We start from the raw sequence: 57671 nt of genomic DNA on the forward strand, positions 1-57671 counted from the left end.
GATTTGGTTATTAAACTAATTCTACCCGTTATGGGTTATTTTTTTAATTTATGTTGCACTTGAATTGTAAATTCTCAGTATAAAAAAACCACTTACAACCAGGGCGCGCGGCGAACCGCCTTCGAGTTAGACTAGGGATTGACCCACCATCATAACGCTCTATACCACAGATTGCAGTGATTCTTTATTACGTATTTAACTAAAAAGCAATTAGTCAACCAGTGAAAGTTGAACCATTGGTGCACCATCGCCACGACGAGGCATTACCTTGTACATACGAGTGTAGCCACCGTTACGGTCCTTGTACTTAGGACCAATTTCATCAAACAGTTTTTGCAAAGCAGTTTGAACAGTGACGTTAGCACCGTCTTCCTTAACGTCAGCAACAGCGTCGCGAACGATCTTAGCAGCTTGACGACGAGCAGACAAATCACCCTTCTTAGCAAGAGTAACCATCTTGTCCATTGTCTTGCGAACTTCCTTTGCACGAGCCACAGTCGTGTTAATGCTGCCGTGCAGAATCAGTTCAGTTGTCAAATCACGCAATAAAGCCTTCCGTTGAGAACTGGTACGTTGCAATTTACGATAACTCATGAATATGTTCCCTCCCTTTTTTCGTTATGATTAATCACCTTGACGGAATGAAACGCCGAGGTCAGCTAACTTCAATTTGATTTCTTCCAGCGACTTCTGACCAAGGTTCCGAACCTTCATCATATCGCTTTCGGTCCGTTCTGTAAGGTCCTTAACTGTTTCAATGCCCGCACGCTTCAAGCAGTTGTATGAACGAACAGAGAGGTCCAACTCTTCAATGGTCTTGTCGAGCATCTTCTCTTTGTGCGTTTCTTCCTTCTCAACCATTACTTGAGCGTTTTGTGCTTCTTCAGTCAAGTTAACAAACATTGACAAGTGTTCAGTCAGGATCTTAGCAGCCAAGCTGACAGCTTCAGTCGGCGTCAATGAACCATCAGTCCAAATATCGAGCGTAAGTTTGTCATAGTCGTTGCGTTGACCAACACGAGTATTTTCCACCGTGTAGTTAACACGTTCAATTGGGGTGTAGATGGAATCAATCGGTAGTACACCAATTGCCAGGCCATCCATCCGGGCTTTGTTGTCAGCAGCAGAAATATAACCACGACCCTTGTCGGCAGTCATCTGAATATGTAATTCAGCGCCGTCAGCAACGGTTGCGATATGCAAGTCGGGGTTCATAACAGTAACGTCACCGTCACCTTGAATATCAGCAGCCGTGACATCAGCAGGTCCCTTAACATCGAGATCAAGGTTCTTAACGTCATCACTATCAATCTTCAAAGAAACCTTCTTCAGATTAAGAATGATTTGGGTAACGTCTTCTGTAACGCCTTCCACAGTGCTGAACTCATGCAGTACGCCATCAATCTGAATACTAGTGATAGCTGCACCAGGCATCGAAGCCAGCATAACCCGACGCAGGGAGTTGCCCAGTGTCGTCCCATAGCCACGTTCCAGTGGCTCTACGACAAATTTGCCGTAGTTGCCGGTCTCCTCAACTTTTTGAATGTTTGGTTTTTCAAATTCGATCATTCTACCGTTTTACCCCTTTCAAAACGCGGTACGTATTTATCAAATGCAACTTTCGGCTGAAAACGTCCTTCCGCCGATATTGCAGATTAAACACGACGACGCTTTGGCGGACGAGAACCGTTATGAGGAACAGGAGTTACATCACGGATAGCAGTAACTTCAAGACCAGTTGCCTGAAGTGCACGAATAGCTGATTCACGACCAGAACCAGGACCCTTAACTTCAACTTCAACCGTCTTCATTCCGTGTTCCATTGCTTGCTTAGCAGCAGCTTCTGAGCACATCTGAGCAGCAAAAGGAGTTGACTTACGTGAACCCTTGAAGCCCAAGACACCAGCAGAAGACCAAGCAACAGCATTACCCTGTACATCAGTGATCATAACCAGGGTGTTGTTAAACGTTGAGTGAATGTGCGCAACACCAGTTTCAACGTTCTTCTTTGCACGACGCTTACGCGTAGTTTTTTTGGTTGCCATAAAACTAACTTACCTCCTTTGAAAATTGATTACTTCTTAGCGTTCGAAATCTTCTTGCCGGCAATGGCAACAGCCTTACCTTTACGAGTCCGGGCGTTGTTCTTGGTGTGTTGACCACGAACAGGCAGACCACGACGGTGACGCATGCCACGGTATGAACCGATTTCTTGAAGACGCTTGATGTTCATTGAAATCTCACGACGAAGGTCCCCTTCGACTTCGAGTTGGTCCACTTGAACACGAATCTTATCTTCTTGATCAGGAGTCAGATCCTTGACACGAACGTCTTCAGAAACGCCTGCGTCCTTCAGAATCTTTTTAGCAGTGGAGTTACCAATGCCAAAAATGTAAGTTAAGCCGATTACGATACGTTTTTCACGAGGTAAATCGACACCTGCGATACGAGCCATTTATTTCACCTCCAAATATAAGATAAACTACTTGCCCTGACGTTGCTTATGCTTTGGGTTAGCTGGGCAAATAACCATAACCTTGCCGTGACGCTTAACAATCCGGCAATGTTCGCACATGCGTTTGACTGATGGTCTTACTTTCATTTCAAATCCTCCAAAAATTCAAATTCTATGTTTATTTGAAGCGGAAAGTAATCCGGCCCTTGGTCAGATCATACGGAGACATTTCCAACCTTACACGGTCACCAGGCAAAATCTTGATGTAGTGCATCCGGATCTTGCCGGAAACGTGGGCCAGAACCTGCACGCCGTTTTCCAGTTCAACTTTAAACATTGCATTAGGCAGAGTTTCAACAACCTTACCCTCAACTTCAATTACATCCGCTTTTGCCACTAAATGGTTCCTCCTTGCCTTTGTCTGACTACGTTAAAAGCGGTGGAAAGCACGCAACTTTCCACTGCTAGCTAGACAAAACCTTTGAAATGATACCATATAAATATCATTTACGCAAGCGTCCTACTGAAGACTTGTAAGAACCTGGCGGACATCGGCATAAACCTTGTCGATATCTTGCTCACCGTTGATGTTGTGCAGCACACCCTGTTTTTTGTAAAAGTCAACAAGGGGTGTGTTCAATTTAATATTCACATCCAACCGGTTCTTAACCGTCTCAGGTTTGTCATCGTCACGTTGGTAGAATTCATGACCACCACAATTGTCACAAGTTCCTTCAACCTTTGGCTTCCTGTAAAGCTTGTTGTAAGTTGCACCGCAGTTCTTGCAAATAAAGCGGGCACTTAAACGATCCACCAGAACATCCGGACTGACGTGAATGTTGATCACAGCATCAAGTTTGCGATCAGTATCAGCAAGCATCTTGTTTAAAGCCTCAGCCTGAACCAGATTGCGCGGAAAACCGTCAAGCATGAAGCCATCCTTAACATCATCTTTGCTAAGACGTTCCTGAACGATACCATTAGTGACTTCATCTGGAACCAGATTCCCAGCATCAATATAGGACTTAGCTTTCTTCCCCATTTCAGTCTGGTTTTTAATAGCTGCCCGGAAGATATCCCCGGTTGAAATATGCGGGATATGAAATTCCTTAATAATTCGTTCAGCTTGTGTGCCTTTGCCTGCACCAGGCAGACCCATTAAGACGAGATTCATCGAACTCATTTTCGATTCCTCCTATTTATTCATATGCTTCTGGTGATTGATCGTCATGGATAAAACCAATGTACTCACGCTTCATCGTTAATCCGTTAATCTGACGATCAACATCCAAAGCAATTTGAACAATGATCAGAAGGCTCGTCCCACCTAAACCAATTGATTGGCTCAAGTTCCAAACCATGCTGGCAATTAACGGAATCAAAGAAATCAAACCAAGGAAAAGTGAACCAACCGTACTCAGACGCATTAATAATGCGGAAACGTAACTTTGCGTGCCTTTTCCCGGCCAAATACCCGTGATGTAGCTTCCTTGCTTCTGCAGATTTTCCGCTAACTTTTCAGGATTGACCTGAACAAAAGCGTAGAAGAAGGTGAAGACAACAATCAAGAAGGTATACAACGCAACCCCCGGTCCGGACTGCATATTAAAAATAGTTGTCAGAACCTGATACCAAGTATCACTACCGTGGGATTGTTGAAAAGCCATCAAAATAGTTTGTGGTGTGGAAATGAATGAACCAGCAAAGATAACTGGAATAACACCAGAAACGTTAATCTTCAGTGGCAAGTAACTGCTTGACGGGGCAGTCGTCGTCCGCCGAGTGTATTGAATTCGCAGACGCCGTTCAGCTTGCTGGAAGTAAGTAACAAACTGGACGATTAATAGTAAGGCAATAATAACCAGCGCAACGAAACCAATACCAAGCCATAGCTGGTTACCCGATTCGCCAGTAATTTGATCATTCCACATTTGCCGCAAGCCCGTCGGAATTTGAGCAACAATCCCGGCGAAAATCAGCATGGAAACCCCATTACCAACACCTCGTTCGGTAATCATGTCTCCAAGCCAAGTAGCAAACATTGTCCCCGCCGTCAAAATCAAACCAATTGTCAAATAGGTCATGACATTGGGATTGTTCACCAGTTTGATTGAACTCAAAGCGTTAAAGCCGGCAGTGATCCCTATCGATTGGATAAAACCGAGGACAATAGTCAACCAACGCGTTGCTTGATTCAATTTTTGCCGGCCAACTTCCCCCTGCTTGCTCCATTCAACGAACTTCGGAACGATGTCCATCTGGAGCAACTGGACAACAATTTGCGCGGTGATATATGGCGAAACCCCCATCGCAAACAGTGAGTAATTTTCCAAGCCCCCACCACTAAAGGTATTCAGGATGGAAGCCAAGCCGGTATTGGAGATCTGTTCCAATGCCGCAGCATTGATGCCAGGAACAGTAATCCAAGCACCAATCCGATAAACAAATAACACAAAGAGGGTAAAGAGGATCTTGTTACGGATTTCCTTCACCCTAAATGCATTTTTGATGGATGTGAGCAATTACATCACCTCAGTTTTGCCGCCAGCAGCTTCAATTGCTGAAACTGCAGATGCAGAAAACTTGTTGGCCTTAACAGTAAGCTTCTTCGTCAGCTTGCCACTACCAAGAACTTTAACACCGCTCTTGAGGTTCTTAACGATCCCCTTTTCAATCAGAACCGCTGGAGTTACTTCAGCACCGTCATCAAACTGGTTCAAAGCAGCCAAGTTGATGATTGCGTATTCCTTGCGGTTGATGTTACTAAAACCACGTTTTGGCATTTGCCGGTATAATGGCATCTGGCCACCTTCAAAACCTAAACGGGTCTTGCCGTGAGCTTTTTGCCCCTTGGTACCACGGCCAGAGGTAAAACCATGACCTGATGACAGGCCACGACCCTTACGCAGCTTCTTGAAACGTGAACCAGCAGCTGGTTTCAATTCATTTAACTTCATTATCTAGGCACCTCCTTTTTGATTGGTCTGATTACTTAACTTCTTCAACGGAAAGCAAGTGGGCAACCTTAAAAATAGCGCCCCGAGTAGATGCGTTATCCGGCAGGATAGCGGAACTACCAATGCGACCCAGGCCCAGTGCCTTGATAATGGCACGTTGACGAGGTTCACGGTGGGCAACGCTATGAACTAAAGTAACTTTAACTTGAGCCATAATTCGTGTCCTCCTTATTCTGCTAAGTGGTCAGCTGAAACGCCACGGATAGCAGCAACTTCGTCAGCGCTCTTCAGTTGCTTCAAGCCATCAAACGTTGCACGAACAACGTTAACTGGTGTGTTAGATCCAAGACGCTTTGCAGTAACGTCGTCAATCCCAGCCAATTCCATAACGTTCCGGACAGCGCCACCAGCGGTGACCCCAGAACCTTCAACGGCTGGCTTTAACATGATCTTGCCACCACCCCAGTGACCAATTACTTCGTGCGGAATCGTAGTTCCGACGATTGGAACAGCAATCAGGTTCTTCTGGGCAGCTGCAGAAGCTTTACGGATAGCTTCTGGAACTTCTTGAGCTTTACCAGTACCGAAGCCAACGTGACCGTGCTTGTCGCCAACGACAACTAATGCGGCAAAACGCAGACGACGACCACCCTTAACAACCTTAGTAATCCGGTTGATAGAAACGACTTCGTCTTCAAGGTCCAGCTTGGACGGATCAATGTATGATGATGATGCCATTACGGGTTATTCCTCCTTCTGTTAGAATTTCAGTCCGTTTTCACGAGCAGCGTTGGCAAGAGCTTCAACACGACCATGGTAAAGGTAGCCACCACGGTCAAATACGACGTTGCTGATCTTAGCATCTTGTGCACGCTTGGCAATCAATTCACCAACACTTGCTGCTTGTTCAGTCTTCGTCTTACCACTTACTTCGCTGTCTTGGGTTGAGGCACTTGCGAGCGTCACACCCTTTACGTCATCAATTAATTGAGCGTAAATGTTTTTGTTTGAACGGTAAACACTTAAGCGTGGGCGCTCCGCAGTACCAGAGATCTTACCGCGAACGCGCATGTGACGGCGTTGACGGATTTTGTTCTTGTCTGGTTTCAGAATCACAACAGTCACCTCTTATTATTAAATAGAATATTTTAACGAAACTGGTCAGCGGACTACTTACCAGTCTTACCTTCCTTACGGATGATGTGTTCGTTCATGTAACGAATCCCCTTGCCCTTGTATGGTTCTGGAGCACGAACGGCACGAACTTCAGCAGCAAAGTCACCAACGTGTTGCTTGTCACAACCGCTAATAGTGATGTTGCCCTTTTCAACCTTTACTTCAAGGTCATCAGGCTGCTGCATTTCAACAGGGTGAGAGTAACCAACTGAAAGAACCAGCGTCTTACCCTTCATCTGTGCACGGTAACCAACACCAACCAGTTGGAGGATCTTAGTGTAACCCTTCGTAACGCCTTCAACCATGTTGTTAACGTTAGCCCGAGTAGTACCGTGGATCATTTTAAGTTGGTTGTCGTCACTGTCGCCACGATCAAACTTAACGGTGTCGTCATCAACCGTCATCTTAATCAGTGGGGAAATTTCACGTGACAATGTCCCCTTAGGGCCCTTAACAGTCACAACGTTACCAGATTGAGAAACCTGAACGTCTTTTGGAAGTTTAATTTCCTTGTAACCAATACGACTCATCTGCGCACCTCCTATCTTCGTTTATTTATTACCAAACGTAGGCGATAACTTCGCCGCCGATGTTCTTAGCACGTGCAACCTTGTCAGTAACAACTCCTTGAGAAGTTGAAATAATGGCAATGCCCAGCCCGTTCAGAACCTTCGGAACAGCATCTGCCTTAACGTATGTACGAAGACCAGGCTTTGAGATCCGCTTCAGTCCGGAAATAACCCGTTCACCGTTCTTACCATACTTCAGGAACACGCGAATGATGCCTTGCTTGTCATCATCAACGTATTCAACATCGCTAACGAAACCTTCAGCCTTGAGAGTTTCGGCGATGTCGCGTTTCATCTTTGATGCAGGTGCTTCAACTGAAGCGTGGTGCGCCATGTTGGCGTTACGAATCCGCGTCAGAAAGTCTGCAATTGGATCACTCATTGACATCGATGTTTTTCCTCCTTTGTCGGTGATTTGTTTACCAGCTAGCCTTCTTCATGCCAGGAATCTCACCCTTGTGGGCCAGCTCACGTAAGCAAAGACGGCATAAGTGGAATTTACGGTAAACTGAGTGCGGACGTCCACAGCGTTCACAACGGGTGTATTCCCGTACCTTAAACTTAGCAGGCCGCTTACTCTTAGCAATTAATGATTTTTTAGCCAATGTTTGTGGAACCTCCTTAAATTAACGTGCGAAAGGCATGCCGAGTTGAGCTAACAATTCGTGTGATTCCTCGTCAGTTTCGGCAGTCGTAACAATAACAACGTCCAAGCCACGAACCCGCTTGACATTTTCGAAGTTGATTTCTGGGAAGATCAATTGTTCCTTAACACCCAGGGTGTAGTTGCCACGACCATCAAAGGCCTTGTTGCTAACACCGTGGAAGTCACGAACACGTGGCAACGAAACATTGATCAACTTGTCCAAGAAGTCGTACATCCGAGTTCCACGAAGGGTAACCTTGGCACCAATAGCCATTCCTTCACGAAGACGGAAACCGGCAATTGACTTGTGAGCCTTCGTAACCAGTGGCTTTTGACCAGAGATCAAAGTTAATTCAGAAACGGCTTCATCCAGGTTCTTAGAGTTAGTAGTCGCATCACCAACACCCATGTTAAGCACAATCTTGTCAACCTTAGGTGCTTGCATGATTGACGAATAGTTGAACTTTTCAATCAGTGCAGGACGAACTTCATTTTCGTACTTAGCTTTTAAACGGTTTTCCATGATAAATAATTTCCTCCTTCCCTGATTGATTAGTCCAGAACCTTGCCAGACTTCTTGGCAAAGCGTACTTTCTTGCCATCTTCAAACTTAACACCAAGACGAGTTGGTTCGTTCGTTGATGGGTCTAAAATCATAACGTTTGAAGCATCAATCGGGCCATCTGCGTCCTTAATTCCACCAGGTTGGCCGTTACTTGGCTTCACGTGTTTTTTAATCTTGTTAACGCCCTCGACAACAACGCGATTAGACTTAGCAAGTACTTGTTTGATCGTACCTTCCTTGCCCTTGTCCTTACCAGCGATGACGCGGACCTTGTCACCTGTCTTTAACAACATGTGAGTGTGCACCTCCAAATTAGTGAACAAATTTACAGAACTTCAGGAGCCAGTGAGATGATCTTCATGAAGTCATCGTCACGCAGTTCACGAGCAATTGGTCCAAAAATACGGGTGCCCTTAGGACTCTTATCATTGTTGATCAAAACAGCAGCGTTCTCATCAAACTTAATGTAAGAACCATCCTTACGGTGCAGACCATGCTTAGTCCGAACGACTACGGCCTTAACAACGTCACCCTTCTTGACAACGCCACCTGGTGTGGCCTGCTTGACAGTAGCCACAATAACGTCACCAATGTTACCAGTCTTCACACGGGAGCCGCCAAGGATCTTAATGACCAAGATTTCGCGAGCACCTGAGTTATCAGCGACCTTTAACCGACTTTCTTGCTGAATCACGGTTAATGTCCTCCTTCCTTAATCAATAAATTAGAATACGATTGTGGGTCCGTTTTACAGAATAACGGCCTTTTTAACGATCTTCACGAGACGGAAACGCTTCTTCGCTGAAAGTGGACGAGTTTCCATGATTTGAACAGTGTCGCCAACTTTAGCTTCGTTGTTTTCATCGTGAGCGTAGTACTTCTTTGAGTACTTGATCTGTTTGCCATATACAGGCGCGCTCTTTTGCGTATCGATCACAACGGTAATAGTCTTGTCCATCTTGTCAGAAACAACACGGCCTTGATATACCTTGCGTGCGTTACGTTCTTCACTCATGCGCTAATCCTCCTTTTCGTATTCTTATTTGTTGATTTCCTGTTGACGAAGAACAGTCTTGACCCGAGCAATATTCTTACGTACCGTCTTCAGGTTGGCGGTGTTTTCCAATTGACCAGTTGCTAATTGGAAGCGCAGGTTAAACAATTGTTCTTTTAAATCCTTTTCACGATCCAGCAGTTGGTCAGTGGTTAACCCATTCAGTTCTTTTACGTAGTCGTTACTCTTCATGAGATTGTCCACCTACTTCCTCACGTTTTACGATCTTAGTGCGGACTGGCATCTTAGAACCAGCAAGCCGCAAAGCTTCACGGGCAACTTCTTCAGGAACACCCGCTACTTCGAATAAAATCTTACCGCGCTTGACTGGTGCAACCCAACCTTCAGGAGCACCTTTCCCGTTACCCATACGAGTACCAACACCCTTACTAGTCCATGAAAGGTGTGGGAAAATTTTGATCCAAACACGGCCACCACGACGCATATGACGGGTGATAGCAATACGACCAGCTTCGATTTGACGGTTGCTGATCCAATGAGAATCTAAGGCTTGCAGACCGTAATCACCAAAAGCAACGGTCTTACCGCCCTTGGCTTCACCGCGCATCTTGCCACGGAAAACCTTACGGTGCTTAACACGCTTTGGTACTAACATATCTACTTGCCTCCCTTTTGATCATCATTCTTCTTCGTTGGAAGAATTTCGCCACGATAAATCCAGGTCTTGATACCCAGGGCACCATAAGTAGTGCGGGCTTCATCCCATGAATAATCGATATCAGCACGAAGAGTATGCAACGGAACAGTACCGTCAGAGTATGATTCAACCCGTGACATGTCAGCACCGTTTAAACGACCGGCAACTTGGATCTTGATCCCTTTAGCACCGGCACGCATAGCGCGTTGCATAGCCCCACGCATTGCCCGACGGAAAGCAATCCGCGCTTCAAGTTGTTGTGCGACGTCAGCACCAACCAAGTGAGCATCCAGGTCAGGCTTCTTAATTTCAACAACGTTAACGTGAACACGCTTGCCCGTCATTTGGTTAAGCTTTTTACGGAGTGCTTCAACTTCTGAACCGCCTTTACCAATGACCATCCCAGGCTTGGCAGTGTGAATTGAAACGTTCACGCGGTTGGCGGCACGTTCGATTTCAACGGTTGAGACAGAGGCGTCAGCAAGTCGCTTTTCAATGTACTTACGGATCCGCAGGTCTTCGTTAAGGTAAGCAGCATAGTTCTTGTCTGCGTACCACTTAGCAGTCCAGTCGCGAATGACCCCAACACGGAAACCATTAGGATTAATCTTTTGACCCACTATTCATTCCTCCTACTTTTCTGTTACAACCACAGTAATATGACTAGTCCGCTTGTTAATTGGCGAAGATGAACCCTTTGCCCGAGGACGGAAACGCTTCAGCGTCGGTCCTTCGTCAGCATAAGCTTCGCTTACAACCAATGAAGCCCGGTCTAAGTCAAAGTTGTTTTCAGCGTTTGCAACAGCAGATTTCAAAACTTTTTCAACGTCCGAAGCTGCACCGTTAGGGAGAAACTTCAGAATTGCGAATGCTTCGGCAACACTCTTGTTGCGAATTGCATCTACGACAAGGCGAACCTTACGTGGAGCAACACGAACCAACTTGGCAGTTGCCTTAGCTGAAGTAATTGTTTCAGCCATTTAGTAATTTCCTCCTTATGCAGTTGTCTTCTTGTCAGTTGTACTGTGACCGTGGAAAGTACGAGTTGGAACGAATTCGCCCAGCTTGTGGCCTACCATATCTTCCTGAATGTAAACTGGCACGTGCTTACGACCATCATAAACAGCAAAAGTGTAACCAATGAAACTCGGGAAAATAGTGGAGCGACGAGACCACGTCTTGATAACAGACTTCTTGTCTTGACCTTCTTGAGCCTTCACCTTTTTAAGCAGTGAAGCGTCTGCGAAAGGTCCCTTCTTCAAACTACGACCCATTTGTTTACCTCCTCTCGGCTTAGCTTTTTAATTTCAATTAAATGTTGCCGTGTGAACCACGCTTGCGACCACGAACAATGAACTTGTTGGAACGAGCCTTGTGTGAACGAGTCTTCTTCCCAACAGTCTTTTTGCCCCATGGTGACAATGGTGATGGCAGACCAACAGGTTGCTTACCTTCACCACCACCATGTGGGTGATCGTTAGGGTTCATTACAGAACCACGAACGTGTGGACGTTGACCCTTGTAACGAGTCCGGCCGGCTTTACCAACTTGGATCAGGTTACGTTCTTCGTTACCAACAGTACCAATAGTAGCGCGGCAAGAAGAAAGGATCATCCGAACTTCACTAGATGAAAGACGAACCAAGCAGTACTTGTCTTCCTTACCAAGCAATTGAGCAGAAGCACCAGCTGAACGTGCCAACTGACCACCCTTACCAGGCTTGAGTTCGATGTTGTGAATAACAGTCCCAACCGGGATGTCCTTCAGCGGTGCGGCGTTACCAACTTTGATATCAACGCCTTCACCAGATTCAACCTTCATACCCGGCTTGAGGCCCTTTGGTGCAAGGATGTAAGACTTAGTACCATCAGCGTAAACCAGCAGAGCAATGTTAGCAGTCCGGTTAGGATCGTATTCGATTGCCTTAACAGTTGCCGGAATACCATCCTTGTTACGCTTGAAATCAACAAGACGGTATTGGCGCTTCGTACCACCACCGCGGTGACGAACGGTAATCTTACCGTTGCTCCGACCAGCGGTATGCTTCAAAGGAGCCAGCAGTGACTTTTCAGGAGTATGCTTTGTGATCACGTCAAAGTCGTAGCCAGTCATGTTCCGGCGACCGTTAGTGGTACCTTTGTATTTACGAATTCCCACTGTAATTTCCTCCTATCTTAGATTTGATTAATTATTGTCGCTGTTGTCGTTAAACAGCTTGATTTCGTCAGAATCAGAAGACAGGGTAACGATTGCCTTGCGGCGACGCTTCGTGTAGCCAACATAACGGCCTTGCCGCTTCTTCTTACCCTTAAGGTTCATGACGTTGACCTTAACAACCTTGACGTTGAAGATTTCTTCAACGGCCTTCTTGATTTGGATCTTAGTTGCACTCAATGCAACGTCGAAAGTGTAACGCTTGTCGTCCATCGCTGCAGTTGAAGCTTCAGTCACAACTGGGCGCAAAATGATTGAACGTGCATCCATTATGCGAGCACCTCCTCTACTTGAGAAAGAGCTGACTTCGTGATGATCATCTTTTCGCTGTTAACCAAGTTCAAGATGTTCATTTCAGCTGGCGTAACAACGGTAGTTCCAGCCAGGTTGCGGCCAGACAATACTGCGTTCTTGTCGTCATCAGAAACAACAACCAGCGTCTTCTTGCCAGCTTTTAAGCTGTCCATTGCTTGTGCAAATTCCTTGGTCTTTGGTGCATCAAAGTTCAGAGAATCAACAGCTACAAGCTTTTCGTCGGCAACCTTTTCGGAAAGTGCTGACTTAACAGCCAGTTGACGAACCTTACGAGGTAACCGGTAATTGAATGACTTGGTAACAGGGCCAAAGACGATCCCACCACCACGCCAGTGTGGTTCACGAATCGAGCCAGTCCGCGCACGACCAGTACCCTTTTGACGCCATGGCTTCTTACCGCCACCGCTAACGGCTGAACGGTTCTTCGTAGCACGAGTACCTTGGCGCATTGCGGCACGTTGGCGAATAATTGCTTCGTACATTGCGTTTTCGTTTGGTTCAATTCCGAAGATGTCGGCGTTTAAATCAACCGTGCCGTTTTGGCTTCCGTCTTGCTTGTATAATGCAACGCTTGTCATCAGTTAACTCCTCCTTTCTTACTTCTTGTTGTGTTGTTTGCTAAGGCTCTTCTTGGTGTTGGCCTTAACTGAGTTCATTACAGTAACGTATGACTTGTTGGCACCAGGAACGTTCCCCTTGATGAGCAGTGCATTGTTGTCGAGATCAACCCGTACAACTTCAAGGTGCTGCATCGTAACGGTGTTGCCGCCCATCTGGCCAGCCATTGGCATGCCCTTGAAGACATGGTTGATGATGGCACCCAGTGAACCTGGACGACGGTGGTAACGAGAACCGTGGGTTTCAGGACCACGACTCTGGTTTTCCTTGTGGATTAAACCTTGGTAGCCATGGCCCTTTGAGATACCGGTAACGTCAACCGTTTCCCCTTCGGCGAAGACGTCCGCTTTGACTTCGTCGCCAACCTTGATATCTCCTAAGTCAGCGTCGCGGATTTCACCGATGAAGCGCTTAGGAGTCGTTTTTGCTTTTGCTGCATGACCTTGTTCAGGCTTGTTGCTCAGGTGTTCGCGCTTGTCATCAAAACCAAGTTGAACGGCGTTGTAACCGTCGTTTTCAACCGTCTTAATCTGCATAACAACGTTTGGCGTTACTTCGATAACAGTAACTGGAACCAGTTCACCATTGTCAGTAAATACCTGAGTCATCCCGATCTTCTTTCCTAAGATTCCTTTGGCCATGAGTACACCTCCAATATTGTGTTATTTTTTGATTTCTAAAATTAAAGTTTGATTTCGATGTCGACACCACTTGGCAGATCGAGCTTCATCAGTGAATCAACCGTCTTAGGGGTTGGGTCAATGATGTCGATCAGACGCTTGTGGGTCCGCATTTCGAATTGTTCCCGTGACTTCTTAAACTTGTGTGGTGAACGAAGCACCGTGTAAATAGTGCGTTCAGTTGGTAACGGGATTGGGCCTGAAATCTGAGCACCGGTACGTTCAGCAGTTGCAACGATCTTATCTGCTGATTCGTCCAAAATCCGGTGTTCATAAGCCTTTAAACGAATACGAATCTTTTGGTTTGCCATTGTGTTCCCTCCTTCGTCAGATTTGAAATTTGACTAGCTCCACGGAAATTACCGCCACATCCTGTGGCAAAGCGGCCGGGTGTGTCGCAACCTTCCGCTTCAACGCTTCACTGCTTAACACAATCAGGGGGCATAATTAACCCCTCTGAAGCTCAAGCACTTATCCATAATACTCGATTGAGGCCGGCAATACAAGTTTTTTTAGCCTTTTTCAAAAATGTAACTTTTTTGTAACAAAAAAAGAGTCCGCACTCTTTAACGAGTACAGACTCTGGCAAAATTCGAGTAACGAATTACTTGTCGCCACCATTTTGCTTAATAATCTTTTCTTGGATAGACTTCGGTACTGGAGCGTAGTGGTCAAAGGTCATCGTGAAGGTCCCGCGACCCTGGGTAGCAGAACGCAGGGCAGTTGAGTAACCAAACATTTCTGACAGTGGAACGAATGAGTGGATCAGTTGTGCACCACCACGTTCTTCCATCCCGTCGATTGAACCACGACGAGCAGTAACTTGGCCCATAACATCACCCATGTAGTCCTGCGGAACTACGATGTCAACCTTCATAATTGGTTCAAGGATAACTGGGTCAGCCTTTGCTGCAGCGTTCTTCAGAGCCAGTGATGCGGCAACCTTGAAGGCAGCTTCACTAGAGTCGACTTCGTGGTAAGAACCATCGTAGAGCTTGGCCTTCAGGTCAACGATTGGGTAACCAGCCAGAACACCATTCTTCATGGCTTCCTGCAGCCCTTGGTCAACAGCTGGGATAAATTCACGAGGAACAACCCCACCGACAATGGCGTCTTCGAATTCGTAACCCTTACCTTCTTCGTTAGGAGTAAATTCGATCCAAACGTCACCATATTGACCTTTACCACCAGATTGACGAACGAAACGACCTTGAGCCTTAGCTGGCTTGGTAAAGGCTTCACGGTATGAAACCTGTGGCTTACCAACGGTTGCTTCGACGTTGAATTCACGACGCATCCGTTCGATGATGATTTGCAAGTGCAATTCACCCATCCCGGCAATCAGAGTTTCACCAGTTTCAGGGTTCGTCGTTGCCTTGAAGGTCGGGTCTTCTTCAGCCAGCTTTTGCAAAGCGTTGTCCATCTTGTCCTGGTCCGCCTTGGTCTTTGGTTCAACAGAAACCTGAATAACTGGGTCAGGGAAGTCCATTGATTCGAGCTGCAGTGGGTGATCTGGGTCGGTCAGTGAATCACCAGTAGTGGTGTTCTTCAGACCGATACAACCGGCGATGTCACCAGAGAAGACTTCTGGGATTTCCTTCCGTTGGTTAGAGTGCATTTGCAGCAGACGACCAACACGTTCCCGCTTGTCCTTGGTTGCGTTCAGAACATATGTCCCGGATTGCAGTGAACCAGTGTAAACCCGGATGTAAGTCAAACGGCCAACGAATGGGTCAGTAGCAATCTTGAAAGCCAACGCAGCAAATGGCTTCTTGTCATCAGCCATCAATTCAACCGTGTTGCCATCTGGGTCCGTAGCTTCGTAAGGCTTAACATCAAGAGGGGAAGGCAGGAAGTCGATAACGGCATCCAACAACATTTGAATCCCCTTATCCTTGTAAGCAGAACCGGCAAGCATTGGGAAGAGCTTCAGGCTCAGCGTTGCCTTCCGAATAGCAGCAATAATTTCTTCAACGGAGATGTCTTCTTCGCCGAGGTACTTTTCCATGATGTTGTCATCAACGTCAGCCAGGGTTTCCAGCATCTGGTTACGACGCTTTTCAGCTTCATCCTTCATGTCAGCTGGAATGTCAACAGTATCCCAGTTAGTACCAAGCTTGTCTTCATCGTAAACGTAGGCCTTCATCCGAATCAAGTCAACAACACCCTGGAAGTTGTCTTCGGCACCGATTGGCATTTGAATCGGCAGCGGGGTGGAGTTCAGACGTTCGGAAACCGTCTTAACGGAGTAATCGAAGTTAGCACCCATTTTGTCCATCTTGTTGGCGAAGATCAGCCGCGGAACATCGAAGTTAGCAGCTTGACGCCATACAGTTTCGGTTTGCGGTTCAACACCGGCTTCGGCATCGAGCACCGTAATCGCACCGTCAAGAACACGGAGGGCACGTTCAACTTCAACAGTGAAGTCCACGTGGCCTGGAGTGTCAATGATGTTAATCCGGTGGTCCTTCCAAACGGCCGTCGTGGCAGCGGACGTGATCGTGATACCACGTTCCTTTTCTTCGTCCATCCAGTCCATTTGTGAAGCACCATCGTGGGTTTCACCAATCTTGTGAATCTTACCAGTGTAGTAAAGAATCCGTTCAGTGGCGGTCGTTTTACCGGCATCGATGTGGGCCATGATCCCGATGTTACGGGTCTTTTCAAGTGGATATTCACGTTTGTTAGCCATCTTAAAAATGTTCTCCTTCCAAATAAAGAGTATTCCGTAAAATTAATTTGCAAAAAGGGGTGACAGAAATTGACCTTGCCGCCCCTTTGTACAACGGTTGGCCGTGACCAACCAATTGCGGATTACCAGCGGTAGTGTGCAAAGGCACGGTTGGCGTCGGCCATCCGGTGAGTATCTTCCTTTTTCTTAACAGCAGCCCCGGTGTTGTTAGAAGCATCGATAATTTCAGCGGATAAACGCTCAACCATCGTGTGTTCGCCGCGGAGACGTGCGTATTGCACAATCCAACGCATCCCCAAGGTTACTCGACGTTCTGGACGAACTTCGATTGGAACCTGGTAGTTAGAACCACCAACACGACGAGCCTTAACTTCCAGTACTGGTTCAACATTGTCCATTGCTTGTTGGAAGACTTCAACTGGGTCGTTGCCAGTTTGTTCCTTAATCCGATCGAAGGCAGCGTATAAGATCTTCGAAGCGGTCCCACGCTTACCATCAATCATCAAGTGGTTGATCAGGCTCGTTACCAGTTTTGAGTTGTAAATCGGGTCTGGTAATACTTCTGGTTTTACAACATGTCCTTTACGTGGCATTAATTAACCCTCCTACTATTACTTCTTGTCCTTCGGCTTCTTAGCACCGTACTTTGAACGGCTTTGCATCCGGCCTTCAACACCGGCAGTGTCAAGCGTCCCACGAATGATGTGGTAACGAACACCAGGCAAGTCCTTTACACGGCCCCCACGAATCAGAACAACTGAGTGTTCCTGCAGGTTGTGACCAATCCCTGGAATGTAAGCCGTCACTTCAATCAGGTTAGACAGACGTACACGAGCGTACTTCCGCAGAGCTGAGTTTGGCTTCTTTGGCGTCATGGTAGCAACACGGGTTGCAACACCACGCTTTTGCGGTGACGGGTTATGAGTTGCTTCTTTCTTGTAACTGTTGTAACCAAAGCCCAAAGCAGGTGACTTTGACTTGCCGCGGTGTGACTTACGGCCTTTGCGAACCAATTGGTTAATTGTTGGCATGAAAAGTTCTCCTTCCAAAATTTAAGTCCACACATCCAGGCGGTTCTTTTTTGAGAATAAAAAAATGCCTGGATGGTCTTCATTAAGTGCCTCGTTCAGCAGATCTGCCGAACGACAGACACGCTTCGCTTGAAGAAAGCACCTTTAATACGATATCACGCTATGTTGCCATTGTCAATAAACGTTTTTTAGCAAAATAGCTCAGTTCTCGCTTTTTTCCCGTTATTTATTAATGAGGTGTTTCTATGACCATCATTTTACCATCATTTGCTTTTCTGGCGGGAGCCTGCTGGGCCAGTTTCTGGATTACAATCGGCACCCGAACCGCCAAAAGAACTGAAAATGACTCTCCCTATTCGCACTGTCAGCACTGTCGGCATCGTCTCATGCCCGTTCAACTATTGCCAGTGATCGGTTGGTTGCTGCAAAAAGGACGCTGCTGCTATTGTCATCAACCCATTGACCCCTTTAGCACGATCTTTGAAATTTGGACAGGATGGCTCTTTGCCGCAAATATTGACAAAGACGCCAGGCAGTTTCTAATCATTATATGGGTGGCCGCCAGCCTGCTGACGATGTCTTCCACCGATCATGCTGACGGTTGGATCAGCCCGGTTCTCGCCATTCCACTCATCATGATCCCCTTTGCCATCTTCCCAAACTATCTACTAGGACCTTGGCAGCGACTTTTCATAACAGCCCTGCTACTGATCATCGGTCCTTGGAGTCGATCATTAGGGATGGGTGATGTACTCTTCATTGCCATCCTCTTCCTATTCAGTGGTCTCCAACTAAGCGCCACGGTCGTTCTTATTGCCGCTGCCGGCGCTCTCCTTGAATTTCTCTTGACCAAACGCTCATTCAACGAGCCCCTCCCCTTTGTACCATGGCTATCGTTTGGTACGATGATCATTCTGAGTTTAAATTAAAAAAGAGGCCGGGAAATTCCCGTCCTCGTCAATATCTTTGCTTATCTCTCTGCATCGTTTTCTGAATCGCGTTTGATCACAATTTTAAGTGGAAAAATGTTCTCACCATATTCCGTCAGTGCCTCAATATTCTGGAAGAGCAACAAAATCCAGGATAGGACAAGCGCAAAGGCTAGGAGCTCAAACGTCGTCAATGATAAGTAGTGGGTCGTTTTGAAAACAATATAGTCTGCCGCCATAATCGCACCCATGATATAGGACAAACGACGAAATTGCGGAGTACACTCCGGCAACAAACGATCAATAAACAGAATCATAATCAAAATAAAGTAAACCAGCCACATAGAAATCCGGTCGTGCAAGATATGAAACTTCGGATTATTAGGGAAAACGCCGATTGCCGCAAGGGTAAGTGCCTGCCCATATAGCAAAAGGCGCAGGAAGAAGACACCCTTTCCAGAATAGCGGCGTCGCAGGTTGATAAAGAGATAGTCAACCAAAGTCATCATCAATAAGGCTGAAAAGATCAGGGTAATATTGAATTGCCAGTGGCCGGCATTTTTATCCGTTCCTAGGAAACTAAAATTGTAACGCCACCAATCACGCCTTGAGTTCGTCAGCATCGAGGACAAAACTCCGCCGATAATCATAATTGTCATCAGATTGGTCACGATCCCTGGCGAGAGCGTCATCGCCAGGTTCAGCATCAAGTAATTAACACTCGCCAGGATGACGAAAACGAAGACCGTCGAGGTATAGAGGTCAAAGATAGCCCCGTGAAAAATTTGGCCAATCAGCCAGAACGAAGCGACAAACCAAAAGGCCAAGATCATTCCGCAAGCAAGTAGAAGCGGTGGCAGGCTGCGCCAATAAAAATCACTGCAGGGACCGGTGCTCCGGATCTTCTGCCAGCAAAAACTAACTGAAAATTCAATTGTCCCTGAAATGATTCCCAAAACCATCGATGCTAAGGCAATCGAGCGATCACCAGTTAATGGCACCAATCGTAGATGCTGAACCTGGCAAAAGCAAAAGAATACAATTGTTAAAATCACTGCCGGAACTAGGAACCAGCGCAAGCGAACATCAGGTAACTGGTCAACCAGCTTGGCCGGGTGGACGACGACGGAATGGTGGTTGACAACCATTGATAAATCCGTGTCCGTATCAATATTTAACTGGCGGGCGGCAGATTTCGATATTTTCAGTTCCGCCTCTTCCGCTTTTTCCATAATTACTCCTCCAAACACGAAAAGGAGCGGTGACTCAACCGAATCACCGCTCCTATAATCATTTAACCCTTACTTGTCTTGATCCTTAGCCTGCATTTTAGCTTCAAAATCCTTTAACGTTTCGGGGTTGCCATTACTGGTAACGGCTGGGGCGCCTTCAACCTTCGGCTTAATGTGCCGGTAGGTACTCATCCCAGTACCAGCCGGGATCAGTTTCCCAATAATGACGTTTTCCTTCAAACCTACTAGCGGATCATTCTTGCCGCGGATAGCAGCATCGGTCAGAACACGAGTAGTTTCCTGGAATGAAGCAGCTGACAGGAAACTGTTAGTTTCCAGGGCGGCCTTAGTAATCCCAAGAATAACCGGACGTGCAGTTGCCGGAATTCCACCAGAGATCAGGGTCTTGTAGTTAGCATCACGGAATTGATCGATGTCCATCAATTCGCCAGGCAAGACATCAGTGTCACCTGGTTCCATGACCCGAACCTTCCGCATCATTTGCCGAATCATAATTTCGATATGCTTATCCAGCAGATCGATCCCTTGCATCCGGTAAACCTTCTGAACTTCAGAAAGCATGTAGGTTTCAGTCGTCAGAACATCGCTAACCTTCAGCAATTCCTTCGGATCAGTTGAACCGATGTTGATAGCGGCACCACGGTGAATGTGATCACCTTCAGCAACGTTCAGCCGGGCTTGAAGAGGAACAGTGTAAGTCCGGGTATCGGTATCACCCTTGATGGTGATGTCCTTGGTCCGGTCTGCCGGGTTCTCTTCGATTGATTCGACAACCCCGGTGACTTCAGAAATCACAGCACGACCTTTCGGGTTTCGCGCTTCAACAATTTCTTGCACACGAGGAAGCCCTTGGGTGATATCTTCGTTGCCGGCAACACCACCGGTGTGGAAGTTCCGTAACGTCAACTGGGTACCAGGTTCACCAATTGATTGGGCCGCAACGGTCCCGACAGCTTCACCAGCTTCGACCCGATCGCCAGTAGCAGCGTTCCGGCCGTAGCAACGTTCACAAACACCGTGGTCGGTGTTGCAAGTGAAGACAGAACGAATCGTGACCTTCTTAACACCAGCATCGACGATCTTTTGGGCCATCTCTTCATCAACCAAGACGTTCTTGCCACAAATCTTTTCACCGGTTTGCGGATCAAAGACGGACTTCATCGTGTAACGACCGAGGATCCGGTCATAGAGTGGCTCAATCATTTCGTTCCCGTTGGTAATAGCCGTGACATCAAGACCACGATCAGTACCACAGTCCTTTTCACGAACGACAACATCCTGAGCCACATCAACCAGCCGCCGAGTCAGGTAACCTGAGTTGGCGGTCTTCAGAGCCGTATCGGTCATCCCTTTACGAGCACCGTGTGAAGACAGGAACATTTCCAGAACAGACAGACCTTCACGGAAGTTAGAAAGCACTGGCAGTTCCATGATCTTGCCGTTCGGGGCAGCCATCAGGCCACGCATCCCGGCCAGTTGAGTAAAGTTAGAAATGTTACCACGAGCACCAGAGTCGGACATCATGTTGATCGGGTTATGGATATCCATATGTTCAATCAGCTTGTTTTGAACTTCGTCCTTGGCGTCGTTCCAAACACTGATAACCCGTTCGTAACGTTCGTCGTCGGTAATCAAACCACGACGGAACTGCTTGGTAATGACCGCAACCTTCTTCCGGGCATCCTGAATGATTTCCGGCTTTTCCTTTAAGTCAGTGATATCAGAAATAGCCACAGTCAAACCAGAAATGGTAGATTCGTAGTAACCGAGGTCCTTAATCCGGTCAAGGAATTGAGAAGTCTTCGTCACTTTGTAACGCTTGTAGACTTCAGCAATAATATCAGACAGGAAGCCCTTCTTGAATGGCGGAACTAATGGAGCATTCTCCAGATATTCATGGATGTCTTCGCCTGGCTTCAGGAAGTACTTGTCCGGTACCCCATTTTGCAGATTATCATCTGTTGGCTCGTTGATGTAGGCGTAATCGTCTGGCATGATCCGGTTAAAGATCAGCTTGCCGACACTCGTCACCATGATTTCATTGCGCTGTTCATCAGTAAACGGCTTGTCAGGGAACGAGGAAACCTGAACACCAACCCGCGTCTGCAGGGCAACATAACCATTCTTATAGGCCATGAAGGCTTCGTCAGTATCTTTGAAGATCATCCCTTCGCCTTCGCGACCCTTGTCTTCGATGGTCATGTAGTAGTTACCGATAACCATATCTTGTGATGGTGCCACGATTGGTTCCCCGTCACGAGGACTCAGAATGTGGTGGGCAGCCAGCATCAGCAAACGAGCTTCAGCTTGTGCCTCATCAGACAACGGAACGTGAATGGCCATTTGGTCCCCGTCGAAGTCGGCGTTGTAAGCCGTACATACTAGCGGGTGCAACCGCATAGACTTCCCGGAAACCAAGACCGGTTCAAAGGCTTGGATCCCGAGCCGGTGCAGGGTAGGTGCCCGGTTAAGAAGAACAGGGTGTTCCTTAATTACATCTTCGAGTACGTCGAAGACCCGATCGTCACGTCGGTCGATCATCCGCCGTGCGGCCTTAACGTTATTGGAAAGGTTGCGCTTAACAAGCTCGCGCATAATGAATGGCTTGAACAGTTCCAAAGCCATCGGAATCGGCAACCCCATTTGATTCATCTTCAGAGATGGACCAACGTCGATAACGGAACGGCCGGAGTAGTCAACCCGCTTCCCCAGCAAGTTCTGACGGAAACGTCCTTGCTTACCCTTCAGCAAGTGAGACAGGGACTTTAGCGGACGATTACCTGGACCAGCAACTGGCCGACCACGACGACCATTATCGATCAAGGCGTCAACAGCTTCTTGCAGCATCCGCTTTTCGTTTTGAACGATGATCCCAGGAGCATGCAGTTCCAACAGGCGCTTCAGACGGTTGTTCCGGTTAATTACCCGCCGGTACAGGTCGTTCAGGTCGGAAGTGGCAAAACGGCCACCTTCCAACTGAACCATCGGCCGCAGGTCAGGTGGCATGACCGGGATAACGTCCATAACCATCCATTCTGGCTTGTTGCCAGACTTGATAAAGGCTTCAAGGATATCCAAACGACGAACCGCCCGGGTCCGTTTTTGGCCAGTAGCGTCTTTCAAGACTTCTTTTAGTTCGTTGGCTTCCTTGTTTAAGTCAACATTCTTCAGCAGTTTTTGCACCGCTTCGGCACCCATTTCAGCAACGAAACGCTTGCCGTATTCGGCCTTCTTGTCACGGTATTCAGCTTCACTCAGTAATTGCTTGTATTCCAGCGGGGTGTCGCCAGGATCCAGAACAACGTAGGAAGCAAAGTAGATCACTTCTTCAAGTGAACGAGGGCTCATGTCCAGAACCAGCCCCATTCGACTAGGAATTCCCTTGAAGTACCAAATATGAGAAACTGGGGCGGCCAGTTCAATGTGGCCCATCCGTTCACGACGAACCTTGGAACTCGTCACTTCAACACCACAGCGTTCACAAACCTTGCCCTTGTAGCGGACACGCTTGTACTTCCCACATTGACATTCGTAATCTTTGGTTGGGCCAAAGATGCGTTCGTCAAACAGGCCGTCACGTTCTGGCTTCAGCGTCCGGTAGTTAATGGTTTCCGGCTTTCTAACTTCACCGTAGGACCATTGACGGATCTTTTCTGGAGATGCCAGACCGATTTGCATGCTTTCAAATTTATTGACGTCAATCAATTGGTGATCCTCCTTCTTGATTAATTTTGATCACACTAGTCTTGCTTGGTCTCGTTCGTTGATTTATCAGCAACGGTTGCGGAAGCATCATCGCTAGCTTCTTGTTCAGCCCGCTTCTTAGCAGCAGCCTTCGCATCAGCATCCCGTTCTGCCTTCTTAGCCATGGCATGAACGTTCATCACGTCATCATCCATGCTCTTTAATTCGACTTCCTTATGGTTGTCGTCTAAGACCTTCATATCCAGGCCAAGGGCTTGCAGTTCCTTAACCAAAACCCGGAATGATTCAGGAACACCCGGCTTCGGAATTGGGGAACCGTTGATAATCGCATCATAGGTGTTAACCCGTCCCTGAACATCATCTGACTTGTAAGTCAAGATTTCCTGCAGGGTGTAGGCAGCCCCGTACGCTTCGAGGGCCCAAACTTCCATTTCACCAAACCGTTGACCACCGAATTGAGCTTTCCCACCCAGTGGCTGCTGGGTAACCAAGGAGTATGGTCCAATTGAACGAGCGTGAATCTTGTCATCAACCATGTGGGCCAATTTCAGGTAGTGCATGACCCCAACGGCAATCCGTTGTTCAAATGGTTCACCGGTCCGCCCATCGTACAGGATGGTCTTCCCGTCTGACGGTAAACCAGCTTCCTTAACGGCATCCCAAACATCCTGGTCAGTTGCCCCATCGAAGACTGGCGTTGCGATATGGATACCCAGTTCACGGGCGGCCATCCCCAAGTGCAGTTCGATAACTTGCCCGATGTTCATCCGGCTTGGCACACCCATTGGACTAAGCATGATATCAATTGGCGTCCCATCTGGCATATATGGCATATCTTCTTCAGGAATGACAATTGAAACCGTCCCCTTATTACCGTGACGGCCAGACATCTTGTCACCAACTTGAATCTTCCGCTTTTGAGCAATGTAAACCCGGACCATCTTATTTACACCCGGTGAAAGTTCGTCACCGTTTTCACGGGTGAAGACCTTAACGTCCTGGATGATCCCGCCACCACCGTGAGGTACCCGCAGTGAGGTATCACGAACTTCACGAGACTTTTCACCAAAGATGGCATGCAGCAGCCGTTCCTCAGCAGACAGGTCGGTAACCCCCTTCGGAGTAACCTTCCCAACCAGAATGTCACCATCATGAACTTCAGCACCGATCCGAACAACCCCGTTTTCGTCCAAATCCTTCAGGGCATCTTCCCCGACATTTGGAATTTCACGGGTCATTTCTTCAGGACCAAGCTTCGTTTCACGTGCTTCGGATTCGTATGATTCGATGTGAATTGAAGTGTAGACGTCGTCCTTAACCAACCGTTCGGAGATCGCAATGGCATCTTCGAAGTTGTAACCCTGCCAAGTCATAAAGGCAATCAGCGGGTTCTGGCCAAGGGCTAATTCACCTTGTTCCATTGATGGACCGTCAGCCAGAACATCATCAGTATCAACGTGTTCGCCAACCTTAACGATTGGAGTCTGGTTATAGTTCTTACCACCGTTAGAACGACGGAACTTCATCAACTTGTAAGTGTCAAGACTGCCGTCATCACGACGAACCTTCACTTCACGAGCATCGACGTATTCAACAGTTCCCGGATGCTTAGCAATCATGGCAACACCAGAGTCGTGGGCCGCTTTGTATTCAATCCCGGTCCCAATCAGTGGGGCGTGTGGATGAATCAACGGAACGGCCTGCCGTTGCATGTTAGCACCCATCAGGGCACGGTTGGAGTCGTCGTTTTCCAGGAATGGAATACATGCAGAAGCAACGGAAACAACCTGTTTTGGTGAAACGTCCATGTAATCGACGTTTTCCTTGCTAGTCGTGATGTAGTCATCACGGTCACGACACATGATTTCTTCTTCGGCGAATGAACCATCGTCGTTCAGCTTCGTGTTGGCCTGAGCGATGATGTAGTTATCTTCTTCGTCGGCAGTCAAGTAGTCGATCTTGTCAGTTACCTTGTGGGTCGTCCAGGAAACACGACGGTATGGTGTTTCGATAAAGCCGTACTTGTTGACACGGGCGTAAGAAGACAGACTGTTGATCAGCCCGATGTTTGGCCCTTCAGGAGTTTCGATTGGGCACATCCGGCCGTAGTGGGTGTAGTGCACGTCACGAACTTCGTAACCGGCCCGGTCACGAGTCAAACCACCAGGTCCAAGGGCTGACAAGCGCCGCTTGTGGGTCAGTTCACCCAGTGGGTTCGTCTGATCCATGAATTGAGACAGTTGTGATGAACCGAAGAACTCCTTAATGGAAGCTACTACCGGTCGAATGTTGATCAACTGCTGTGGCGTTACCGTGTTGATGTCTTGGATTGACATCCGTTCACGAACAACCCGTTCCATCCGTGCTAAACCGATCCGGAACTGGTTTTGCAGCAATTCACCGACCGAACGAATCCGCCGGTTGCCCAAGTGGTCGATGTCATCAGTAGAACCGATGCCTTCTTGGAGATCAAAGAAGTAGTTAATCGATGCCAGGATATCGGCTGGTTGAATGTGCTTGAGTTCCAGAGGAATGTGGCCATTACCAATGATTGGAACAACGTGATCTGGATTATTCTTAGAGTAAACGTTGATCTTTTGCAGCTTAACCGGTTCAGTTACAACTGCTTCGTCAGATGGGGTGTAGGTGATCATCTTGAAGTCATCGCGATCCAGGTATGGTTCCAACTTCTTCAAAACTTCTTTAGTAACCACATCCCCGTCTGAAGCCAAGACTTCACCCGTATCAGGGTCAGCCAGCGTTTCAGCCAAGGTTTGGCCAAGCAGGCGGTACTTGAGCATCAGCTTCTTGTTGGTCTTGTAACGGCCAACTGGTGCCATGTCATAACGTTGTGGATCGAAGAAACGAGCCGTCAGCAAACTCCGGGCAGAGTCGGCCGTCTTCGGTTCGCCTGGCCGCAGCCGTTCGTAAATGTCCTTCAGTGATTCTTCGACACGGGAGTCCTCAGCATTCTTGTGAACATCCTTGTCCAGTGTCAGTGAAATACTGTCAGCGTTGCCACCGAACATATCAATGATTTCGTCATCAGAACCGAAGCCCAGTGCCCGCACCAATTCAGTGATTGGCAGTTTCCGTGTCCGGTCAATCCGAACATAGGAAATCCCTTTTGCGTCAGTTTCGTATTCCAACCAAGCACCACGGTTCGGAATAAAGGTTGCCCCGTAGTTTGGCCGGCCGTTTTTATCAACATCTGAGTTGTAGTAGATGCCTGGTGAACGAACCAGTTGAGAAACGATAACCCGTTCGGCCCCGTTAATAATGAAGGTCCCCTGATCAGTCATCAGCGGGAAGTCCCCAAAGAAAACATCTTGGGACTTGATTTCACCAGTTTCGTGGTTAGTTAAGCGAAGCGTAACGTGCAGTGGTGCAGAGTAGTTTGCATCGTGATCACGTGCTTCATCAATTGTGTACTTTGGTTCCAGCAGTTGGTAATCAACAAAGTCCAAGGATAACTTTCCCTGGAAGTCATTGATCGGCATAATGTCTTGAAACATTTCCCGAAGACCCTTATCCATAAACCAATGATAAGAGTTGGTTTGAATTTCAATCAGGTTTGGAAGTTCAAGAACTTCTTTAATCCGGGAATAACTACGACGAGTGCGGTGCTTGCCGTATTTTACCAAATGTCCAGCCAAACTATTCACCTCTTAAATTTGTTGGGCCAGTCCAGATCCTCTTGAATATTACATTTTGTTTACAAAACGTCAAAATGAGCTCAAAAGGGCAAAAAAAATCCAAAAATGGCAAATGCCATCTTTGGCTTTTTATAAGGGAAACGCTGGACAATAGATCAACGCATCCTCTGAACTCGCAATTACATACAGCTGTTAGTTTACGATATTCCTATTAAAATGTCAAACTAGAAGTCACTACTTATTCTGCCGCATGGGGCGCAGCTTCAATCCCGTGAACAAAAACGTCAAGCATAATCTTATCGCGTTCTTCCTTTGAAACGTTATGGCCGCCAAAATCCTGGAAGGTTTCGAAAAGTGGCGCCAACTCGGCAATAAACAGTTCTGCCGCCTCATTAGGCAATAAATCAGGTCGTAACGACACTTCCGGCAACCGGAAATATGCAGTAATAGGTTGAATGTAGTCCATCTTAAAAAGCATATTCAGTTTGCGCTTAGCGCTGTCAGACAGCAGCTTTTTTGCGGATTGGAACTGACTATACGGGTTCATCGGGTGGTACTTCAGTAGGACCTTCGTAATCCGCCAGAGGCGCTCTTCAATATCAATATCGCGCAGTCGCATCACCCGGTTGATATCCTGGCGAACCTTTTCCCCGAGGTTGGTTAAAACATCGAGGTACAGAACTTCCTTATCGCTGAAGTGATGGTACAGCGCCGGCTGAGTAATTCCAATGTCTTTAGCAATATCGCGGGTCGACGTATTGCCGTAGCCCTTTTCAAGAAATAGTTTAGTGGCAGTTTTAATAATAGTCTGTCGCGTTTTTGCTAATTGTTCTGCTCGTTTCATAATGCAAGTCCTCTTCGTTTGTCACATGCTAAGCTATTTTGCAAAATTATCTGGCGATCACTGGATCGATAGCAATTCATATTATAATACATCATAGCGTGATAAGCAAAAAAGCATTGCTAATGCAATATCTCGCACCAGCAATGCTAAAACAGTGGATAAAACTAGGGTATTCGATTATACAGTGATTAACTCAGCAGGCTGATTGCCACGTTGAACCTTCAAAGTAATCTTCCCCTGGCGAGCTCCAACTGTCGTACTATCGCCCACCTGCAGCTGATTCTTCAAAAGTGCTTCACTTAGCGGATCTTCCACGAGATTCTGCAGTGTTCGCCGTAGCGGCCGGGCACCATATTCAGGGTTGTAGCCCTTATTGGCTACCAGATCGACCGCGGCAGGTGTGAGCTTCAGATTAATACCTTGCTCGCCGATCCGCTTTTGAAGTCGCTTAGCCAGCAATTTAACAATTTGATGCAACTGTGGCTTCTTCAACGGGTGGAAGATGATTGTCTCATCAATCCGGTTCAAGAATTCTGGCCGGAAGTGCAGTTTCAGTTGCTGCCTGATTGCTGAAGCCATCGCGTTGTAATCGTCGGCAACATCTTTAGCACCGAAGCCAACTTCTTTTTCATCACGCAGTTGAGTTGCCCCCAAGTTGGAGGTCATAATCAGAATTGTGTTACGGAAGTCCACCTTACGACCTTTAGCGTCCGTCAAATAACCGTCATCCAGGACTTGCAAGAGGAGGTTAAAGACATCCGGATGCGCCTTTTCGGCTTCGTCCAGCAGCACAACCGAATACGGGTGTTGACGAACTTTTTCGGTCAGCTGGCCGCCTTCATCATAACCGACATAACCAGGAGCGGCCCCGATCAACCGACTAGTACTGTATTTCTCCATGTATTCAGACATATCAACACGGATCATATTATCTTCCGAGCCAAACATCGCTTCTGCCAGGGCCTTAGCTAATTCAGTCTTGCCGACACCCGTTGGCCCCAGGAACATGAATGAACCGATCGGCCGGTTCGGATCCTTCAGCCCACTACGGGCCCGTCGAATGGAATTAGCAATCGCCTTCACTGCTTCATCTTGACCGATAACCCGTTCATGAAGAATCTTTTCCAAGTTCACAAGGCGTTCACTTTCGGACTTCTTCAATTGAGTCAGCGGAACCCCGGTCCATTCTGCGATTACCCGGGCAATATCATCAGCACCGACTACTAGGTCTTGCTTTTCTTCCCGAGCTGCAACTTTTTGCTGTCGTTTTTCCACGGACTGGCGCAATGCTAATTCTTGCTGCCGCAACTTGGCAGCCTTATCAAAGTCCTGATTAAAAATAGCTGCTTCTTTATCGTCCTGAAGCTGCTTTAACTTCGCGTCGTCATCCCGATTCGGGCGATCCGCCTCTTCAGCATCAATTCGGACCATTGCCGATGCTTCGTCCATCAAATCGATAGCCTTATCAGGTAAGAAACGATCAGTGATGTAACGGTTCGAGAGCTTAACTGCAGCACTCAAGGCCTCATCACTAATCTTCAGGTGATGATGGGCTTCATACTTTGACCGCAAGCCACGCAAAATAGCCAGGCTTTCGTCCTGCGTCGGTTCTTCCACTTGTACCGTTGCAAAGCGCCGCTCCAGGGCTGCGTCCGGTTCAATGTATTTCTGGTATTCATCAAGGGTCGTTGCCCCGATCAGCTGGAGTTGGCCGCGGGCTAAGGCGGGTTTGAGGATGTTTGATGCGTCAATTGCCCCTTCAGCTCCGCCAGCTCCGACTAAGGTATGCAGTTCATCGATGAAGAGAATGACGTGGCCATCCGTCTCAATTTCCTGAATGACTTTTTTCAACCGATCCTCAAATTCACCACGGAACTTGGTACCAGCCACCAATGATCCCATATCAAGGGCCATTACCCGCATCCGGGCCAGTTCAGGAGTGACATCCCCATTGGCAATCCGCTGAGCAAGTCCCTCGGCGATGGCCGTCTTCCCAACACCAGGCTCGCCAATCAGCACTGGGTTATTCTTGGTTCGACGACTAAGGATCTGAACAACCCGCTTAATTTCTTGGTCGCGACCGATGACTGGATCCATCCCCTGATTAGCAGCAACGGCCGTCAAATCATGAGCTAAGGAGTCCAGAGTTGGGGTTCCAGCCTGTTGCTTTCCCCGGCTGCTACGGCCCTGGCGGGATTGACTAGACCGGTGTGCTGGCATTTCTTCGATTCCCAAGTGGCGGAATAATACCTGGTGGGCCCGTCTCGGATCGACATTGAGATTTTTAATAATTCGGGTGGAAAGCATTGTTTCGTCGCTAATCAAAGCCATCAGCAGGTGTTCCGTTCCGATTTTGCTCATCCCATACTGGTGAGCCAATTCACGAGCATGGCGCAAAACTTCCTGCATTTTTGGCGAATATGGCAAGAAGAAATCGCGGTCTTGGACATTTAAGTTGCCATAGCCTGTCAAGCGTTCAATTTCTTCGCGAACGTCATCACTGTTGACGTTAAACTGCTGCAGCACCTTGGCGGCCACCCCGTTCTTTTCCATCGTGAGGGCCAGCAAGAGATGCTCCGTCCCAACTGCTTGGTGTTTAAAGTAACGTGCTTGTTCTTGTGCCATAGCTAAAACTGCCTTGGCACTAGGTGTAAAGAGATTATTCATTATCGCTTGGTTTCCTCCTTACTGGCTTAGCTTTCAAAACGCAATCGATTCAGTAACGACGATAAAACATGAGCCCGCAATTGATCCTCAACGCGTCGGTTACCGACGTTGAGGGTCTGGCGAGCAACAGCGACCAACATCAGATCACCCTCACGCCGGGTAATGAGGTCCGCTTCATAGAGGGTCTGGATAATGTTAGACGCCTCGCGCTCACTGATTGTATCACCAATTGATCCCAAAAGCAGGTTAATTAGGTCAACATCGTCCAGGGCCGTTACTTGTTCGATCCGAATATAGCCGCCACCTCCCCGCTTGCTGCGCACAAGGTAGCCGTTCTGAATAGTAAAACGCGTTTTAATGACATAGTTGATTTGGGAAGGCACCACATCAAAATGGTGAGCAATTGCTGAACGTTGAATTTCAATTTCTTGTGAATCACCGAGAATCTGTTTTAGGTAGTCCTCGATCATATCAGACAAACTCTTTTCGGCTTCCAACAGTCTCATCCCCGCTTTCTTGACTAAGTTTGACCATTATTCTATCATATTTCACTCCGAAAAGTCGAAACAATGGCTCACGCCTAGTCCAGCCCAGCTAGAATTAGTCAACAATGAAAGCGGCATAATCTCGTCAATCTATCAGCAAAGAAAAAAGCCAGAGGCAAAACCTCTGACTCACCGCAATGTTGCTATCGGGATTACACGATTCGAACGTGCGACCTCTTCGTCCCGAACGAAGCGCTCTACCAAGCTGAGCTAAATCCCGATAATGCACCCAGAAGGAGTCGAACCTTCAACCTTCTGATTCGTAGTCAGACACTCTATCCAATTGCGCTATGGGTGCAAAGAAAAAAGCGGAAGACGGGATTCGAACCCGCGACCCCCACCATGGCAAGGTGATGTTCTACCACTGAACTACTTCCGCATTTGTTAACTTATTCCTGTCAACGGTTACTAATATTACATGACTCTTTAACAATTGTCAATCAATATTTTTAATTAACAAGAATTAATGCGGATAAGAGGATTCGAACCTCCACATCACGAAGATACAAGAACCTAAATCTTGCGCGTCTGCCAATTCCGCCATATCCGCAAATAATTATAGAGACTACAGGGCTCGAACCTGTGACCCCCTGCACGTGAAGCAGGTGCTCTCCCAACTGAGCTAAGCCTCCGTGGCAACTACCTTACGATAGCATTGCCATTTGAAATTGTCAATTTTTATCGGGTTCATAACTTTCCGAATTGTTTTTCCGGGAAAGATCCACCTTCTTCAACGGGATCAGGTGGGTATGGTAGCGGACCTTATAGTAAATAAAGAGAATCAAGAAGAGCGGCACCGCCATATAAGTAATGGCAATGTTCGACCAATCCATCTTGACAAAGGCATCGATATTTTGCCCGCCCATTACGATAAGGCAGAGGATAAAGGATAAGATCGGGCCAAACGGGAATAACTTAGCTTGATACTTAAGCTCGTTTAAATCATGTCCTTGAGCAAGGAAAGCCCGTCGGAAGCGCCAGTGGGAAATCGCAATCCCTAGCCAAGCAATGAAACCGCATAAACCGGAAGCACCGATTAAGTAATTATAAGCTTCCTTGCCAATAAATTGAGTCAGGAAGGCGAGGACAGCCACCACAGCGGTGCCCAGCAAAGCAAAGACCGGAATCCCGCGCCGGTTGACATAGCCAAAAATCCGCGGTGCGTACCCTTCCCGCGCTTGAGAATACAGCATCCGAGTAGAAGCGTACATTCCCGAATTAGCAGCTGACAAAACGGCCGTCAGAATAACGGCGTTCATGACACTAGCCGCTGCCGCAAAACCAGCCCGCCGGAAAACAATTGTGAATGGACTCATCGTAACCTGCTGAACATCTTGACTCAACAAGTTTTTATTCGTGTATGGCAGGATGCAGGCGATGACGAAAATGGCCATGATGTAGAAAAGCAAAATTCGCCAAAAAGTCGATTTAATTGCCTTTGGAACACTAACTTCTGGGGTTGCAGATTCACCGGCCGTAATCCCAATCAGCTCCGTTCCTTGGAAGGAAAAACCAGCAACCAGGAATACACTCACAATTCCCTGGACGCCACCAACAAATGGAGCGTCCTTGTAATGGAAGTTGCGCATCCCAATCGGTCCCTGATTGCCGATGATGCCGACAATCATAAGAAGGCCCACAGCAACGAAAATCACCACGGTGATGACTTTGATCAGGGCCAGCCAGTATTCCGTCTCCCCATAAGAACGGACGGAGAGGTAATTGATGATAAAGATTAGTACCATTACCACGGCACTAAAGATCCAACTAGGAACCTTGGGAAACCAGAAGTTCATTACGATCCCCGACGTCGTGACATCAACCGTAATCGTAATTGCCCAGTTGAACCAATAATTCCAGCCCATCGCAAAGCCGAGGGCCGGATCCACAAATTTTGTGGAATAAGTTGAGAAAGAACCGGTCACGGGAATGTAGGTGGCCATTTCCCCCAAACTAGTCATCAAAAAGTAGACCAACACACCCATCACAATATAAGCGACAAGTGATCCACCGGGTCCGGCCGTCGAAATAGCTGAACCACTGGCAATAAACAGTCCCGTCCCGATAGAACCACCTAACGCGATCATCGAAAGGTGCCGGGTTTGCAGCGACCGTTTGATGTGGCCCCCGTGATTATTCGGGTCGGCCGTATCATTATGCTCAATCATCAAAGTTCCTCCTTAATTCTCTCCAAGTTGTATTCCCAGATTATTTCCTGGGAAATATCATTATCCATTATACTAAAATGGCAACGTTTCAGAACACGGATTGAGGGTAAATTGTCTCTCATTGTGTGGGCTTCAACTACCGTAAGATCCGTCTGACGTGCCAGCCAACGTAATAGATGGCCCACCGCTCTGGTCATCAGCCCCCGACCACGTGCCGGAATTTCCAGAAGATAACCCAATTCAGCTCGCTGCGGTGTCCCCGCACCAGACGTGAGACTGATCAATCCTGCTAAGTGCTCGCCAGTAAACAGCCCCAGTAAATCGTCCCGCTGAACAAGTCGGCTGAGAGCCCAGGAAAAGGCTACTGGGTTAGCCAGACTAGGCAGGAGCAAGCCACTCTGCCGTAGGAGCTGCTCATCTGCTAGTAGGTTCCTTAAAGCCGACAAATCGCTGTTTTGCAAAGGGCGCAGGCACCAACCGTTACTGCCGAGCCGGCATAATCTTAAATCAATCATCTGGCTGGGGATGGGCCCGCACCCACTCACAAGCGAGCTGTACCCAGTGGGCCACATGCGGGTTGTCGCCCCCGGGATGATGGGCAGTAAGAGCATTGGCAATGTCGAGTCCGTGAGGGCCGTGGGTAAATACGTGCAGTTCCATCGGCACCCCCTCCCGACTCAGAGCGTTGGCATATGCCATCGTATTCGTTACTGACACGAAGTCATCATCATAAGTGGTCCACAAAAAAGTAGGCCGATTTTTCCGGTTAACATGCAATGACGCATTGTATCGTGTCACATCGTCAGTCCAATTTGGCAGGGTCTTGGCTGGTGGAAAGCCCTTATCAAGATCAATCACCGGGTAGCCTAGGATCACTGCCCGCGGTTTCAGAATGCGTCGCTTAATCCCGGTAAGGTCGCGTAACCAGTCACTGGCCCAGTAATCGTTATACAAACTGACAACGTGGCCACCAGCAGAAAAGCCCATTAATATCAGGTGACGCTTCGCTAGGTGCCAGACCTTAGCGTGATCTTTGACCAGCTTAACCGCGTTAGCCAAATCAATTAACGGCGCCGGATAGAGAGGGCTTTTCTCGCTGGTGAAACTATAACGCAATGTAAAGACTTGAAAACCGCGGGCCGCAAAGGCTATCGCCGTTTTTTCCGTTTCTTCGACGGGGATATGAGTCATCGAACCCCCGGGAACGAAGATGAGCGGCCAAAACTTCCGGACCGGTGACTTCGGCGTCGGCGTCTGCAAATAAGCCGTTAAACTAGCGGCTGAGTCAGCAGCTAATTTAAAAGTTCGAACTTCCATTAATATCTTTTTCTCCTCAAAAAAAGAGGTTGGATCCATCTGGTCTACTCCAACCTCATCAGCTTTGACTAAATCAAAGAATTATGAACAGGTCGCCAGCTGCGTTTCAAACGCGGCGCAATTGCAACGTAAAGCCACTCTGCCACCTGAACCCAAGCGTATGCCAGTAACATCGCCCCGATCGTGTCCATCGGGTAGTGGGCAAAAAGATAAACCCGTGAAATAGCCAGCAGAACCACCAGAAGTACCAGGATCACCTGGCAAATATCACGGATAGCCCGCCGCCGAATCAACGGCATTACTACCAAAAGCAAGACAGCCACGACCAAGAAGAAACCGAGCACATGCCCGCTAGGAAAACTGTAACCATCGTCTTTGGCCATGTGTTGGACGGGCCGACTCCGCTTCACAACATGCTTGGCAATTGTGCCCAAAACATCACCGCCAATAACGGTGCAGATAGTCCACAGTGCCGGGATCTTGAGCTTAAAGCCCCACAGAAAAAAGGCAATGATCAGCGTCCAGAGAATGTCCATCTTGGGACTGCCGATAAAGGAAATCAAAGTCATCAACGAACGTGTCAACCCTGACTTTTGGTCCGGATTAGCAAAGAGGGACTGGAAAGTTGAGTCCAAAATTTGTAAAATCATCGAATTGTCAAAAATCATTGCTGCGATGACAATAAAAAGGATTCCCGCAACCGCAAAACGTTTCCAGCGGTTACGATCTTGTTCAATGAGCATATTAATCAAATCTCCTATAATAGCTATTACTTAATGAGTATATCACAACCGTTTCGAAAATCCTTGCAACTTTTTCCGTCGAAAAAGAGCATGGTTGATCATTTCACCAATCCCGAAACCCAAAGTGATAGCTCCCGCAATGACGATCACTTGATAAAGAAAGACGAAGGCCTGATTATTATTACCGAGAACGAAGTTGCGCACCATGCGGTAAGCCTGACCGCCGGGCACAAAGGTCACCAGAGCGGGGACGTTGAATACAATCATCGGTTGACGGCAGCGCCGAGCAGCCACCATGCTGAGAATCGAAATCAAAACCGCTGCCAGCAGGTTGCTCAGGGCAAGACCAATATGGATGTGAAAATACAGGAGACAGTAAATCACCCAGCTGCCAGCACCGATCAAACCTGCTAAATTGTACGCATTGAGCGGAATGTTCATCAAAATGCCAAAACAAATTGTTGCCACATAAGACAAGAACGCTTCGGTAATTAACTTCAAGATCAAGCCAGCCACCTCCTACATTATTCTAATGACAATAACAATTGCGCAACCGATCGCCGCAGCAATGATAATGGCATCAATGGCCCGTGTTAGTCCACTGATCAAGTTGCCACTAACTAGGTCTCGGGCGGCGTTAGTCAAGGGAACACCAGGTACTAATGACATTACCGAGCCAATAATAATGTCATCCGCTTGGTGAGCCAAACCCAGACGCACACTCAGCATGGCCAAAATAGCAACCACCAGTGAAGCGACAAATTCACCAATATATTTAATGGTGAAATGCTGGTTAATGGCCAGGTAGACAGCATAGCTAAAACCACCGATCAAAAAAGCAATCTCCAAATCTTGCCGGTCGCCAGTAAAGACGACCATCAAGGAGATACTCAGAATGGCCGCTGCTAAGCACTGGAGCCAAACCGGTGTCGAATCATGGCGAAAACGGATAATTTCCAGCTGCCGTTTCATTTGCCGCAAAGTAATTTGGCCGCTCCCAAATTCCCGTGACAGTTCATTGACAGCAGCCACTTTCGTCAAGTCATTGGCTCGGCGGTTAATCGCAGTCACCTGGGTGCTAGTTTCCTTGCTTGCCGAGGCTACCATTCCGGTCAAAGTAGTAAAAGCTTGGAAGTTTTTTAAACCGGCATTATGGGCGATCCAATTCATCGTATCGTTGACCCGCTCCATATTAGCGCCATTCTCAATTAGGATCTTCCCCGCTAGCAGGGAAACCGAAACCGCCAAGTTCACATGTCGTTCATCAGTCATGCTGTGCCCTCCCTTCACCTCTCTCAATTATGCAAGCTATTGCTGCAAAAAGAAAGATCCCCGTGCACGGTCCATTCCGAAGACACAGGAATCCTTTATACTTACTACTTCTTTTCTTGATCCTTTGTTTCGTTGATAAAGACGTTGTGTGCCGCCTTAAAAGAGACATTCAGCTGCTCTTTTTGGCCGTCAGGCTGGATCACAACCGGTCCTTCAAAGGGTTCGTGCTTGATGATCGTCACTTTTTCATGCGGCTTTAACTGCAACTCGTTCAGATAGGTCAGCAGTTCGTGATTATCAATAAAGCGTTCGAGTTCAACATGCTCACCATCCTGACCGTCAGCTAGATAGCGGTGGCTAACGTCCTCAAATTCACCACTAGCGGACGGAATGACACCGCCGTGCGGGCAATACTTGGGATGATCCAAAAAGCTGTCCAGAGCTGTTGCCAGCCGATCACTTGTTTCATGTTCCAGAACTTCAGCTTCCGGATGGACATCAGCCAAGTTGTAATGAAGCTTATCAACCAGGAAAGTCTCCCACAGCCGATGTTTGCGCACCAATTCGGCAGCGTATTTCATCCCCGTTGATGTTAAAGAAATCCCAGCATATGGTTCATGGTTCACTAGTTTCTCACTGGCTAGCTTGGAAATCATCTCCGTAACGGAGCCAGCTGCAATGCCTAGTCCTAGTGAAATATCCTTATTGGTAACTTTTTTACGATTGCCGCCAAGTTCAAAGATGATTTTTAAATAATCCTCTTTCATCGGTGTCATTAAATTATCAACCCCACAATAAGCGTAATTAACGTACATTATAATCTATCAATTCAAGATTGCATATGAAATGATTATAGCATATTATAGAAAAAGAATTAGGGAAACCTAATAAAAAAGTTAAGTTTTCATCCAGGAGGAACCTTTCAATGCATCAACAAAATGTGACTGGCAAGCGTTTCCTAGCAGTCACCATCCTCAACATCATTATCACCGTCGTTGAGCTGATTGGGGGCGTCATTTCAGGCAGCCTAGCGCTTTTGTCCGATGCTTTTCACAATTTTGGTGATTCTGCATCGATCGTTATCAGCTACTTCGCCCAAGTCATCGGCAAGCGCCCCGAAACCAGCAAGCAAACTTATGGCTATAAACGGGCCGAAATCCTGTCAGCACTGCTCAACGCCCTCTTGCTGGTGACCATTGCCATCGGGTTGCTGGTCGAAGCCGTTAAACGTTTCCAGCACCCGACACACATTAATGGCGAGGTAATGTTGATCGTCGCCGTTGTCGGCCTTATCGCCAATTTTGCCTCGGCAGCGCTTTTGCACGCGGGAAGCCATGACAGTCTCAACATCAAAGCAACTTATCTGCACGTTCTCAGCGATGCCCTTTCGTCGCTAGCAGTGATCGTTGCGGCCATCATTCTAATTTTCGTCAACATTCCCTGGCTCGATCCGCTCTTGACCGTTGCTGTTGCAATTTACATCGCTTGGGAAGCCTGGCCGATCATCAAGCAAACCTTGCACATCTTGATGCAAGCTGCTCCGCAATTGGACTACGACGCGATTATCCACGATCTGGAACAAATCGACGGCGTCATTGGTGTCCACCATATTCATGCTTGGTCCGTCGATGAACATCACGTTATGTTTTCCCTTCACATTAACTGCCATGATATTAAATTGAGTGAAGCAGAGGTAATTTACAGCAAGATTGAAGACCTGCTGCGCAACAAATACAACATCTGCCACATTACGATTCAGGCGGAATGTGACCGCGGCCGCAACGAAACAATGTTTGATACGGTTGATGATGAAAAACACGGAATTTAACTAATTATCCTGATGCCTTCTAACAGAGGTTAAAAGCTGGTTACAACTTTGTTTTTAAACTCCTAAAGTCCAAAGAGCCTCAAGCATTCGGAATTTTCTGAATGTTTGAGGCTCTTTAAGTCGTAATATATTGCTTTTTCCTGTTGGCTAGTCCACAGTCTTTTCTCAGAATAATTGCCCCACACCATAGTGAATACTAATCGTAATCAAGCCAATGACGATACTCCGAATGACAGCAACTTTTGTCAGCCCGTTTCCGAGCTTGGAACTGATGTAACCCGTCAAAGCACTGGCAAGCGCAACAGTTAGGATGGTGACGTGCCATTTATAAGGCGTCGGGGTAAAGGTCATCGCAAACAAAGGGAAAATCCCGCCGGCAGATGCCGAAATAAGGGAAGCAAAAGCGGCGTTCCATGGATTCATGTAGTGTCCCAACTGGATACCATACTTGACGCGAACAACCGTTTTGAGTGGCTCCTTTTGCAACAAGTCCTTGGCAATCTTGTTGGCAGTAGTTTCGGTCAAGCCCTTCTGGACATAGTAGTCAGTAACCGCCTGACACTCACCATCAAAATCCTCTTTTAATAGCCGTTCCTCTTTTTGAACGGCCGCCCATTCCGTATCCTTCTGGGTACTGACAGAAGCGTACTCCCCACTGGCCATCGAAAAGGCGCAGGCCAGTAAATCCGAGAGACCAGCAATAAAAATCGTGAATTCATTGCTGGTTGCAGCCGCAACGGAAACTAGCACCCCAACGACGGTTAAAATCCCGTCATTAGAGCCCAGGACCCCAGCCCGTAACGTATTCAGTCGTTCAGCCATTGTCGGTTTAGAACGCTTTTTTGGTGTTTTAATCTGATCCATTCTCTTGCCCCCTTATCGCTGTGCAAAGAGCTGACCGATTAAAAAGGTCACACCCATCGTCAGCATTCCTGAAATAGCGTTACGCACTACTGACTTCCAACGGTTAGACCCGCCCAGGACAGCCGCCAAGTAGCCAGTAATACACAATGCAATCACAACGGCAATCATTGTCGCCGCAATTCGAATATGTGCCGGTGTCATCGTCACGGCCAGCATTGGCAGAATGGAGCCGGTCGGAAAGGAAATGAAGGAAGCGATCGCCGCCGCATAGGGACTGGTGAATTCTTCAGGATTAAAGCCGTATTTTTCTTGGACCACGTTATTGAGGGCGTTATGATCCAGCAATTCCGTAGCGGCTTGTTCTGCTAATTCCGGCGCAATGTCCTGCGCTAAATAGCGTTCCTTTAAATCTTTGTGAACGAGGTCCCGACTGTCCTCCAGATGTTCACGTTCAGCGATGATCGCCATTTTTTGTGAATCCTTTTCCGTACTGACCGAAACGTATTCACCCATACACATTGAAATCGTCCCGGCCAAAGTTCCGGATAAACCAGAAATGAGAATTGAGTAGGCGCTCGTGTGCGCCGCAGCGACCCCAACAACAATCCCGGCAACCGACAAAATACCGTCGTTAGCGCCCATCACACTGGCCCGGAGGACGTTTACTTTTTGGGCCAGGGACATTTTTTTCTTCACCATCCTAAATACGCCTCCTGCATAATTTAGAATCATTATAACATAATCTGAAAAGGAAATCAGCAAAAAAATAAGTTAATCGGTTCTCAGTTTAGAAAGAATATAAATTGTTATTCTACATAAAAAGCGATGGCCTTTCGCGACCATCGCTTTTTATATTAATCAGCATCCTTGCTTTAGGATTGGCAATAATTATTTATCGCTGTCTTCTTCCTCAACAGTCCGAATGACGAAGACCGACGTTCCAGCATGACGAGTCATGTAGGCAGCCTGGGAACCAACAGCTTTCCGGTTCCCCCATTTGCCAATCGAACCGATGATCAACAGGTCAGGCCGAAATTCAGGAATAACGTGATTGCAGATTCGTTCAGCCGGCCGTTCGCCTTCGTCAACGATCGCCGTAATCTTTTTTGCTGGAACACCATAATCGATCGCAGCTTGAACGTATTGGTTAATCCGTTTCCGCAAGTCCTCAGCAGTGCTGTGAACGTAATCCTTGTCCAGAATTTGGTAAACGTTGGTGTGGTTAGTTTCGGAAACGGAAACGATTCCGAGCTCCGAGCCATCACGCTTGGCTTTGTCGACAGCATAAGAGAACGCTGCCCGCGCATCCGGAGCATCGTCTACCCCAACCAAAATCCGTTGGAAGTGTTTCGGCTTAATTTGAAACATAAATTTTCTCCTCTCATATTGACCAGTCAGCGACTAATCTTAATGCTTTCATTATCATCTTACTACATTTCTTTGCGATGTAAATATTAATTTCAGGTAGTCCTAAATTATTTTTAGTTATTATTAAATTCAGTCTTTTGGAGCCGCTAAGCGTAGTATGATAATGGTGAATGAGAAATGGAGGTTGAATTATGGCAAAGATTTATCAAGATTATTTTCCCGATCATGACGCCTTTGATGTGCAAGACGGCGCATACAAAGAGTTGAAAGTACCGGACATCCCGGAATCACCGCTCCGTGTTCCGGCACTGCTAAAACCTGACAAAGAAACCGCTAATGGTGTGTGGTATACCATCATCGCTCAGGCAGGTGAAACTCAAATGCTACCAGGCGCTAAGACAAAGACCTGGGGCTATAATGACAGTGTTCTAGGTAAGATCCCCGTCTTTCCAAAAGGAAAAACGATCCATCTGCGTCTTATCAACCACTTGCCTGAAATGACAACCTTCCACTGGCACGGCCTTAACATTCCCGGGCCATACGAAGATGGCGGTTGCCACGCCCCTGTTTACCCAGGCGAGGAAAAGGACATTCAATTTAAGATTATTCAACCAGCCTCCATGTGCTGGTTGCACGCCCATCCGTGTCCAGAAACAGCCCACCAAGTTTTCCGTGGCTTAGCTTGCGGAGCCCTGATTACGGATGATGTCGAGAGTAAACTGCCATTTCCGCGCAAGTACGGGGTTGACGATATTCCGTTAATCCTTCAAGATCGCAATTTTCACGAAAATAACCAGTGGGACTACCGCAAAGACTATGATCCCGACGGCGTAACCGGCACTGTGCCGCTAGTCAACGGAACCGTCAACCCTTATTTTGATGTCACCACCCAACGTGTACGGTTACGAGTCTTGGATGGAGCCAACCGCCGCGAATTTCGCCTTCATTTTGATGATGATCGAATCCTAACCCAGATTGCAAGCGACTGCGGCACTTTAGAACATCCCGTGGCAATGACCAAGGTAATGATCACCTGCGCCGAACGGCAACAATTCATCGTCGATTTTGGTGACTGCCAGCCCGGTGATGTTGTGACTTTAATGAGCGACGACACACCACTGGTAAAGTTCCGCATTCACAAATTTGAAAAAGACGCAACAAAGCTGCCTGCCACTCTGACCCCCATGAAACCCTATCAAATCACTCCAGGGCTGCCCGTTCACAAGTGCGTGATGGATGGGATGGACGAATACGTGATGATGGATGGCAAGAAATTCGACATGCAGCGGATCGACTTTAAAGCCACCCTCGGAACGGCCCAGCTCTGGGAAGTCGTCAACAACAACACTGCTGGTTACGGTATGATTCATCCCTTCCATATGCACGGTCCGGCCTTTCAGATCATATCACGCAACGGCAAAGCACCTTATCCCAACGAATGCGGGCCGAAAGATGTCGTCGCTGTTAATCCGGGGGAACACGTTATCATCCGGGTTCTCTACAACCTGCCCGGAGTTTATATGTACCACTGCCACATCCTTGAACACGAAGATGGCGGGATGATGGCTCAGTTGCAAATTTTAGATCCAAAAGACCCAGACAAGCAGTACAAACTGATGGACCACCACACGTTGATGAAAGCCTTCAGCGAAGAACGCGGCGTTCCAATGGACAAGTTGTGGCTTGGTGGAATGCAATCTTACACCAAGATGGGCATGCACATGTAATCAAATCATCATTACAAAACAAAAACGTGATCAATGGCGATCACGTTTTTATTTTGCAGTTATTTAGTGAAAATTCGAATTTGGCAAACGGTAATCAAAGCGTTGCTTGTCACCGACGAAACGTCCCGAATGACGTTCGAGCGCGTGGCGGCGTTTGCCGTACAACATCCAAACGAAGATGACCACATCAATCAAAACTTGAATCGCCACGAAAAACCAGTCACCTGCGCTCGGTTTGCCGGTCATCACCAACGTGCCATCAACTGCCGCACCCGTCCAGTCGATCAAGAAATGCATCAACATGGTCAACCATAACTGGCCGGTGTAGAGATAGACACAGGCAAAGAAGAGTCCCGTTCCCAAAGCACTCAGCATTTGCAGCAAAGTGATCGGAAGATTCTGGCCTGCCAAATTCATCAAGTGTGCCAGTGCAAAAAGAGCCGCACTGATGATCATCGCTACCGGCACCTTAGCCTTCAGATTCTGCAAAGCGTACAGGAGCACGCCAAGAACTCCAAAGCGAAAAATAGTCTCTTCACCGATACCAGCGGTCAAGGCATGCATTGTCATCGCTAAATCCGGAGTATGCCAGCTAGCTGTAACAAAGTTAGCGTTCAAAAACGTGTAGATCAGATCAACCACGATTAAGAAGATAATGACCCAGGCGCTGATATCCGGATGCCAATGCGGTGTCAAACCTGGCCAGGAAAGCTGCCAGACCCGCATTAAAGTCGTCACCATCACCAGGTAAGCAATCGTGCCAAAAAAACCAGTCGTCATCCCCAACTTTAAAAAATGTGGGGCCGGCAAGGAAGTCGGGTAGGCTACATTCATAAATTGAACCACCAAAATAGCCCAGTAAAAAAGTAGGATGAGCCGCGCAATCACGTTGCCAAAACGGGCCCCCACCACCCCGGCAAAGGGAGCAAACATCACGAAATAATAGAGAACCGTCAAACTCAAAATTCCCCGTGCCGGCAGGTAGAGCAGTTGAATTATTTCCCGGGAAACAATCCCCCACACCATGATAAGCGCTAGTGGTTGGCAGATCGCTTGTAGCCAGTCATTGATGGCGCTCACCCATCCCGGCGCTTTTTTCTGCACTAGTTCGATTAAAAAGCCAACCAGCACTGCTACTAACAAAGCTGCCATCAGCCACCGGATCGGCCGTTGCAACATAATTTCTCGCGCTAAAATTGCAACCATAAAGAGCACGGTAGCTCCCATCTGGGCAACATACCAAATTCTGAGATAATCTCTGCCTGTCATGCCAAACTTCCTTCCACTTCTTCAAAACCTATGTTGATGATAGCAAAACGCCGCAAACCATTCAATGGTCACGGCGCGGTTTATATTTTTAGTCTCGGTTAGTGGGTAAGCGGACCAGCTTTGTTTGGTCATTCTCGTCAATAAAAAAGGCACCATAGATGTCAGGCCGCCGCTGGCCCCACCCGACAAGTGGCTGGCCCGCAAAAAAGAGCCGTTTGGTCTCAATTTCGGCTGTGATCGAATCACGAGCAAAAACCGTCACGGAGCTTAGGCTCGTTCGCCGAGGACGCCCCGTCTGGGGATCAAGTAAGTGGTGGTAGCGATGACCGTTTTGGACTAGCACCCGCTCATAGGTGCCAGACGTAACGGCCGAACACTCAGGCATCACAACCTGCTGAAGGTCCCGTCCCCGCACTTTACGGGGATCCTGAATACCGATGACCCAGTGACCATCTTGCCGACGCGGTGAGGGGCCGACAAAGAGCAGGTTGCCACCCAGGTTAATGATTCCGCTTTGAAGGCCGGCAGATCGCCAGTAATCACGAATCCGATCAGCAATATAACCCTTGGCAATTCCACCCAGGTCAATCTCCATTCCCGTTTGCCGTAAGTAAACAGTCTGATCTTGATCATTCAATTCAACTTCATCGGGATCAGTGAGCCTTAACTTAGCCGCAATTTGTTCATCAGTGGGTACATGGGCGCCCTTAAAACCAATCCGCCACGCCTTGACCAGGGGACCAATCAAAGCATTAAAGCCAAAACGCTGCCGGCTGACTTCCACTGCCCTTTTGACTAACGTATACACCATCGGCGTCAGCTGTACCGGATGGTTGCCAGCAGCCTGGTTGACGGACATAACCATCGAATGATTACGGTTGACGGTTAAGAGATCCTCATAATGATCAATGAGTTGTAGCGTCCGCTGCAGAAGCGCCCGGTCCGTGGTCCCAAATGCGGTCAGGACGATGCGGGTTCCCAAGGCATGACCCGTCAAGGAAACCGTGTGTTGGGCTAAATTAGGGATCATTGGAGGAAGTGGTCGATAAATTGCTGGTATTCTTTGCTTTCGTAAGAGGAGGCCCCGGTCACCGCATCTGGAACTGTGCTGTCCTTAAACCGGTGCTGACTCAGCAAATCAGCAATGTGTTCGACATTTTCACTGATTACCAACGTGCCCAGATAGTGACCCTGGTGGTCATGCAAAGCTGCATAAGTAGTCACCACCCGTTGACCGTCAACATTGCTAGCAACTTCAGCCGTATTACGTTTACCCTTGCGGAAAGCGTAGAGCATTCCTGGCATCCATTTGGCGGCATCAGGGAAGCGTTTCACTACAGACTGACCGAGCTGCTTTTTTAATCCCGCCGTCGATCCCCGGTCGATTGTCTGGTTATACCAGCTAAAATTATCGTCAGCATCAATTAGGTCCAGTTCCAATGGCAAGACGCTTGTCAGCGCCTCTAATTGGGCTAAGCTGACTTTGCCACTAGCTAATTCAACGAATTGTTCGTCTGCCTTAGTCATCCCAATCTCCTCCTTTTAGTTCCATTTTGAACTACTCCCACTTAGCTAAACCTACGGTTTAACGCTTGAAGTGAGAGATTCTGGGAACATCGCATACTTGCTTTACTAGTTCTTAGCAAACGTTCGAACAGAGGTTACGACTATTAACCAAGGCTCGTCCCTAGCCTAGCAGTTTCATAGGACTACCACCTAGTTTTCGTATTCTAAAGTATACTGGCTTGGTTTCCGTCAGCTATTTTTAACCTGACCGCAACTCGTGTCGTTATCTCAGCACAAACTCAAGGTTACTCTATACGAAATTACTCAGTGTCCTCATGGTGAAGCGGTGTTATTAGTATTATTTTCGATACTTTAAAATCCAATTATTTAATCTGATTATATCACAGCACTATCGTGCTATTCTCGCCAAGCTTAGCTAAAAAATGCCGGCAAGATTCACAGTTCTTGCCAGCATTCTTATCATTATTCAGTAGTTGTCGCGGCTTTTTGGTTTTGCTTTTTTTCGGTCTCGTGTCGCTTTTGCTTGTGACCTTGTTGGCGATGATTTGTTGACCGATTATTCTGGTGGTTCCTCTTATTGTGGTGATTCTTGTGACCGACATAACGGTTGTTTTGGCGAGCTTCCTTGCTGTCAGCATTTAAAATCGTGACCATTGGGATAATCACAGGGCGACGACCGGTCCGTTCAAAGAGCAGTTTTTGAAGCCTGGTGACAATCGTCCGATTAATTACCCGGGCATCAACGTGCTGGTGATTTTTGAAGGTATTCAAAATTGCCCAAAAGACTTCATGGTTAGCTGCCTTGATCAGCTCTTGGGACTCGTGCATGTAAACGAACCCCCGTGAAACGATATCAGGTCCCGCCACGATTTGGTAGTCTTTCAAATCCACAACTGCCACCGCGGTCACAACCCCTTCTTCGGACAGCAGCCGCCGTTCGCGAATTTCTGGATTGCCAACGGAATCACCCACATCACGACCATCGATGTAGACATCTCCGGCAGTTTCAATGTGATCCGCCACCCGACATGAATCCTTGGTAAGGGCTAGGACATCACCATTAGCCAGAATAAAACTGTGATCGAGCGGCACCCCAGCTTCTTCGGCCAAGTGGGTATGGATTTTCTGCATCCGGTACTCACCATGAACCGGGGCAAAGAACTTCGGCTTCATCAAACGAATCATCAGCTCTTCATCAATCTGGCCACCGTGCCCGGAAGTGTGGATATTGTTGACATAACCGTGAATGACGTTGGCGCCCTCTTCTTCCAACTTATTGATCAGGGCGTTGACGCTAGTGGTGTTGCCTGGGATTGGGTTGGAGGAGAAGACTACTGTGTCGCCCGGCTGGATCGTGATTTGCCGGTGCGTTCCATTGGCAATGCGGCTCAGGGCAGCCATCGGTTCACCCTGGGAACCCGTACACATGATCAGAACTTTTTCAGGCGGATAGGAATTGATATCATTCGGATCAATCAGATAATCATCCGGAATATTGAGATAACCGAGTTCTTGACCTGCTGAGATGGCGTTTTCCATACTGCGGCCAAAGACAGCAATCTTGCGTCCCTGCTTAATAGCAGCATCGCTCGCCTCCCGGAGCCGGTAGACGTTTGAGGCAAAGGAAGCGAAGATAATCCGCCCTTTAATTCGTTCAAAGATCCGCCGGATATGGATATCAACCCAGCGTTCCGATTTCGTAAACTGCGGCCGTTCAGCGTTAGTACTATCAGAAGTTAACAGGAGCACCCCGTCGCCGCCTAGTTTTGCCATCTGTTGGAAGTTTGGTGCTGGCAGGTGGCCTACCGGAGTCAGGTCGAACTTGAAGTCCCCCGTCTGAACAATCGTCCCCTGTGGCGTATGAACAGCAACTCCCAGGGTGTCTGGAATCGAGTGAGTCGTCCGGAAGAAGCTGACCCACATCTTCTTAAAGTGAACTTCATCAAATTCGTTAATTTCGTGCAGCTCAGCAGACTTCAGCAAATGCTTTTCGTCCAGCTTGCCACGGATAAGCGACATCGCAAAAGGACCGGCGTAAATCGGCACGTTGACCTTTTGCAGGAAAAACGGTAAACCGCCGATGTGGTCTTCATGGCCGTGAGTGATGAAGATTCCCTTGATCTTATCCTTATTTTCAACAAGGTAATCGTAGTTTTGAATAACATAATCAACCCCGAGCAATTCGTCTTCCGGGAAGAGAACCCCACAGTCGATAATAATGATTTCATCCTGGAACTGCACACAATACATGTTCTTGCCGATTTCGCCAAGGCCGCCCATGGCAAAAAAGGCCACTTCGTTATTATGGATTTTGAGCTTGCGCATAATACCTTTCCTTTATTTTTTATTTGTATGCTGAAAAACGCGAACGATGCCCTTACATCAGGATCGTCAGCGGATTATTCAGATTTTGTGCCCAACTGGTAGCTGAGTCACATTTTTCATACGGATCAAACTTATTTTTAGTTTATCACAATGGAGAATTGAATGGTAGCGACAAGCTGAGCAAGAATGAATTACCCGGGAAATAAAAAAAGCCACCCCTGTAGGCAGCTGTTTTTCACTTGGTATAGTTTAATCTTCTGATGGTTCACTTTTCCGATGTTCACGAGTCCATTTCACCCAACTCTCACTCGGCTGACCATCCTGGGTGTAGGTCATGTCCAAGCTCTTAATGACGTTAAGGTAATTTTGCTTGGTCCGAGCAAGGCTCACCTCTTTTAAGTTGTCATTGGTCATGAATTTGTTCTCACCAATTAAGTGATTGATCATGGCCATATCTTCGTCATTAGCATTCATGTTAATGATTTCTAGGTCATCGGCCTTGAACCCAGCAACATAAAAGTCAGCAAATGAATCTAACGCTGTCTTTTGTGCCTCTTCACTTAAATCAGCAAAACTTAATCCTTCTGCACTCACAATAACGTCTCCCTTCGGTAAATCTTCACAACTTCTAGCCTAGCACAAAATCGAAACTTCAACCGAGCCGATCGCCAACTAAGCAATAATTTTTTCCATATCCGCCGGCAAATCAGCAGTCAGCGAAACGTTCTTCTGCGTAAACGGATCGGTGAACGAAAGACGACTGGCATGCAGAGCCTGCCGTTCAATCAAGTTCTGTGAACCGCCATAGAGCTGATCACCCAGTAGGGGATGCCCAAGACTCGCAAAATGTACCCGAATTTGGTGAGTCCGCCCCGTCTTTAAAACAGCCCGGACCAGTGTCCAGTCTTCCCCACGACGAAGCACCTGGTATTCCGTTTGGGCGGGCTGACCATCGGCGCTAACCACCCGTCGAGCCTGACCGGTCACCCGGGTAATTGGCTGATCAATCGTTCCGCCGTCGAGTTCAATCCGCCCCTGAACCAGCGCCAAGTATTGCTTACCCAGGCAGTGTCCCTGTACTTGTGGACTGATCATGCTCTGGGCAACATGGTTCTTTGCGACCAGCAATAAGCCTGAAGTTCCTTGATCAAGTCGCGTAATCAAGTGGGGGCGCAAGTCATCCGAGTGTTGCCGCTCCAAGTACCCCTTTACCCGGTTGAGGATGGTATCATTCCCGGTGGTCGGGCCGGGAATCGAAGCTAACCCTGCTGGTTTGTTGACTACTAGCCAATTGGCATCCTCGAAAGCAAGCTTCAACTCCTGATCGCTGCTGACGACTTCTGGATCGGCGGCTTCAGCCTGCACCTTAATGGTTAGTGGCTGATTTGGCAGAATTTTCGTTGTCGGCCGAACTGGGCGATGATCAACCAAAAACTGACCATCGCCGTGTTTGATATCGTTAAATAAACGGTGACCCATCCCCAGGCTCTGCAAATATTTCTTAATTTTAATTGGCTCGTCGCCACGATAAATCCAAGTATTTTCCATAGCTAATACCCCTTTGACGCAAGAAAACCGTCGCGGAAACCCACGACGGTTTAATAATAAGACGGTCCGTACGCGACTCGAACGCGTGATCTCATCCGTGACAGGGATGCGTCCTAAACCAACTAGACCAACGGACCATTGACAACATTTAAAATTATACGGAAGAAATGCAGATTCGTCAACAGCTTTTTGATTTTTTGTGAGTAAGAATCTGACATATTATATAATAGCTGTAAATTAATTTGAAGCAGGAGGCAGGAAAGGTGAAAGTGCAAGGCATTCGCCGTTGGTGGCAACAAAACGAAAGGATTATCCAAACCATCTTTATGATCTCGGTTGTCCTTTTTGTTATCTTTGCCCTTGGCAATTTTTTTAAAACCGTTAATTGGCAGCAGGTCGGTCACGGCTTAGCTAGTCTCTCCCCGTTGAGCGTCGCGATCATGTTGGTCCTGGGATGCCTGGCCGTAACCCCGATGCTGGGTTATGACTTTGCCCTCGTTCACCTGCTTCGCCAGCAAAAGACCTACTCACCAGCCTACATACTCCGTAGCGGCTGGATCACTAACACCCTTACCAACATCGCTGGTTTTGGTGGTCTGTTGGGGGCCACTTTACGGGCCTATTTTTATGGTAAAAAGTCATCCAAAACTCAAATTCTCCTGGCGATCTCGAAAATTACCATCTTCTTGTTATCCGGCTTATCCGTTCTCTGCTGGCTAGCCCTAGCTCTCATTTTCATTTTCCACAGCGGAAATCATCTCACCCGTTACAGTATCTGGCTGATCGGCGGTGGCTGCTACTTTCCGCTGATCTTTGCCATTACCCAGTTTCACGACTCGAAATTGTTTCATGATCTGACGCTCAAACTCGAACTCGGCATCGTCGCTAGTTCGACGCTCGAATGGTTTTTTGTCGCCCTTTTCTTCATCCTGATCGGTGTCTTGATGCGGGTTCAGACCAACTTTGTTGCCGTGCTGCCGATGTACATCATTGCCGAAATCATCGGGGTGGTATCGATGGTCCCAGGGGCATTAGGGTCCTTTGATTTTATCATGTTGATGGAGTTATCCCTACTCGGTGTTCCCCGTTCTACCGCTGTCGTCTGGTTGCTGCTGTTCCGGGTCTTTTACTACATCGTTCCGGTCATTATCGGCGGCATCCTGGCCTTAACCGAGTTGGGCAATCGGATTAACCGCCATTTTAATGATTTGCCGCGGCAAGGAATTCACCAACTCTCCCACGGCCTGTTGACAGCCTTTATGTATGCTTCCGGCATTTTGATACTCTTGTCTGCTTCCCTTCCCGACCTCACAGCTAGCAACAAGTTTTTAATGCACTTTTACCCTTTCACTTTCTTCTTTTTACACCAGCTGACCACGGTTTTGTTTGCCATCGCCCTCCTGAGCTGTGCTCGCGGGATCGAATCCCGGTTAAAAAAGGCATACTGGCCAACGCTGGCGCTCCTTTTAGTCGGTATCATCAACACCTTATGGAACCTCGGAACGTGGGGACTGACCATCTACCTTACCGTGGTTCTATTAATGGTCCTGTTTAGCCGCAAAACCCTCTACCGGGAAAAGTTTGTTTACGGCATTGGCAAAATCATTATCGACAGCACTATTTTTCTGGGCTCGTTAATCGTCTATACCATCATTGGCATCATTAACCGTTCCCAGTATCTGGCCACCCATCATATTCCCGCCTTCCTCGTTTTTCCTGGGGAAAAAATCTGGCTATCGGGACTCATCGGCCTGTTGCTCGGCCTACTGGTAATGTTTGTCATCATGCGTTACTTCACCAGCGCCATCGATCCCTTCGCCGGTTTTGATTCTGTCGACACCAACCGCCTGCGAGCCATCATTGACGAATTTGGTGGTAACGAAACCAGCCACCTGGCCTTTCTCAATGATAAACAAATCTATTACTACCAAATTGACGGCCACGACCAACTCTTCTTTATGTTCCGTCCTAAATATGACAAATTAATCATCATGGGCGAACCAGTCGGTAATCAACACTACCTACGCCCGGCTCTTCGGCAACTGATGGAGGAAGCGGACCGCTACGGTTACCAACTTGTCTTTTATGAAGTCGGTGCACCGACAACCATGCTACTACACGAATTTGGCTTTGATTTCTTGAAGACGGGGGAAGACGGTTTAGTAAAGCTGGCTGACTTTACCCTCGCCGGTAAGCGGCAGCGATCACAACGGGCGCTGATGCATAAGTTTAACCGGGAAGGCTACCAATTCAGCATCGTTCAGCCACCCTTTGACCATGAACTGATGAACCAGATGAAGGCTGTCTCAGATGATTGGCTAGGTCAAGCCGTCGAGAAAGGATTTTCCCTGGGCTTCTTTTCCTCCGCCTACCTCAACCAAGCTCCCGTCGCCCTAGTGCGCAACCGCGAAGGGCAACTAGTAGCTTTCGCCTCCCTGATGCTAACTGGCGGTCATAAGATCCTCACCATCGATTTGATGCGCCACAGTCAGGCAGCCCCGTCGGGAATCATGGACAAAATCTTCGTCAGCATGTTCCAGTACGGTCAAGCTCATGGCTACCAATTCTTTGACCTCGGGATGGCACCTTTAGCTAACGTCGGTGAATCGCCCTTCAGCTTCTTTGAAGAAAAAGTAGCTCATTTTATCTACGAATACGGCTATCAATTGTATGGTTTCCGGGGGCTCCGCCATTACAAAGCCAAATACGCGACAAGCTGGCAACCACGCTACATCGTCTACCGGCGAAAGAGTTCGCTGATTTCGACCATGCTGGCGATTGTCAGCGTGATTAACCAGCGGGCCGGCGAACAACAATAGCCATAACAAAACAAACCGACCAGCCACTTTTGCAAGTAACTGGTCGGTTTTATTAATTCACATAACTGCCGCGACTATTAGAGGTTCTTATCCATCGTAAAAGTAAGCTTTGACATCCCCATGCTGTCCATCAGCAGCTTACTGATGAGCCGCTTAGTCTTCTTACCAACCCGCAAATTCATCTCGGCACTCTGGTCACTCAAGAAGCGTTCGTTTTCCTCGCCCTTCTTGTTAGCAGCGGCCGCCGCAGTTTCATTTACCCAACGGTAAAGTTCTTCCCGCATGTCCTTCAAAAAGGCCCGGTCTTCGTGAAGGAATTTTGCGTAGTGGCTTTCCACCGTCAGTGACAGCAGACGTTGCATCCAGTAGGCACTCCGCAGATTGCCCATGTTGAGCTTAGACGGAGTGATCGCGTAACTCGGGCTGATGGTAGTAGCTTCACTGAAGAACGGAACAAAGGGAGCAAAGGTCGGGACCCCCAGGCAAAGCCACATGATGTGGTTAGCATTAGCTGGCAGGTCGGGCCGCACTTGCAAAATGTGTGAGTTTTGGGTTCGGCTCAAACCAATCGGCCGGAATTCGACCTTTTGTGCTGGCGTGCCGTTGCCCAGCGGATCATAAGGCGTGTTCTGGTAGTGACTCCCCAGGAAGTATTCGATATCGCCCAGACTGATCTTATGGTTCGTCCGGCTAATAAACGGCAGATCGTAGTCCCGCGGATCGTAGTCGATCGACGGGTTCATCAAACGATGACCATACCATTGCCGCGGAGTGTTGTAATGCTGGTCGAAACTCGTGGCTGTCCCGAAAATGTGCCGGAAATCCCAGCCCTCTTTGTCGGGATTCAAGTGGTTGTCAGCTACAAATTCCTGAATTCCGTCAGACCACATAAAGTTATCATTGTCATTAAAATCAACTTGCTGAATAGCTACCCGGTTCCCGGTCACAGCATAAGCATCGTCCGGAATCCGTTGGGCAACCCAGTGATGGCCCGTAACGATTTCCATGTACCAAATGTCATTTTCGTCGTTGAAAATAACCCCGTTGCCTTCAGCAGAGCCATACTGAGCAATCACTTCACCCAGACGCTTCACTGCGTCACGGGCACTGTCACAAAACGGCAGAGTCATCGCAACGATAACGTCTTCGTTGACCCCACTCTCGGTGTTCAACGGATCATAAGCTAAAACGCGTTCGTTGGCATAGACACTTTCGGTTGCACTCATACCAACACCCTTTTCGTTAAAGCCGCTCTCGTCGAAAACCCCTTCCTTATGCAGGTTATTATCAATGTTGGGCACCCCTTGGTAACGGTAACCGTCACGAGGGCACTGACCAACGAACTTGTTAAGGTAGGAATGAACACTATGATCACGATTATGATAACTTGGGTAGACCTTTACTTTCTGCGGGTCCAGTGGACCAAAGGTATCCACATTGCGGCCTGCCATCGTGGAACCATCAATTGTGGCATCTTTTCCGGCAAGAAAAGTCGTACATTCTGCAATTCGTTTTGCCATTCCTGACAACATCCTTCCTAGTTATGTCTTTCTATATTTACTAGACCATTGTATATGCTAATCAAAATGCGTGCAACACAGATGCAAAGCACATCTTTTCAGGAAATATTAAAAAAGCGGTTGATAGACAGAGCAATGCCTAATATAATGTTAACTAAATTGAAATCTAATTAAACTTTAATAAAGCAAAGGAGTTTCTCATGATGGAATGGCGAGTCAATCAATTGAACGCGTTTTATAACGGTTATCGGTCCAGATAATGCTTGTGCAACTTGCGCGGGCATTACATCCCGCACAAGTTGCGACCAATAACCGATTTTCATCATGGAAATTGAGCCGCAACGAAGAAGAAGCGTTGCGGCTCCCTTCATCTCACGAATCTCATTCAAGGATTCCAGGGTTTCGCATCGCCGCGAAGCCTTTTTCTTTTTGCCAGATGTTGAGATTGAATGGAGGAAATGCACATGATTATTGTTTTACCAGAATCCACCGCTGCCACCGATATTAACAAATTGACCGCCATTTTCGGTCACCATCGCGACGTCTTCACCCACCGCAACCGGATTTCAATTGCCGGCATCAGCATCGACCAATTGCCGGCTGCAATTCGGCAAAACGCCCTGGAGATCATCACTGACGTTCCCGCAGCTATCCAAAGTTCTCGCCTCCTGCACCCCGAAAATGAAGTTATTCGCCTCCCCCACACAACCATCGGTGATGGCAGCTTGGCCATCATGGCGGGGCCATGCAGTGTTGAAAGCGAAGAACACGTCAGAAAAATGGCTGCCGTTGCCAAGCAAGGCGGGGCTACCGTTCTCCGTGGTGGTGCTTTTAAGCCACGGACATCACCATACTCCTTCCAGGGGCTCGGGGAAGCCGGCCTGAAATTTCTCCGCGAAGCCGCGGACGAACAGGGAATGGACGTCATTACTGAAGTGATGGATGACGAACACGTTCCCATGGTCGCACAATACACTGATATCATTCAAATCGGTTCCCGCAACATGCAAAACTTCTCCCTGCTGAAAGCCGTGGGCAAAACCAATATTCCCGTCGCCCTGAAGCGCGGAATGAGTGCCACCGTGGATGACTGGTTAAACGCCGCTGAATACATTGCTGCAGAAGGCAATCACCAAATCATGCTGGTCGAACGTGGAATTCGGACCTTCGACAATACCCACACCCGTAACACTTTCGACGCGGGGGCCATCGCTGTCCTGCGTCAGTTGACTCCCTTCCCGATCATTGCCGACCCGAGCCACGCAACCGGTGATCGCAGCCTGGTCGGTCCCGTCGGTTTAGCCGGAATAGCTGCTGGGGCGGATGGGTTGATCGTTGAAATTCATGACCATCCCGAACAGGCGCTCTCTGACGGTCCCCAGGCTTTAACACCGGCAATGTTCCAACAATTGGCCAAAAAGAGCCTGGCAATGCATAACTTGATGAACAATTTTGAGGAGGTGGATGCCTAATGGAAACAATTCACGTGACGACCAAGTCCAAAGAATACGACATCCTCATCGCCAACGGCCTGCTCCAACAACTCGGCCGAATTATCAGCCAAGTATGGTCCAAACGCAAGGTGCTCATCATTACCGACACGAACGTCGCTCCCCACTACCTGCGCGGCGTAACAGAACAGATCCAAAGTGCCGGTTTTAGTGCGGCCAGTCTGACGGTTCCAGCTGGTGAAAGCAGCAAATCCTGGCAAGTCCTCCAACAGACCATCACGGCCTGCGCCGCTAATCAGCTCAGCCGGACTGACGGAATCATTGCTCTCGGTGGTGGGGTTATCGGCGACCTGGCAGGGTTAACCGCATCCCTCTGGCTTAGGGGAATCAGTCTGATTCAAATTCCAACCTCGCTCTTGGCCCAGGTGGACAGTTCCGTCGGCGGCAAAACGGCAATCGACATCCCCAGCGGGAAAAATCTGGTCGGCACCTTTTACCAACCCGACCTCGTGGTGATCGATCCCGATACCCTCACCACACTCCCGTCGCGGGTCACTGTTGAAGGCTACGGCGAAGTAGTCAAGTGTGCTGCAATGAAGGGCGGCATATTCTGGAACCTCGTCCAACAAGTGCAGAATCCCGCCGATATCCCCGCTCATGCTAATGAACTGATCCTCCACAGTATCCGCTTCAAAGCAGATGTCGTTTCCCAGGACGAACGTGAAGGCAATCTCCGGCGCCTGCTGAATTTTGGCCATACTATCGGCCACGGGATTGAACTAGCAGCGCACGGTCGGCTTTTCCATGGAGAAGCAGTAGCGGTCGGCACCTTCCAGATTTGCCGACAATTTGAACGACTCGGCCTGACTGCGCCAGGCACCAGCGATCAAGTTGGCCGGGCCTTGCAGGCAGTGGGCTTGCCGCTGACTGATTCGCTTCTCGGCACACCGGCGATGTTTGCGGCGATGCGGCATGACAAAAAGGTCCGAAAAGGACGCCTAACTTTCGTCTACCTGAAACAAATCGGCCAGCCGGCATTCTACCCGGTTGATGTCACACAATTAGAAACTTGGCTGCAGTTCGATAACAATGATGGGAAGTGAGATTGGATGAGCCCCCAAAACGACATGATGGTTCCCCAAATCGATGGGCAAACCCGCTTACTCGGCATTTTTGCTAGTCCAATCAGTCATTCCCTATCCCCTGCAATGCACAATCTGGCTTGCGCCCGCCTGCACCTCAATTACGCTTACCTCGCCTTTGACGTTAACCGTCAAGGCTTGCCCGCGGCTATTCAAGCCATGAAGACACTCAAGATGCGCGGAGCTAACCTTTCCATGCCCAACAAGGAAGCAGTCCTTCCCCTTCTGGACAAGTTAACGCCCATCGCTCGTTTATCAGGAGCTGTCAACACAATCATCAATGATCATGGTCAGCTGACTGGTGACACGACAGACGGTCGTGGTGTCACCAACGACCTCGCTGCCCACGGCCATTCCGTGACTGGCCAGACGATTACCATAATCGGTGCCGGTGGTGCGGCCACGCCCATTGCCATCCAGACGGCCCTCGACGGGGCCAAAGAATTGCACCTCTTTAACCGTCACGGGCCTCACTGGCAAAAAGCACAAAGTTTAGTCCAGCTCATCAATCAAAAAACAGCGGCAACTGCCCACCTTCACGCCCTCGAAGACCAGCAAATCCTGCGCAAGTGCTTAGCGTCCTCCGCAATTTTGATCGATGCTACCACCCTGGGGATGGGCAAGTGGAAAGACCTCAGTCCGATCACCGATCCTAGCATGCTTCGCCCTGATCTGGTTGTCTACGATACGGTTTATGAGCCGCGGCAAACAAAGCTCCTACGCCTAGCACGTCAGACCGGAGTTCAGCACAGCTACAATGGCTTGGGAATGCTGCTCTACCAAGGAGCTGCCGCATTTCAAGAGTGGACGGGACAGCAAATGCCAGTTGACATCATCCGGCAAGAAATTTTTGAAAGAGGTGACTGATAATGCCCTTGCAGATTAAACAACTACAGTTAGGAGCCGGACTACCTAAGATTGCAGTGCCATTGACCGGCCGAGCCCTTCCCCAGTTGACAGCCCAGCTCGATGCGGCCCTCAACAAGCAACCTGACCTAATCGAATGGCGAGTCGACTACCTTCAAGACCTCAGCGACGATACACTCATCAAAACAGGACAAAGCCTTCACCGTCGCTGCCAGCAGATCCCGCTCATTGCCACAATTCGAACGAAGCAAGAAGGGGGCCAGTTCGTGGGCGATGACCAGTATTACCAACGACTGCTACAACTTTTAATTGCTAACCACTGTGCCGACATATTCGATCGGGAAGTCAAGCGTCAAGTCGATCTCCAGCAAAATGCGAAAAAGGCTCCGCTAATCTTCAGCGCCCACTATTTCCACAACACTCCGGGCACTGATGGCCTGAAAAAGCTTCTCGGCCAAATGGCTCAGCAAGGCGCCGATATTCTCAAACTGGCAACGATGCCCCATAACAGTGCTGACGTTTTGCGCTTACTGGCGGTCAGCAACTGGGCTAAAGAACACTTTGAGCAACCAATCGTCACCATGGCGATGGGCCCGCTAGGCACCATTACCCGTATTGCCGGCGCCATCTTTGGATCGGCGATCACCTTTGCGACGGTCCAACAGTCATCAGCTCCTGGGCAGCTGA

63 protein-coding genes and 6 tRNA genes (1 of these 69 running past the window's edge) are annotated in these 57671 nt (G+C 48.1%); 8 read left to right on the plus strand and 61 right to left on the minus strand.

The annotated features are described in order from the left end of the window. Nucleotides 1-210: 210 nt before the first annotated feature. The 32 genes from rplQ to rpsL form a co-directional block, all read right to left on the minus strand. The gene (rplQ, locus tag QOR82_RS02280; protein WP_283583154.1) at nt 211-594 is read right to left on the minus strand and encodes a 50S ribosomal protein L17; all 384 of its coding nucleotides are present in this window, start codon (nt 592-594) and stop codon (nt 211-213) included. A gap of 30 nt (nt 595-624) precedes the next feature. Beyond that, complete coding sequence (locus QOR82_RS02285) at nt 625-1569, minus strand: DNA-directed RNA polymerase subunit alpha (RefSeq protein WP_283583155.1); 945 nt, start codon at nt 1567-1569, stop codon at nt 625-627. Nucleotides 1570-1655: 86 nt separating this feature from the next. Further along, nucleotides 1656-2045, minus strand: coding sequence for a 30S ribosomal protein S11 (rpsK, locus tag QOR82_RS02290; RefSeq protein ID WP_283583156.1), 390 nt, complete (start codon nt 2043-2045; stop codon nt 1656-1658). 29 nt (nt 2046-2074) lie between these two features. Beyond that, a complete protein-coding gene (rpsM, locus tag QOR82_RS02295; RefSeq protein ID WP_283583157.1) occupies nt 2075-2455 on the minus strand; it encodes a 30S ribosomal protein S13 in 381 nt (126 codons plus the stop codon). A 27-nt stretch (nt 2456-2482) separates the two neighbouring features. Beyond that, a complete protein-coding gene (gene rpmJ, locus QOR82_RS02300; protein ID WP_283583158.1) occupies nt 2483-2602 on the minus strand; it encodes a 50S ribosomal protein L36 in 120 nt (39 codons plus the stop codon). A gap of 31 nt (nt 2603-2633) precedes the next feature. Beyond that, on the minus strand, nt 2634-2852 hold the full coding sequence (gene infA, locus QOR82_RS02305; RefSeq protein ID WP_283583159.1) for a translation initiation factor IF-1: 219 nt from the start codon (nt 2850-2852) through the stop codon (nt 2634-2636). Between the two features lie 123 nt (nt 2853-2975). Beyond that, nucleotides 2976-3629: an adenylate kinase gene (locus tag QOR82_RS02310; protein ID WP_283583217.1), complete on the minus strand. Its 654-nt coding sequence runs from the start codon at nt 3627-3629 to the stop codon at nt 2976-2978. A 25-nt stretch (nt 3630-3654) separates the two neighbouring features. Continuing rightward, nucleotides 3655-4977: a preprotein translocase subunit SecY gene (gene secY, locus QOR82_RS02315; protein WP_283583160.1), complete on the minus strand. Its 1323-nt coding sequence runs from the start codon at nt 4975-4977 to the stop codon at nt 3655-3657. Further along, nucleotides 4978-5412, minus strand: coding sequence for a 50S ribosomal protein L15 (gene rplO / locus QOR82_RS02320; protein WP_283583161.1), 435 nt, complete (start codon nt 5410-5412; stop codon nt 4978-4980). It lies immediately after the preceding gene. Nucleotides 5413-5443: 31 nt separating this feature from the next. Next, the gene (rpmD, locus tag QOR82_RS02325) at nt 5444-5626 is read right to left on the minus strand and encodes a 50S ribosomal protein L30 (protein WP_283583162.1); all 183 of its coding nucleotides are present in this window, start codon (nt 5624-5626) and stop codon (nt 5444-5446) included. 14 nt (nt 5627-5640) lie between these two features. Further along, nucleotides 5641-6150, minus strand: coding sequence for a 30S ribosomal protein S5 (gene rpsE, locus QOR82_RS02330; protein WP_283583163.1), 510 nt, complete (start codon nt 6148-6150; stop codon nt 5641-5643). Between the two features lie 21 nt (nt 6151-6171). After that, a complete protein-coding gene (gene rplR / locus QOR82_RS02335; protein WP_283583164.1) occupies nt 6172-6528 on the minus strand; it encodes a 50S ribosomal protein L18 in 357 nt (118 codons plus the stop codon). 53 nt (nt 6529-6581) lie between these two features. After that, complete coding sequence (gene rplF, locus QOR82_RS02340; RefSeq protein WP_283583165.1) at nt 6582-7118, minus strand: 50S ribosomal protein L6; 537 nt, start codon at nt 7116-7118, stop codon at nt 6582-6584. 28 nt (nt 7119-7146) lie between these two features. Beyond that, a complete protein-coding gene (gene rpsH, locus QOR82_RS02345; RefSeq protein ID WP_283583166.1) occupies nt 7147-7545 on the minus strand; it encodes a 30S ribosomal protein S8 in 399 nt (132 codons plus the stop codon). A gap of 31 nt (nt 7546-7576) precedes the next feature. Beyond that, nucleotides 7577-7762 (minus strand): type Z 30S ribosomal protein S14, encoded by a 186-nt coding sequence (locus tag QOR82_RS02350; RefSeq protein WP_283583167.1) that lies wholly within the window; start codon nt 7760-7762, stop codon nt 7577-7579. 21 nt (nt 7763-7783) lie between these two features. Next, nucleotides 7784-8326, minus strand: coding sequence for a 50S ribosomal protein L5 (gene rplE / locus QOR82_RS02355; protein WP_283583168.1), 543 nt, complete (start codon nt 8324-8326; stop codon nt 7784-7786). Between the two features lie 29 nt (nt 8327-8355). Continuing rightward, nucleotides 8356-8661, minus strand: a complete 306-nt coding sequence (gene rplX / locus QOR82_RS02360; RefSeq protein ID WP_283583169.1) for a 50S ribosomal protein L24 — start codon at nt 8659-8661, stop codon at nt 8356-8358. Nucleotides 8662-8693: 32 nt separating this feature from the next. Beyond that, nucleotides 8694-9062, minus strand: a complete 369-nt coding sequence (rplN, locus tag QOR82_RS02365; RefSeq protein ID WP_283583170.1) for a 50S ribosomal protein L14 — start codon at nt 9060-9062, stop codon at nt 8694-8696. 54 nt (nt 9063-9116) lie between these two features. After that, nucleotides 9117-9383 (minus strand): 30S ribosomal protein S17, encoded by a 267-nt coding sequence (gene rpsQ / locus QOR82_RS02370; protein WP_283583171.1) that lies wholly within the window; start codon nt 9381-9383, stop codon nt 9117-9119. Nucleotides 9384-9407: 24 nt separating this feature from the next. Further along, a complete protein-coding gene (gene rpmC, locus QOR82_RS02375; protein WP_283583172.1) occupies nt 9408-9614 on the minus strand; it encodes a 50S ribosomal protein L29 in 207 nt (68 codons plus the stop codon). After that, entirely contained in the window at nt 9604-10038 is a 435-nt protein-coding gene (rplP, locus tag QOR82_RS02380; RefSeq protein ID WP_283583173.1) for a 50S ribosomal protein L16, read from the minus strand. The genes rpmC and rplP overlap by 11 nt, the downstream gene beginning before the upstream one ends. A gap of 2 nt (nt 10039-10040) precedes the next feature. Further along, entirely contained in the window at nt 10041-10700 is a 660-nt protein-coding gene (gene rpsC, locus QOR82_RS02385) for a 30S ribosomal protein S3 (RefSeq protein ID WP_283583174.1), read from the minus strand. Between the two features lie 12 nt (nt 10701-10712). Next, on the minus strand, nt 10713-11060 hold the full coding sequence (gene rplV / locus QOR82_RS02390) for a 50S ribosomal protein L22 (RefSeq protein WP_283583175.1): 348 nt from the start codon (nt 11058-11060) through the stop codon (nt 10713-10715). A gap of 15 nt (nt 11061-11075) precedes the next feature. After that, a complete protein-coding gene (gene rpsS / locus QOR82_RS02395) occupies nt 11076-11354 on the minus strand; it encodes a 30S ribosomal protein S19 (RefSeq protein WP_283583176.1) in 279 nt (92 codons plus the stop codon). A 37-nt stretch (nt 11355-11391) separates the two neighbouring features. After that, nucleotides 11392-12237, minus strand: a complete 846-nt coding sequence (gene rplB / locus QOR82_RS02400) for a 50S ribosomal protein L2 (RefSeq protein WP_283583177.1) — start codon at nt 12235-12237, stop codon at nt 11392-11394. A gap of 27 nt (nt 12238-12264) precedes the next feature. After that, nucleotides 12265-12564, minus strand: coding sequence for a 50S ribosomal protein L23 (gene rplW / locus QOR82_RS02405; protein WP_283583178.1), 300 nt, complete (start codon nt 12562-12564; stop codon nt 12265-12267). Next, on the minus strand, nt 12564-13187 hold the full coding sequence (gene rplD, locus QOR82_RS02410) for a 50S ribosomal protein L4 (protein ID WP_283583179.1): 624 nt from the start codon (nt 13185-13187) through the stop codon (nt 12564-12566). The genes rplW and rplD overlap by 1 nt, the downstream gene beginning before the upstream one ends. Nucleotides 13188-13205: 18 nt before the next feature. Then, nucleotides 13206-13868, minus strand: coding sequence for a 50S ribosomal protein L3 (gene rplC / locus QOR82_RS02415; protein ID WP_283583180.1), 663 nt, complete (start codon nt 13866-13868; stop codon nt 13206-13208). A 41-nt stretch (nt 13869-13909) separates the two neighbouring features. Then, nucleotides 13910-14218 carry a 30S ribosomal protein S10 gene (rpsJ, locus tag QOR82_RS02420; RefSeq protein WP_283583181.1) on the minus strand — a complete coding sequence of 103 codons (309 nt, stop codon included), beginning with the start codon at nt 14216-14218 and terminating at the stop codon, nt 13910-13912. A gap of 293 nt (nt 14219-14511) precedes the next feature. Next, the gene (fusA, locus tag QOR82_RS02425) at nt 14512-16599 is read right to left on the minus strand and encodes an elongation factor G (RefSeq protein WP_283583182.1); all 2088 of its coding nucleotides are present in this window, start codon (nt 16597-16599) and stop codon (nt 14512-14514) included. A 122-nt stretch (nt 16600-16721) separates the two neighbouring features. Further along, complete coding sequence (gene rpsG / locus QOR82_RS02430; protein WP_283583183.1) at nt 16722-17192, minus strand: 30S ribosomal protein S7; 471 nt, start codon at nt 17190-17192, stop codon at nt 16722-16724. 18 nt (nt 17193-17210) lie between these two features. Then, nucleotides 17211-17630 (minus strand): 30S ribosomal protein S12, encoded by a 420-nt coding sequence (gene rpsL, locus QOR82_RS02435; protein ID WP_283583184.1) that lies wholly within the window; start codon nt 17628-17630, stop codon nt 17211-17213. A 245-nt stretch (nt 17631-17875) separates the two neighbouring features. On the opposite strand from rpsL, the gene QOR82_RS02440 reads away from it, so the two are divergent. Beyond that, the gene (locus QOR82_RS02440) at nt 17876-18559 is read left to right on the plus strand and encodes a prepilin peptidase (protein ID WP_283583185.1); all 684 of its coding nucleotides are present in this window, start codon (nt 17876-17878) and stop codon (nt 18557-18559) included. Between the two features lie 41 nt (nt 18560-18600). Here the strand turns inward: QOR82_RS02440 and QOR82_RS02445 are convergent, their stop codons facing one another. From QOR82_RS02445 to QOR82_RS02530, 18 genes are all read right to left on the minus strand, one after another. Beyond that, nucleotides 18601-19791 (minus strand): DUF998 domain-containing protein, encoded by a 1191-nt coding sequence (locus QOR82_RS02445; protein WP_283583186.1) that lies wholly within the window; start codon nt 19789-19791, stop codon nt 18601-18603. A gap of 69 nt (nt 19792-19860) precedes the next feature. Next, complete coding sequence (gene rpoC / locus QOR82_RS02450) at nt 19861-23517, minus strand: DNA-directed RNA polymerase subunit beta' (RefSeq protein WP_283583187.1); 3657 nt, start codon at nt 23515-23517, stop codon at nt 19861-19863. 35 nt (nt 23518-23552) lie between these two features. Next, nucleotides 23553-27182 carry a DNA-directed RNA polymerase subunit beta gene (rpoB, locus tag QOR82_RS02455; RefSeq protein WP_283583188.1) on the minus strand — a complete coding sequence of 1210 codons (3630 nt, stop codon included), beginning with the start codon at nt 27180-27182 and terminating at the stop codon, nt 23553-23555. A 229-nt stretch (nt 27183-27411) separates the two neighbouring features. Continuing rightward, nucleotides 27412-28017, minus strand: a complete 606-nt coding sequence (locus QOR82_RS02460; RefSeq protein WP_283583189.1) for a TetR/AcrR family transcriptional regulator — start codon at nt 28015-28017, stop codon at nt 27412-27414. A gap of 177 nt (nt 28018-28194) precedes the next feature. Continuing rightward, nucleotides 28195-30684: an ATP-dependent Clp protease ATP-binding subunit gene (locus QOR82_RS02465; RefSeq protein WP_283583190.1), complete on the minus strand. Its 2490-nt coding sequence runs from the start codon at nt 30682-30684 to the stop codon at nt 28195-28197. Between the two features lie 26 nt (nt 30685-30710). Next, nucleotides 30711-31190, minus strand: a complete 480-nt coding sequence (locus QOR82_RS02470; protein ID WP_283583191.1) for a CtsR family transcriptional regulator — start codon at nt 31188-31190, stop codon at nt 30711-30713. Nucleotides 31191-31375: 185 nt separating this feature from the next. Then, nucleotides 31376-31449 (minus strand) — tRNA-Pro (locus tag QOR82_RS02475). A 4-nt stretch (nt 31450-31453) separates the two neighbouring features. Next, nucleotides 31454-31527 (minus strand) — tRNA-Arg (locus QOR82_RS02480). Between the two features lie 9 nt (nt 31528-31536). Next, nucleotides 31537-31608: transfer RNA gene (locus QOR82_RS02485), tRNA-Gly, on the minus strand. An 88-nt stretch (nt 31609-31696) separates the two neighbouring features. Then, a tRNA-Leu gene (locus QOR82_RS02490) sits at nt 31697-31779 on the minus strand. 9 nt (nt 31780-31788) lie between these two features. Then, nucleotides 31789-31861 (minus strand) — tRNA-Val (locus QOR82_RS02495). A gap of 39 nt (nt 31862-31900) precedes the next feature. Further along, nucleotides 31901-33397 carry an amino acid permease gene (locus QOR82_RS02500; protein WP_283583192.1) on the minus strand — a complete coding sequence of 499 codons (1497 nt, stop codon included), beginning with the start codon at nt 33395-33397 and terminating at the stop codon, nt 31901-31903. Continuing rightward, nucleotides 33397-33912 (minus strand): GNAT family N-acetyltransferase, encoded by a 516-nt coding sequence (locus tag QOR82_RS02505; protein WP_283583193.1) that lies wholly within the window; start codon nt 33910-33912, stop codon nt 33397-33399. Before QOR82_RS02505 ends, QOR82_RS02500 begins: the two co-directional genes overlap by 1 nt. After that, nucleotides 33905-34714, minus strand: a complete 810-nt coding sequence (locus tag QOR82_RS02510) for an alpha/beta hydrolase (RefSeq protein WP_283583194.1) — start codon at nt 34712-34714, stop codon at nt 33905-33907. Before QOR82_RS02510 ends, QOR82_RS02505 begins: the two co-directional genes overlap by 8 nt. 68 nt (nt 34715-34782) lie before the next feature. Beyond that, entirely contained in the window at nt 34783-35457 is a 675-nt protein-coding gene (locus QOR82_RS02515) for a phosphatase PAP2 family protein (RefSeq protein ID WP_283583195.1), read from the minus strand. A gap of 42 nt (nt 35458-35499) precedes the next feature. Beyond that, a complete protein-coding gene (locus tag QOR82_RS02520) occupies nt 35500-35964 on the minus strand; it encodes a threonine/serine exporter family protein (protein WP_283583196.1) in 465 nt (154 codons plus the stop codon). 12 nt (nt 35965-35976) lie between these two features. Then, nucleotides 35977-36729, minus strand: a complete 753-nt coding sequence (locus tag QOR82_RS02525; protein ID WP_283583197.1) for a threonine/serine exporter family protein — start codon at nt 36727-36729, stop codon at nt 35977-35979. A gap of 104 nt (nt 36730-36833) precedes the next feature. Next, nucleotides 36834-37505, minus strand: a complete 672-nt coding sequence (locus tag QOR82_RS02530; RefSeq protein WP_283583198.1) for a metal-dependent transcriptional regulator — start codon at nt 37503-37505, stop codon at nt 36834-36836. Nucleotides 37506-37654: 149 nt separating this feature from the next. Here QOR82_RS02530 and QOR82_RS02535 point away from each other — a divergent pair, with 149 nt between their 5' ends. After that, on the plus strand, nt 37655-38557 hold the full coding sequence (locus QOR82_RS02535; protein ID WP_283583199.1) for a cation diffusion facilitator family transporter: 903 nt from the start codon (nt 37655-37657) through the stop codon (nt 38555-38557). Between the two features lie 165 nt (nt 38558-38722). On the opposite strand, the gene QOR82_RS02540 is transcribed toward QOR82_RS02535, so the two are convergent. The 3 genes from QOR82_RS02540 to QOR82_RS02550 all read right to left on the minus strand — a co-directional run bounded on the left by QOR82_RS02540 (nt 38723) and on the right by QOR82_RS02550 (nt 40789). After that, nucleotides 38723-39421 carry a VIT1/CCC1 transporter family protein gene (locus tag QOR82_RS02540; protein ID WP_283583200.1) on the minus strand — a complete coding sequence of 233 codons (699 nt, stop codon included), beginning with the start codon at nt 39419-39421 and terminating at the stop codon, nt 38723-38725. Between the two features lie 12 nt (nt 39422-39433). Beyond that, a complete protein-coding gene (locus QOR82_RS02545; RefSeq protein WP_283583201.1) occupies nt 39434-40120 on the minus strand; it encodes a VIT1/CCC1 transporter family protein in 687 nt (228 codons plus the stop codon). Between the two features lie 189 nt (nt 40121-40309). Beyond that, a complete protein-coding gene (locus QOR82_RS02550; RefSeq protein ID WP_283583202.1) occupies nt 40310-40789 on the minus strand; it encodes a universal stress protein in 480 nt (159 codons plus the stop codon). A gap of 191 nt (nt 40790-40980) precedes the next feature. On the opposite strand from QOR82_RS02550, the gene QOR82_RS02555 reads away from it, so the two are divergent. After that, nucleotides 40981-42516: a multicopper oxidase family protein gene (locus QOR82_RS02555; RefSeq protein WP_283583203.1), complete on the plus strand. Its 1536-nt coding sequence runs from the start codon at nt 40981-40983 to the stop codon at nt 42514-42516. Between the two features lie 63 nt (nt 42517-42579). Here the strand turns inward: QOR82_RS02555 and QOR82_RS02560 are convergent, their stop codons facing one another. The 7 genes from QOR82_RS02560 to QOR82_RS02590 form a co-directional block, all read right to left on the minus strand. Continuing rightward, nucleotides 42580-43785, minus strand: coding sequence for a CPBP family intramembrane glutamic endopeptidase (locus QOR82_RS02560; RefSeq protein WP_283583204.1), 1206 nt, complete (start codon nt 43783-43785; stop codon nt 42580-42582). 88 nt (nt 43786-43873) lie between these two features. After that, on the minus strand, nt 43874-44815 hold the full coding sequence (locus QOR82_RS02565) for an FAD:protein FMN transferase (RefSeq protein WP_283583205.1): 942 nt from the start codon (nt 44813-44815) through the stop codon (nt 43874-43876). Further along, nucleotides 44812-45312, minus strand: coding sequence for a PAS domain-containing protein (locus tag QOR82_RS02570; RefSeq protein ID WP_283583206.1), 501 nt, complete (start codon nt 45310-45312; stop codon nt 44812-44814). Before QOR82_RS02570 ends, QOR82_RS02565 begins: the two co-directional genes overlap by 4 nt. A gap of 462 nt (nt 45313-45774) precedes the next feature. Then, nucleotides 45775-47637 (minus strand): ribonuclease J1, encoded by a 1863-nt coding sequence (gene rnjA / locus QOR82_RS02575; protein ID WP_283583207.1) that lies wholly within the window; start codon nt 47635-47637, stop codon nt 45775-45777. 249 nt (nt 47638-47886) lie between these two features. Beyond that, nucleotides 47887-48231, minus strand: a complete 345-nt coding sequence (locus QOR82_RS02580) for a hypothetical protein (protein WP_283583208.1) — start codon at nt 48229-48231, stop codon at nt 47887-47889. Nucleotides 48232-48309: 78 nt separating this feature from the next. Beyond that, complete coding sequence (locus QOR82_RS02585) at nt 48310-49185, minus strand: RluA family pseudouridine synthase (RefSeq protein WP_283583209.1); 876 nt, start codon at nt 49183-49185, stop codon at nt 48310-48312. Between the two features lie 62 nt (nt 49186-49247). Then, nucleotides 49248-49322, minus strand: a tRNA-Asp gene (locus tag QOR82_RS02590). A gap of 132 nt (nt 49323-49454) precedes the next feature. Between QOR82_RS02590 and mprF the strand changes: the two genes are divergently transcribed. Then, the gene (mprF, locus tag QOR82_RS02595) at nt 49455-52004 is read left to right on the plus strand and encodes a bifunctional lysylphosphatidylglycerol flippase/synthetase MprF (protein ID WP_283583218.1); all 2550 of its coding nucleotides are present in this window, start codon (nt 49455-49457) and stop codon (nt 52002-52004) included. Nucleotides 52005-52081: 77 nt separating this feature from the next. On the opposite strand, the gene QOR82_RS02600 is transcribed toward mprF, so the two are convergent. Beyond that, nucleotides 52082-53524, minus strand: coding sequence for a C69 family dipeptidase (locus tag QOR82_RS02600; RefSeq protein WP_283583210.1), 1443 nt, complete (start codon nt 53522-53524; stop codon nt 52082-52084). 464 nt (nt 53525-53988) lie between these two features. On the opposite strand from QOR82_RS02600, the gene aroF reads away from it, so the two are divergent. The 4 genes in view from aroF to aroD are tightly spaced (at most 27 nt apart) and all read left to right on the plus strand, a layout consistent with a single transcriptional unit that may run on beyond the window. Then, nucleotides 53989-54996 carry a 3-deoxy-7-phosphoheptulonate synthase gene (gene aroF / locus QOR82_RS02605; RefSeq protein ID WP_283583211.1) on the plus strand — a complete coding sequence of 336 codons (1008 nt, stop codon included), beginning with the start codon at nt 53989-53991 and terminating at the stop codon, nt 54994-54996. After that, a complete protein-coding gene (aroB, locus tag QOR82_RS02610; protein ID WP_283583212.1) occupies nt 54996-56078 on the plus strand; it encodes a 3-dehydroquinate synthase in 1083 nt (360 codons plus the stop codon). Before aroF ends, aroB begins: the two co-directional genes overlap by 1 nt. A 27-nt stretch (nt 56079-56105) precedes the next feature. After that, on the plus strand, nt 56106-56984 hold the full coding sequence (gene aroE, locus QOR82_RS02615; protein ID WP_283583219.1) for a shikimate dehydrogenase: 879 nt from the start codon (nt 56106-56108) through the stop codon (nt 56982-56984). Between the two features lie 2 nt (nt 56985-56986). Next, nucleotides 56987-57671: the 5' portion of a type I 3-dehydroquinate dehydratase gene (aroD, locus tag QOR82_RS02620; protein WP_283583213.1), read on the plus strand. It continues 56 nt past the right edge of the window; the window shows 685 of its 741 coding nt (coding positions 1-685); the start codon lies at nt 56987-56989; its stop codon lies beyond the right edge, outside the window.

The sequence above is a fragment of the Limosilactobacillus difficilis genome (genome assembly GCF_947387495.1).
Lineage (GTDB): Bacteria > Bacillota > Bacilli > Lactobacillales > Lactobacillaceae > Limosilactobacillus > Limosilactobacillus difficilis.

Excerpts from the sequence above, each read along its gene's own strand:
- rplP (WP_283583173.1), bottom strand. The coding sequence starts at position 10,038 with ATGTTAGTACCAAAGCGTGTTAAGCACCGTAAGGTTTTCCGTGGCAAG.
- QOR82_RS02440 (WP_283583185.1), top strand. The coding sequence starts at position 17,876 with ATGACCATCATTTTACCATCATTTGCTTTTCTGGCGGGAGCCTGCTGG.
- QOR82_RS02570 (WP_283583206.1), bottom strand. The coding sequence starts at position 45,312 with ATGACTAAGGCAGACGAACAATTCGTTGAATTAGCTAGTGGCAAAGTC.
- rnjA (WP_283583207.1), bottom strand. The coding sequence starts at position 47,637 with ATGCGCAAGCTCAAAATCCATAATAACGAAGTGGCCTTTTTTGCCATG.
- rplC (WP_283583180.1), bottom strand. The coding sequence starts at position 13,868 with ATGGCCAAAGGAATCTTAGGAAAGAAGATCGGGATGACTCAGGTATTT.
- rpsE (WP_283583163.1), bottom strand. The coding sequence starts at position 6,150 with ATGGCATCATCATCATACATTGATCCGTCCAAGCTGGACCTTGAAGAC.
- rpsS (WP_283583176.1), bottom strand. The coding sequence starts at position 11,354 with ATGGGTCGTAGTTTGAAGAAGGGACCTTTCGCAGACGCTTCACTGCTT.
- rpmC (WP_283583172.1), bottom strand. The coding sequence starts at position 9,614 with ATGAAGAGTAACGACTACGTAAAAGAACTGAATGGGTTAACCACTGAC.
- QOR82_RS02535 (WP_283583199.1), top strand. The coding sequence starts at position 37,655 with ATGCATCAACAAAATGTGACTGGCAAGCGTTTCCTAGCAGTCACCATC.
- rpsG (WP_283583183.1), bottom strand. The coding sequence starts at position 17,192 with ATGCCACGTAAAGGACATGTTGTAAAACCAGAAGTATTACCAGACCCG.
- QOR82_RS02510 (WP_283583194.1), bottom strand. The coding sequence starts at position 34,714 with ATGGAAGTTCGAACTTTTAAATTAGCTGCTGACTCAGCCGCTAGTTTA.
- QOR82_RS02540 (WP_283583200.1), bottom strand. The coding sequence starts at position 39,421 with ATGGATCAGATTAAAACACCAAAAAAGCGTTCTAAACCGACAATGGCT.
- rpsL (WP_283583184.1), bottom strand. The coding sequence starts at position 17,630 with ATGCCAACAATTAACCAATTGGTTCGCAAAGGCCGTAAGTCACACCGC.
- fusA (WP_283583182.1), bottom strand. The coding sequence starts at position 16,599 with ATGGCTAACAAACGTGAATATCCACTTGAAAAGACCCGTAACATCGGG.
- rplE (WP_283583168.1), bottom strand. The coding sequence starts at position 8,326 with ATGGAAAACCGTTTAAAAGCTAAGTACGAAAATGAAGTTCGTCCTGCA.
- QOR82_RS02310 (WP_283583217.1), bottom strand. The coding sequence starts at position 3,629 with ATGAATCTCGTCTTAATGGGTCTGCCTGGTGCAGGCAAAGGCACACAA.
- QOR82_RS02585 (WP_283583209.1), bottom strand. The coding sequence starts at position 49,185 with ATGGAAAATACTTGGATTTATCGTGGCGACGAGCCAATTAAAATTAAG.
- QOR82_RS02530 (WP_283583198.1), bottom strand. The coding sequence starts at position 37,505 with ATGACACCGATGAAAGAGGATTATTTAAAAATCATCTTTGAACTTGGC.
- QOR82_RS02500 (WP_283583192.1), bottom strand. The coding sequence starts at position 33,397 with ATGATTGAGCATAATGATACGGCCGACCCGAATAATCACGGGGGCCAC.
- rpsH (WP_283583166.1), bottom strand. The coding sequence starts at position 7,545 with ATGTCAATGAGTGATCCAATTGCAGACTTTCTGACGCGGATTCGTAAC.
- aroE (WP_283583219.1), top strand. The coding sequence starts at position 56,106 with ATGGTTCCCCAAATCGATGGGCAAACCCGCTTACTCGGCATTTTTGCT.
- QOR82_RS02600 (WP_283583210.1), bottom strand. The coding sequence starts at position 53,524 with ATGGCAAAACGAATTGCAGAATGTACGACTTTTCTTGCCGGAAAAGAT.
- rpsJ (WP_283583181.1), bottom strand. The coding sequence starts at position 14,218 with ATGGCAAACCAAAAGATTCGTATTCGTTTAAAGGCTTATGAACACCGG.
- rplX (WP_283583169.1), bottom strand. The coding sequence starts at position 8,661 with ATGTTGTTAAAGACAGGTGACAAGGTCCGCGTCATCGCTGGTAAGGAC.
- rpsM (WP_283583157.1), bottom strand. The coding sequence starts at position 2,455 with ATGGCTCGTATCGCAGGTGTCGATTTACCTCGTGAAAAACGTATCGTA.
- rpsQ (WP_283583171.1), bottom strand. The coding sequence starts at position 9,383 with ATGAGTGAAGAACGTAACGCACGCAAGGTATATCAAGGCCGTGTTGTT.
- rplW (WP_283583178.1), bottom strand. The coding sequence starts at position 12,564 with ATGGATGCACGTTCAATCATTTTGCGCCCAGTTGTGACTGAAGCTTCA.
- QOR82_RS02465 (WP_283583190.1), bottom strand. The coding sequence starts at position 30,684 with ATGAATAATCTCTTTACACCTAGTGCCAAGGCAGTTTTAGCTATGGCA.
- rpmJ (WP_283583158.1), bottom strand. The coding sequence starts at position 2,602 with ATGAAAGTAAGACCATCAGTCAAACGCATGTGCGAACATTGCCGGATT.
- QOR82_RS02515 (WP_283583195.1), bottom strand. The coding sequence starts at position 35,457 with ATGCTCATTGAACAAGATCGTAACCGCTGGAAACGTTTTGCGGTTGCG.
- rplO (WP_283583161.1), bottom strand. The coding sequence starts at position 5,412 with ATGAAGTTAAATGAATTGAAACCAGCTGCTGGTTCACGTTTCAAGAAG.
- QOR82_RS02470 (WP_283583191.1), bottom strand. The coding sequence starts at position 31,190 with ATGAGACTGTTGGAAGCCGAAAAGAGTTTGTCTGATATGATCGAGGAC.
- rpsK (WP_283583156.1), bottom strand. The coding sequence starts at position 2,045 with ATGGCAACCAAAAAAACTACGCGTAAGCGTCGTGCAAAGAAGAACGTT.
- rplQ (WP_283583154.1), bottom strand. The coding sequence starts at position 594 with ATGAGTTATCGTAAATTGCAACGTACCAGTTCTCAACGGAAGGCTTTA.
- QOR82_RS02565 (WP_283583205.1), bottom strand. The coding sequence starts at position 44,815 with ATGATCCCTAATTTAGCCCAACACACGGTTTCCTTGACGGGTCATGCC.
- QOR82_RS02545 (WP_283583201.1), bottom strand. The coding sequence starts at position 40,120 with ATGGTGAAGAAAAAAATGTCCCTGGCCCAAAAAGTAAACGTCCTCCGG.
- QOR82_RS02525 (WP_283583197.1), bottom strand. The coding sequence starts at position 36,729 with ATGACTGATGAACGACATGTGAACTTGGCGGTTTCGGTTTCCCTGCTA.
- QOR82_RS02460 (WP_283583189.1), bottom strand. The coding sequence starts at position 28,017 with ATGAAACGAGCAGAACAATTAGCAAAAACGCGACAGACTATTATTAAA.
- QOR82_RS02555 (WP_283583203.1), top strand. The coding sequence starts at position 40,981 with ATGGCAAAGATTTATCAAGATTATTTTCCCGATCATGACGCCTTTGAT.
- aroB (WP_283583212.1), top strand. The coding sequence starts at position 54,996 with ATGGAAACAATTCACGTGACGACCAAGTCCAAAGAATACGACATCCTC.
- QOR82_RS02445 (WP_283583186.1), bottom strand. The coding sequence starts at position 19,791 with ATGGAAAAAGCGGAAGAGGCGGAACTGAAAATATCGAAATCTGCCGCC.
- QOR82_RS02560 (WP_283583204.1), bottom strand. The coding sequence starts at position 43,785 with ATGACAGGCAGAGATTATCTCAGAATTTGGTATGTTGCCCAGATGGGA.
- aroF (WP_283583211.1), top strand. The coding sequence starts at position 53,989 with ATGATTATTGTTTTACCAGAATCCACCGCTGCCACCGATATTAACAAA.
- QOR82_RS02285 (WP_283583155.1), bottom strand. The coding sequence starts at position 1,569 with ATGATCGAATTTGAAAAACCAAACATTCAAAAAGTTGAGGAGACCGGC.
- rplV (WP_283583175.1), bottom strand. The coding sequence starts at position 11,060 with ATGGCTGAAACAATTACTTCAGCTAAGGCAACTGCCAAGTTGGTTCGT.
- rplD (WP_283583179.1), bottom strand. The coding sequence starts at position 13,187 with ATGACAAGCGTTGCATTATACAAGCAAGACGGAAGCCAAAACGGCACG.
- QOR82_RS02550 (WP_283583202.1), bottom strand. The coding sequence starts at position 40,789 with ATGTTTCAAATTAAGCCGAAACACTTCCAACGGATTTTGGTTGGGGTA.
- QOR82_RS02505 (WP_283583193.1), bottom strand. The coding sequence starts at position 33,912 with ATGATTGATTTAAGATTATGCCGGCTCGGCAGTAACGGTTGGTGCCTG.
- rpmD (WP_283583162.1), bottom strand. The coding sequence starts at position 5,626 with ATGGCTCAAGTTAAAGTTACTTTAGTTCATAGCGTTGCCCACCGTGAA.
- rplF (WP_283583165.1), bottom strand. The coding sequence starts at position 7,118 with ATGAGTCGTATTGGTTACAAGGAAATTAAACTTCCAAAAGACGTTCAG.